A 56,315-nucleotide genomic window follows, 5' to 3' on the forward strand; every position below is an offset into this window, starting at 1 on the left:
GAGCGCCGCGAGATTGAAACCGGTCGCGGTGACGACGATATCGGCTTCCAGCAGCTTGCCGGACTTGAGCTGGATGCCGTTCTCGACGAAACATTCGATCTCGTCGGTGACGACGGACGCCTTGCCGCTGGCGATGCCCTTGAACAGATCGGCATCGGGCACAAAGGCGATGCGCTGCCGCCACGGCCGGTAGGTCGGCGTGAAATGCGTCTCGACGTCGTAATCCGGCCCGAGAACCGCGCGGATCTGGTCGATCAGATCCTTTTTCACCTGCTCCGGCTTGGCAATGCAGAGCTTCGTGAAAGCATCCTGCTCGAACAATATTTTGCGGCGGACGATCTCATGGATCCACTCCTCGTCCACCTGAAGCCGGCGCAGCTCCTCGGCGATCTCGATGGCGTTGCGGCCGAGACGGAAATAGGTCGGCGAGCGCTGCAGCATGGTGACATGCGCGCAGGCGTCGGCGATGTTCGGCACCAGTGTCGCCGCGGTCGCGCCGGATCCGATCACGACGACCTTCCTGTTCGCGAGGTCGATATCGTCGGGCCAGCTCTGCGGATGGACGATGCGGCCCTTGAAGCGGTCCATGCCCTTCCATTCCGGCGTGTAGCCTTCCGAATGGCGGTAGTAGCCCTGGCACATCCAGAGGAAGTTGGCGGTGAAGGTCTTCGCCTCGCCGGTGTCCGTCGTGGTCGCCTCGATGGTCCAGAGATTTTGCTCGCTCGACCAGCTCGCGGAATTGATCTGGTGCTTGTAGCGGATGTGCCGGGCGATATCGTTGTCGTCGATCACCTCGTTCATGTAGGCGAGGATTTCATCGGCGGTCGCGATCGGCGGGCCGACCCAGGGCTTGAAGCTGTAACCGAAGGTATGGAGATCGCTGTCCGAGCGAATGCCGGGATAGCGATGCGTGCTCCACGTGCCGCCGAACGTCGCCTGCGTTTCCAGGATGACGTAGCTCGTGCCGGGAAGCTGCTTTTCGATGTGATAGGCGCTGCCGATGCCGGAGATGCCGGCACCGACGATCAGCACGTCGAAATGTTCAGAGGCCTGTTTGGTTGTGGCGTGACTGCGGACAGCGACATTCATTGTTGCTTCTGTGCCTTGCTTGTTTTTGTGGCCGTCCTTGACCGGACGGCGCGTTTCCTCCGCGACGGGCGTGGTCGCCCATCGCGCTTCCGCATTAAAATGACATAGATCAATTCGTGGTCAAACTATAACGCCGCACCCCAGCTCCGCGCGGTCTGCAAAATCCAGTCGCGATAGAGCGTGAGCGGTGTGACGCCGGTCAATCCGCCGCAGCCGGCGGCGCCGTTCGGCCCCGTGGACCAGCTGATGACGCCGACAAGCACCGGACCGTTCGGCTTGTCCTCGAACACCGGACCGCCGGAATCGCCGGTGCAGGCGCCAATTCCGTCGCGAACACCGTTGGTTACGGGATCGACCAGCCGGATCTGGAACGTGCCGGGCTGGCCCGTGGCCACGAGCCCGGCAACGCGCGTCGCGCCGCCGCTCTTGCCGTCGCCACGCACGGTGACGCCGATACCGGCGATGACAAAGCGGCTGCCGACCTGGATTGGAATGGTCGGCGCACCGACCGACACCGTCGATTTTCCCTTGAGTGGAATTTCCAGTTGCAGCAATGCCACGTCCGCGGTGGCGCGATGCGCCTGCATTGCCTGCATGTTGAAGTTCGGATGGATCGCGACGGTGCGCACATTCAGCAATTGCGGCGTACCGTCAGCGCCGCGATCGACGATCTTGTAGTCCGCGCCCGGCTGCACGCAGTGGGCGACAGTCAGCACGACCTTCGGGGCGATCAGGCTGCCGGTGCAGAAATTGCCACGCGAGCCGACGATGGTGACGACCGCGCGCGCGACACCATCGGCCTGCGGCGTGCCGCCGCCGACGATGGCGTGTGCGGGCGTGGCGAGCAGCAGCGCGGCTGCGATGAGGGTTGCAAGCTTCTTCATGGGAACACGCCTTGGCGTCAGCATCGGTGACGGCGGGGATTGCTTCGGACTGGCCCTTGCCGATAGCGCATGCTAGCGCTCTTGGGAAGGAATTGACGAGGGCGGGATCTTGACGATCGAGGCTGTGATCTTTGATTTTGGCGGCGTGCTGACGAGCTCGCCATTCGAGGCGTTCGCGCGCTACGAGGCCGAGCGCGGTCTGCCCGTCGACATCATCCGGCGCACCAACGCCGCCAATCATCTGGAAAACGCCTGGGCCAAGTTCGAGCGAGCCGAGGTCGATATCGACACCTTCGACAAGCTTTTCGCCGAGGAATCGCGCACGCTCGGCGCGGAGGTGCGCGGCCGCGACGTGCTGCCGCTGCTTCAGGGCGATCTGCGTCCCGAGATGGTCGAGGCCCTCAAGCGCATCAAGGCGCAGTTCAAGACCGGCTGCATCACCAACAATCTGCCCGCCAACGCGATCGGCAGCATGACCGGGCGCTCACTCTATATCGCCGAGGTGATGGTTCTGTTCGACCATGTCATCGAATCCGCCAAGATCGGCCTGCGCAAGCCCGACCCGCGCATCTACAAGCTGATGGTCGAGACGCTGAAGGTCGACCCGAAGAAGTGCGTCTATCTCGACGATCTCGGCGTCAACCTGAAGCCCGCGCGCGAGATGGGCATGACGACGATCAAGGTGACGAGCGGCGCGCAGGCGATTGCGGAGCTTGAGGCGGCGACGGGGCTGAAGTTGGGGTAGCTGGCGCGTCATTCTCCGTCATTGCGAGCGCAGCGAAGCAATCCAGACTGTCTCCGCGGAGGCATTCTGGATTGCTTCGCTGCGCAATGACTGCGCTGCACGGTCTTGCCTGGCTGACTGACTACTCCGCCGCGGCTACAATCCGCTCCGGAAATGCCGCCGCGAGCGAGGCACGGTCGGGCTTCAGCACGCCGCGTTCGGTGATGAGGCCGGTGACGAGACGTGCCGGCGTCACGTCGAACGCGTAATTCGCGACCGGCGAGCCCTCCGGCACGATGCGCACCGTCTCCAGCCGGCCGTCCGCCGTGCGGCCGGTCATGTCGGTCACCTCCGCGCCGCTGCGCTGCTCGATCGGAATGTCGCGGATACCGTCATCAACAGCGAAATCGATCGTCGGCGACGGCAACGCGACATAGAACGGCACGCCGTTGTCGTGCGCTGCAAGCGCCTTCAAATATGTGCCGATCTTGTTGCAGACATCGCCATTAGCGGCGACGCGGTCGGTGCCGACGATGGCGAGATCGACCATGCCGTGCTGCATCAGATGTCCGCCGGTGTTGTCGGGGATGACCGTGTGCGGCACGCCGTGATGACCGAGCTCCCAGGCCGTGAGCGAGGCGCCCTGGTTGCGCGGACGGGTCTCATCGACCCAGACATGGACCTTGATGCCACGCTCATGCGCCAGATAGATCGGCGCCGTTGCGGTGCCCCAGTCGACGGTCGCAAGCCAGCCCGCATTGCAATGAGTCAGCAAATTGACCGTCTCGCCCGGCTTCTTCTTTGCGACGATCGCCTCGATCAGCTTCAGCCCGTTGCCGGCGATGCCGCGGTTGATCTCGACGTCCTGCTCGACGATCTCGTCGGCGCGCGCGTAGGCCGCCTCCGCCCGCTCGACCGGATCGACCGGCGCGAGCGCCGTGCGCATCTCGTCCAGCGCCCATTTCAGATTGATCGCGGTCGGCCGCGCCACGACCAGCGTGTCATAGGCGCGCTTGAGGCCGGCGTCGGATGAGTCCTCGCGCATGGCGAGCGCCATGCCATAGGCCGCGGTTGCACCGATCAGCGGTGCGCCGCGCACCAGCATGTCGCGGATCGCGACCGCTGCGTCTTCGCATGACGTCAGCTTCGCAACGATGAACTCATGCGGCAGCCGGCGCTGGTCGATCGCACCAACCGACCAGCCACCGCGTTCGCGCCAGATGCTGCGGAAATGCTTGCCGTCAACCTTCATGGCATTCTGCCTTTCGTATCACGCCCGCAGGATGCGCCCGGCCACCGCATCGAGCTTCTTCAAGAGCTCGGGATCGCGCGCCTCGGGCGCCGTGATCAGCGCGGTGTCGAGCGCCCGGTCCGAACCGATCGGGCACGGCTCGTGCTCGCGCGGAAAGTCTTTCGCGAGCCGCGCCACCAGCGCCTTGGCCTTGTCGGCGTTCGAGCTCAGCACGCGGATGATGTCCTGGACGGTGACGGCGTCGTGGTCGGGATGCCAGCAGTCGAAATCCGTCACCATCGCGACCGTGGCGTAGCAGATCTCGGCCTCACGCGCGAGCTTTGCCTCGGGCATGTTGGTCATGCCGATCACGGAATAGCCAAGAGTCTTGTAGGTCATGCTTTCCGCGTAGGTGGAGAATTGCGGCCCCTCCATGCAGACATAGGTGCCGCCACGCGCAAACGCGATGGCCTCGGCTTCAGCTGCCGCCGCAAGATGGATGCGCAGCCGCGGCGAGACCGGATGCGCCATCGACACATGCGCGACGCAGCCCCTGCCGAAGAACGAGCTCTCGCGCTTGTGGGTGCGATCGACGAACTGGTCGACGAGAACGAAGGTGCCAGGTGGCAGCTCCTCCCTGAACGAGCCGCAGGCCGAGAGCGAGATCAGGTCGGTGACGCCGGCCCGCTTCAGAACATCGATGTTGGCGCGATAGTTGATGTCGGAGGGCGACAGCCGGTGCCCCTTGTCGTGCCGCGGCAGGAACACGATCGGCAGGCCGGCAATGGAGCCGCGCCGCAGGGGGGCCGATGGCTCGCCCCAGGGGCTCTTGATCACCTCTTCGCGCGCGCCCTCAAGACCCGGCAGATCGTAGATGCCGGAACCACCGATGATGCCCAATACCGCCTGCGTCATGCCTGCTCCACCCGCTCGCCATATGCGACATGGTTAAGCTATGCCAGTTTTGCGGCGGTTTTGGAACGGGGGCGGTGGGGCGATGCCGGTGCTGTGAGGGGCCTGGAGTGCTCGCCTCACTCTCAGTGTCATCCCCGCGAAAGCGGGGACCCATAGCCACAGGGCGCAGTTTGGCGAGGATTCGTCGTTCTGTACCGCGACCTTCAACGATCGATAGATTCCGCGGTATGGGTCCCTGCGTTCGCAGGGACGACCCGGGGAGAGATAGGTACGTCTAATTAAGCCGCCGTCGCCAGCTGCAGCTGGGTCGCGACCATCCGCTGCAGCGTCTCGACCGACTGGAAATTCTCGGGCGTGATCTCGGATTGCGGGATAGTGAAGTCGAACTCGGCTTCGACGCCGAGCATCAGATTGACCATGTCCATCGAGGTCAGGCCCGCATCGACGAGCTTCGCCTGTGGCGTGATATCCGCGGCGAGCGAGTTCTGCTCGAGGATGCCCTTCACCAGCTTGATGATGCGATCGCGCAATTCGGTATCGAAGGCCTGCATCGGTAAATTCCCATCTGTCTATTCAACGGTCGGACCGGCTGCCGGCTACGATGGGCACGACGGGCCGATCCCACAATCCGATCCCACAATGGGCGCCACCATTACTTCGCCTTTCTTAGTAAACGATGACTCAGATTGTCTGGAATTCCGGGTTCTTCCAGATCCCTAACGCGATCGCGGAAATTCCGGCGATGCAAACAACCCGACCTTAACTGTTCGTTCGGAATTGGGCTTTGTTTACCCTCTATTTCATCGACGAATTTGAATTAAATCCGTAGCCTCGTCTCACAACTAAAGATGGTCGGAGGATCGCTTCAGCGGCATCGCGAATGATGCTGGCGATCCTGAACGGCAAACCGGAGGCGGACGAGTATGAACGTGCGTGAAGCAGTCCTCACTGTCGACGAAACGCAAACGAGCTTTCTCGAACACGGCCCCTCCCTCATCGAACGCGCCACCCGGACAGCCGCTGCGGCGGCGGCCGACGCGGACGGGGTCGATCGCGACGCCCGCTTCCCCCACAAGGCTTTCGAGGTCGCGCGCGAGCAGAAACTGCTCGGCGTCATGATCCCGGTCGAGTTCGGCGGCCTTGGCGCTTCGATCTACGACGTCACCGACATCTGCTACACGCTCGGGCGCGCCTGCGCCTCGACCGCGATGATCTATGCGATGCACATCACCAAGGTCGCCTGTGTCATCAGGCACGGCCATGGCATCCCCTGGATGGAAACGATGATGCGCCGGGTCGCCCGCGACCAGTGGCTGCTCGCCTCCTCCACCACCGAAGGCCAGAACGGCGGCAACATTCGCGCCAGCGCAGCAGCAGTCGACCACGCCGGCGACGCAGTCTCGCTGGTGCGCGACGCCACCGTGATCTCCTACGGTGCGGAGGCCGACGGCCTCGTCACCATCGCCCGCCGCGCCACCGAGGCCGCCGCCTCCGACCAGGTTCTGCTGGCCCTCGCCAAGGACGATTATTCGCTGAAGCAGACGCAGGGCTGGGAGACGCTCGGCATGCGCGGCACCTGCTCGACCGGCTTCGAGCTCAAGGTCGATTGCCCGGCCGACCGCATCTTCCCGGAATCCTATGACAAGATCCATGCCCAGACCATGACGCCGTTCGCGCATCTGTGCTGGTCCTCGGCCTGGGCCGGCATCGCCGCTGCGGCCGTGACCCGTGCGCAGGCTTTCGTTCGCAAGGCGGCCCGCAGCTCGGGCGGCCAGATGCCGCCGGCCGCGGCGCATTTCACGGCCGCGAAGATGTCGCTGGCCAAGCTGCGCGCGCTGATCGCAGCCAATGCCGACACCTTTGCCCGCGCCGAGCATGACGAGCGCGCGCTGAGCTCGCTCGATTTCCAGTCCTCGATCACGCTGTTGAAGGTGCAGGCCTCCGAGCTCGCGGTCGAGACCGTGATGCATGCGATGCGCACCGCGGGCCTCTCCGGCTACCGCAACGACGGCGAATTCACCATGGGCCGGCACCTGCGCGACGTGCTGTCCTCGCCGATCATGATCAACAACGACCGCATTCTCGCCAACGCCGCCACTGCGACGCTGATGAGCGGCATTCCGGCAAGCCTTCGAGACTAGAAAGCCTTCGCGACTGACGTGCCTTTCGGCCAAAAAGAACAATTTCAGATAGCAGGAAGTCGAACATGAACATTGCTGTTCTCCCCAGCTCGCCCGAGACCGCGCCGCAAATCGCGGATCCGCTCGATCATCTCGCCGACAAGCTGTTCCACCCCATGGGCTCGGACGGCGTATACGCCCGCACCGCGCTCTACGAGGGCGTCGTCGAGCGTCTTACCGCCCTGATCACGAGCCATCGCGAGACCGGCACCGAGGTCATGCGCTTTCCGCCGGTGATGAGCCGGGCACAGCTCGAAAAATCCGGCTATCTCAAGAGCTTTCCCAACCTGCTCGGCTGCGTCTGCGGCCTGCACGGCACCGAACGCGAGATCGACGCGGCGGTCAGCCGCTTCGATGCCGGCGGCGACTGGACTTCATCGCTCTCGCCGGCCGACCTCGTGCTGTCGCCCGCCGCCTGCTACCCGGTCTATCCGATCGCGGCGAGCCGCGGAGCTTTGCCGAAGGGCGGCCTGCGCTTCGACGTCGCCGCCGACTGCTTCCGCCGTGAGCCGTCGAAACATCTCGACCGGCTGCAATCGTTCCGGATGCGCGAATATGTCTGCATCGGCAGCCCCGACGACGTCGCCGATTTCCGCGAGCGCTGGATGGTGCGCGCGCAGGCGATCGCCCGCGACCTCGGCCTGACCTTCCGCGTCGACTATGCCAGCGACCCCTTCTTCGGCCGCGTCGGCCAGATCAAGGCGGTGAGCCAGAAGCAGCAGCAGCTCAAATTCGAGCTCCTGATCCCGCTCCGCTCGGAGGATCAGCCGACCGCCTGCATGAGCTTCAACTATCACCGCGAGCATTTTGGCACGACCTGGGGCATCCAGGACGCCAATGGCGAACCCGCGCACACCGGCTGCGTCGCCTTCGGCATGGACCGCCTGGCCGTCGCCATGTTCCACACCCACGGCACCGATCTCGCCACCTGGCCCGCCAAGGTGCGGGAGATCATGGGCATGCAGCCGTTAGCCACGGCCGACGCCCATGGTGAAGGCTGGCGCTAGAGCATGATCCGGAAAAGTGCGGGACGGTTTTCCGAAAAGATCATGCCGAAACGATAGAGCGAACGAGGCCTCCCATTTCCACGGGTAAAACCAGCGTGATCCACACCAAGGTTCGATGCCGCGAGATCACCGAGGCCGACGTCGATGCGGTCGCGGACCTGCTGACGCGCGGCTTCGTCGGCCGCTCGCGCAACTACTGGATCCAGGGCCTGCGCCGGCAGGCCTTCCGGCCCGTGCCGGAGGGCTATCCGCGCTTCGGCTACATGCTCGACAATGACGGCGCGCCCGTCGGCGTGCTGCTGCTGATCTACACGGCGCGAAAGCACGGCGAAGAGACCGCCATCCAGTGCAATTTGTCGAGCTGGTATGTCGATCCGGCCTACCGCAACTACGCCCCGTTGCTGACCAAGATCGCGCAGCGGCACAAGGATGTCACCTATCTCAACATCAGCCCGGCGCCGTGGACCTGGCCGATCATCGAGACGCAAGGCTTTCGTGCCTATTGCCACGGCATCTTCTTCTCCGTGCCCGCACTCGCGCGCCCTCCGCGCTGGAGCAAGATCGAGGTCATCTCGCAGCACGCCAAGACGATCGATGGGCTGACCGACGACGAGACGCAGCTCCTCACGCGGCATGCCCGCTACAATTGCCTCAGCCTCGTCTGCCGCACGCCGAAGGGAACGTTCCCCTTCATCCTGCAGCCGGTGCGCATCCGCCGCGGCTTCATCGCACCGCCCGCGATGAAGCTGATCTATTGCCGCAGCGCCGCCGAATACGCCGCCTGCGCAGGCCGCATCGGCCGGCTGCTGCTGCGACTCGGCAAGATCTCGGTGGCGATCGATTCCAATGGCCCGATTCGCGGCCTCCCCGGCATCTACACCGAGCGGCGCGGCCGTAAATATTTCAAGGGTCCGCACCGGCCGCAGCTCGGCGACCTCACGGACACGGAACTCGTGCTGTACGGGCCGTAGGGGATCGGCTCAGAGCCCGCACCTTAGTCCCGTCATTCTGAGGTGCTCGTCGTGCGCAGCGCGGCGAGCCTCGAAGGATGAACGGCCGGGATGCAGCCGGGCCGTCGCCCTTCGAGGCCTCCGCTTCGCTCCGGCACCTCAGGATGACGGCGGTAGGTCGGTGCTCGCGGTACGACCTCGCCATTCAGATGCCGAACGCGTCTTCGAACGTCTCCCCGGCACACACTCTACGCATCGCCGGTCACCCTCCGTAAACTACGGCGCTTAAGGGAATTTTCCCGCCTCTTCGCTACCCTCCGCGGTTGAATTACGTTGCGTTAGGTCTATTGCCCGGCGAGACCCTGTCGATCCCATGACGTCGCCCCGCGACAACGAACTTGGAGCACGCCGCGAACAGGGCCCGCAGGCCCTGGTCTCGCTGAGCCAGCTCGCGCTCGACCGCATGGAGCAGGGTGTCTGCGTCTACGATGCCGACAACCGGATCGTGCTGGTCAACCAGCGCTATCTATCGCTGTTCGACATGTCGGCCGACATCGTGCATGTCGGCACGAGCTACCGCGAGGTGCTCGCGCACAGCGCGGCGCGCGGGAACTTTCCGCAAGACGAGGTCGACGCGCTGTATACGAAGCGGATCGCGCAGATCGCAGGCGGGAAGCCGTTCCGCACCGAACAGACACTCGCGAGCGGACTCGTCATGGCGCTCGAGCTGAAGCCGCTTCCCGGCGGCGGCTGGATGACGATCTGCGATGACGTCAGCCGCCTCGCCCGGCTCGAGGCGGAATTGCGCGTGCAGACGGAGCGCAGCCAGCACGCGCTCGCCAACATGTCGCATGGCCTCATCATGTACGATGCCGACAGCCGTGTCGTCGTCTGCAACGAGCGGTTCCTGAACCTCTACGATCTCGATTCCGACATTGTGAAGCCGGGCGTCGCGCATTGCTCAGTGATCGAACACTGGATGTCGCGTGGCAACCTGCCGGGCATGCCGAGTGACGAGTTCCGCCACACACGCCTGGAGGACGCGCGCGCTCGTAAGGCGAAGACCCTGCTGGTGATGCGCTATGACGGCCGGATGGTGCAGGCGGTGTCCCGCTTCCTGCCCGACGGCGGCTGGGTGACGGTGCATGAGGACGTCACCGAGCGGTTGCAGTACGAAGAAGCGCTGCGGCAACAGAACTTCATCCTCGATGCGGCGCTGGAGAACATGGCGCACGGGCTCGCCTTCTACGACAGCGACATGCGCTTGCGCGTCTGCAACACCACCTACCGCAAGATCTACCGGCTGTCGCCGGAGGAAACCAGGCCTGGCACCCATCTCGGCGAGCTGATCGAGCGGTCGATGGTGAACGGGGCGTTCGCCTCCGAATACAGTCCGCGACAGCTGCTGGAAGCCGCCAGCGCGAGGATCGCGAACCACGATTCCTCGCCGATGCGGCGGCGCATGTCGAACGACACCGTGATCTCGGTGCGCTACTGCGCGCTGCCCGAGGGCGGCTTCGTCGCCACCTACGAGGACATCACCGACCGCGAGCGCGCGATCGAAGAGCTGAGCGAGCAGTACCGCCGCTTCGACGCGGCGCTGAACAACATGAGCCAGGGCCTGTGCATGCTCGATGCGAGCCTGCGCGTCATCGTCTGCAATCGCCGCTACATCGAGATGTATGGGCTGTCGCCCGAGATCGTGAAGCCCGGCGTCTCGATGCGCGAGATCATGCAGCACAGCTGCGATCTCGGCATCCACCCGAACACGACCGCCGCGAAGATCTATGCCGACTATGTCGAGAGGCTGCGCGAGGGCGAACACACGCTGCACCGCCACCTGAACGACGGCCGCATCATCAAGCTCAATCACAAGCGGATGGAGCATGGCGGCTGGGTCGTCACCTATGAGGACGTCACCGAGCGCCACAAGGCCCAGGCCCGCGTGGCGCACATGGCGCAGCACGATTCACTGACCGACCTGCCCAACCGCACGCTGTTCCGCGAGAAAATGGGCGAGGGACTGAACCAGGTCGCGATCGCCGGCGGTGCGATGGCCGTGCTGTGCTTCGACCTTGATAATTTCAAGATCGTCAACGACCGCCTCGGCCACGCCGCCGGTGATCGGCTTCTGCGCTGGGTCGCGGCACGGCTGAAGGAGAATGTCGGCGAGCATGACACCGTCGCCCGCCTCGGCGGCGACGAGTTCGCCGTTCTCCAGCGCGGACCGCAGCCGCAATCGGCGGAACGGCTCGCTCGCCGCCTGGTCGAGATCATCGGCCACCCGCCGCCGCTGGAAAGCCAGTCGATCCATGTCGGCGTTTCCGTCGGCATCGCGATCGCGCCGGATCACGGGCTCGATGCCGACGAGCTGATGAAATGCGCCGACCTCGCACTGTACCAGGCCAAGGCCAAGGGGCGCGGCGCCTACCAGCTGTTCGAGCCCGAGATGGAGGAAGAGGCGCGCAGCCGGCACGCGCTGGAGCACGATCTGCGCAGCGCGCTTGAAGCACGCGAATTTCACCTCGTGTTTCAGCCGCAGGTGCGGCTCGACACCACCGAGCTCACCGGTTTCGAGGCGCTGCTGCGCTGGAAGCACCCCTCGCGCGGCTTCGTCTCCCCCGCCGAATTCATTCCGCTCGCGGAAGAGAATGGGCTGATCGTCCCGATCGGCGAATGGGTGCTGCGCACGGCCTGCGCGACCGCGGCATCCTGGCCCGATGTCACTGTCGCGGTCAATTTGTCGCCGGTGCAGTTCCGCGCGCGCGGACTGGTGGCGATGGTCACGAGCGCGCTTGCGGAAGCCGGCCTGCCGCCGCGGCGGCTCGAGCTCGAGGTCACCGAGACGGCGCTGCTCGACGACAGCGAGGCGACGATCGAGATCCTGCATCAGCTCCGCGCGCTCGGCGTACGCGTCAGCCTCGACGATTTCGGCGTCGGCTATTCCTCGCTGAGCTATTTGCGCAAATTTCCGTTCGACCGCATCAAGATCGACCGCTCGTTCGTCGGCACGCTCGGCGAAACCCCGGAGAGCGTCGCCATCGTCCGCACCATCGCCAGCCTCGGCTCCGTGCTCGGCGTCGAGACCACGGCGGAAGGCGTCGAGACCATCGAGCAGCTCGACTTCGTCCGCGAATGCGGGTGCACCGCAGTCCAGGGCTATTATTTCGGCAGGCCGTGCCCGGCAGCCGAGGTCGGCCACGCGATCGAGCGACTGAACGCGGTCAGGCGCGTGGCGTGACGCTCCGCTTCACCTCGCCGCTCTCTCTATCGTTACGCCCGACACGACCTCAGGCGATTGAGCGTGGCACGATCGGCCGATGCGAGCGCATTGCTCCACTCCCGTTCGGAGAGGTCTCCGACCAGGCTGGAAAGGCTGATGGCAAGCGCACGAAGCCGCGCATTCTCCTCAAGAAGCAAGAAAACGTCGTTCGACGGGGATTCATCGTCAGAAAAGCTAGCGCCTTCGCAGAGCTGCTGCGACAAGAGTTCGAAAGACTCATCACGCACGATATCTTCGGCAGTGGAAATCAGCTTCTGTCTCTTATGACGCACTAAATCTTCATCACTCATGGCAAATTCCCCAACTCAGGACATGCCTCCAACCGCATTTGGATACATCGATTGAGTCGGCGGCGGATTTGAGTCCGAAATGGGCTCGCAGGGTGTGCGCCTCGTGTCCCCCGCCGCCTCACTTGCTCATTCGTTCGCTTCACCGGCGTCTTTCAGACCGGCTCGCAGTGCGGTCACGACGCGATGGGCCACGTCGATATCCCTGACCGACAATCCATCCGCAAGGCCGTTGACCCACGGGACCTGCAAACGGCCGGCGGCATCGTAGACCTGCCTGCCGTTGTCGGTGAGGACCACGAGCTGCGCCCGGCGGTGATGCGGGTTGACCTCGAACACAACGAGACCATCGCGCGCGAGGTCGTTGACGATGCGCTGCACGTTCTGGCGATTGGCGCCGAGATTGCGGGCGAGCCAGGCGACCGGCTCCGGCCGCTCGGCGTCGGCGATCGCCCCCAGTATCTGCCAGCGCGCGCTGGTGAGACCAAGCGACGTCACCAGCCGGTCGCCGGCGGTCAGAAGCAGGCTGTTGGCACGGAACAGGTCGAGGATGAGGCCGGTCAGGGCTTCGCCCGCCGGGGTCCGCTTGGCCTTGTTCATTTGGCACTATTGCTCCGTATTGACACCATGATGTCAAATACCTATATCCGGGACTGTCGAATTGACATTATGACACCAAATTGACCGGAGCAATGTCATGCCTCACATGCGTCCCCTCGACCCTGCCTTCCCGATCGACCGTCAGATCGCGCTCGAAACCGGCCCCGTGGTGCTCATCAACGTGTTCACGCTCGACGCCGAGGATGAGCAGGGCTTCCTCAAGACGTGGCAGGACGACGCCACCTTCATGAAACGCCAGCCCGGTTTCATCTCCACCCAGCTTCACCGCGCCGTCGGCGACAGCCCGACCTATCTGAATTACGCGGTGTGGGAATCCAACGCGGATTTCCGCGCCGCTTTCACCCACCCGGAATTCCGCGCAAAGATCGCCGCCTACCCCGCATCTGCCGTCGCGAGCCCGCATCTGTTCCAGAAGGTCGCGGTGCCCGGTATTTGCGTGGGGTAGCGGCCACATCGTCATTGTCCGCGCAGCGAAGCAATCCAGACTGCCGCGGGGGAAAGATTCTGGATTGCTTCGCTGCGCTCGCAATGACGGAGGAGAGAGTCGAGCCCACAAGCGCAATCGTACGGTCGGCAAAGGCGCGCTTGCGCCGTGCCCTCCATCTCTCTCGCCGTGTGGTGTCGATGGTGGGCACGCTTCGCTTTGCCCACCCTACGATATCTCAGCTCGCCGCAGGCAGCACGTTATCCGGCGGCGTGCCCCATGGGCGGTCGGCTGAGGCGAGCCCGATCAGGCGGCCCTGGATGTAGTCGCAGCCCCAGTCGCGCAGCATGGCGGCGGCCTCTCCGTCCTGCACCCACTCGGCGACCGTCTTGATGTCGAGGCGGCGGGCGAGGTCGATCAGGGTCTGCACGAAGGCGCGGTCATCGGCCGAACGGGTGATGTTCTGCACGAAGGCGCCGTCGATCTTGACGATATCGACGCCGAGCTTGCGCAGGTTTCGGAACGAAGTGTAGCCGGCGCCGAAATCGTCGATGGCGATGCGGCTGCCGAAATTCTTCAGCCGCGTGACGAAGCCGCGCACGTCATCGATGTCCTGGATCGCGACCGTCTCGGTGATCTCGACGATCAGCCGCTCGGCGACGCCGGGGTGGGCCAGCATCAGCGACTCGATTCCCGCCCACCAGTCCGGATCCATCGTCGTATCAGGCGAGATGTTGAGGCTGAGGCAGATGTCGGGCGCGGCCGCGAGCTCGGCGACCACAAGCTCGAGCACGCGGTGATCGACCAGGCGGATCAGGCCGAGCCGTTCGGCAACCGGCACGATGTCGGGAGCCAGCAGCACCTGGCCGTCGCCCTGGTCCATCCGCACCAGGCATTCGTGGAACGCGCGCTCGTGCGAGACGGCCGAGACAACCGGCTCATAGGCGAGCTTGATGCGGCGCTCGTTCAGCGCGGTGACGATCTCGTCGGTGACACGGATGTTGACGCGGCGCTGTGCGTCACGCGCGGCATCCGGGCGCCACGCCGCGAACGAACCGACGCGGCGTTGTTTTGCCGCGTCCAGCGTCTCATGGGCGCGATTGACGGCCTCGTCGGTGTTGCGGGCGTAGCGCGGCACGCTGACCGCGCCGATCGACGCCGTGACCGAGACCGGGCCGGATTTGGTCGGCACCACCTCGTCGCGGATGCCGGCAAGGAAGCGCTCGGCGGCGACGTTCATGTCATCGACGGTGCAGTTCTTCAGGATCAGGCCGAACTTGTTGCCGGAGAAACGGCCGAGCACGTCGCCGCCGCGCAGGCGGGCGCGGATGCGCTTGGCCACGTCGAGGATCACGGCGTCCGCGACATCGAAGCCGAAAGCGTCGTTGACGCGGGCGAGATGATCGATGCCGACCAGCATGAAGGCTGCGGTCGAGCGGAAGCGGGTGGTCTCCTCGATCGCCTCGGCCAGCGCCGCGATCAGGTGGGAACGATTGAGCTCGCCGGTCAGGGGATCAAGCCGAGCCAGCTTGGTCAATTCCTCGTCGCGGGCGTGGCGCTCATTGTTGATGCGGATGGAGCCGATCGCGCGCACCGGGCGGCCATCGGGGCCGGCGAACCAGCGGCCGGTCTCCTCGATCCAGACCACGGGATCGGCGGCGCTCATGCGCACGCCGTATTCGACCCGGTAGGGCGTGCCGTCGGCGCCGTGCACCGGCGAGGTCTGCGCCAGCGCGGCGGTCCGCAGCGTCTGCGCGGGCTCGATCAGCTTGGCGAATTCGGCGCCAGTCGCGAGCCGCTCGGGCGGGATGCCGGGAAAGACGCTGGCGACCTGCTCACCCCACACGATGGAATCGCTGGCGATGTCCCAGGCGAAAACGGCCTGACCAAGAGCGGCCAGGATGTCGGAGGCTTGCGGCAATGCAGGGGTCAAAATCGCCTCGTTTCGGGACAGCGGGGAGTCCTGAGTCGGCACAGAATACGGCCAGATTCGACTCCGACTCTAGGCAAAGTTCATAAACAATTTGGAAACCATGTTTCGCAGGCCCGCGGAACCAAACCGGCCCGGCCGGCATAGGCCTTGCGAGTACATGACACGCACCGGCGCCGGCGTCTCGAAACGCGACAGGCCTCGCCGGATCAACGGTGATTGCGATGTTAAGTACTGATCGATCGGACGGCGCGGACAACGGCACGGGCACGGCCCTGGTGACGCTGCTGCCGACGTTGCAGTGGGTCCACAAGGCGCCGCTGCCCCGTCCCGATCCGAGCTTCGTCACCCAACTCATCGCCAATGCCGAGCACCTGCCCCAGGCGAGCCGGCTCCGCCGCGCCTCTTCCGAGGATGCGCAGATGGCCTATGGCGACAAGCGCCCGCTTCCGAGCGTCACCGCGCGCACGCGGCAGGTGGCTTGAAGTAGAGGTGGCTTGAAGCAGATCAGCGCGGCGCGTCGGGAGACGGCGGCGTGCCGTTGCCCGGCTGCAAGTCCGGCGATGGGATTTCCGGCGAGGGCGGGTTCACCGGCTTCGGCGCGGGGTGATCCTTCAGCACGGATTCGGCGACCGACTGCGCGGAAGGCGCGGGTGGCACCGCCGGCGCAGACACCGGCTCGAACTTGGATTCGGACGCCGCATCGTCCGTTGCCGCTTCGGCCTGGCGCTTGGCCTTGCGCGGCGCCGGCACTGCCGTCTCCGCGACATAGGTGACGCGGCGGCGCGTGCGCTGGGCGATACCGCCGAGGAAATCGGCCATCGCGAGCAGCACCAGCAGGAAATAGGTGGAGTTGCCGAATTTGGGCCACATCACGAATTCGGCCGCGGCAGCACCGAACACGATCAGCGACAGCAGATGATCCATCAGGAATTTCGAGCCGGGCCGCGCGCCTTTGACCACCTCTAACAGCAGCAACACGATACCGAGCGCGAGCATCACGTCGGCAAGCGTGACCGGCCAGGTCTCGCCCGTGATCATCGGCACCTTGAACAGCACGTCCGTAAAGGACACGGTCGGCATCAGGAAGGCGATGATGTTGTAGACCGCGAGCGGGATCAGGAGCAGCGGGAAACCGACCATCGGCGAAATGCCTTCTCGATCAAGATATCCGGACAGAACAATGCGGCCGCGAAGCATTAGCTCCGCCGCCGTCACTGTCATATCTCATTGGGTGGCCGAAATCAGGCAGGCGAAATGATCCTGCCCGGAGAAAGGTCCTAAATTCAGGACTCTTTCTTCTTCAGGACCTGACGGCCCTTGTACATGCCGGTCTTGAGGTCGAGATGGTGCGGACGACGGAGCTCGCCGGAGTCCTTGTCTTCCACATAGGTCGGCTTCTTGATGGCGTCTGCCGAGCGGCGCATGCCACGACGCGACGGCGAGGTTTTTCTTCTCGGAACGGCCATTTCAATATCCTCTAGGGATTGGTGTTGTCAGGGCATCGTCCGCGAGGGGACGGCTCAGCACCCGCAAACCGAGGCGAGCTGAATGCCGATCAAGGCCGGGCTTATAGAGGAAGGCTGGCCGTAAATCTAGGCTTTTGGACCGGAAAATACGTCCGGAAAGGGCCCAGAATCAGCGATTTTCCCGCCAACAGGTCAAAAGCGAGTTCGCCTGCGCCCTCGCCACATAGGTCCCTGCCAGCCGGCGGACGCCAGGCCCGGGGGTCCGGGCGCTCCGTTTGACCGGATTGGGCAGGATCGAGGCCAGAAGTGCCGCCTCCCGGGGCGAGAGGTTGGCCGCCGATTTGCCAAAGGCATAGGCGCTGGCCGCCTCGACCCCAAACTGGCCCTGCGGGCCGAGCTCGGCGATGTTGACGTAAATCTCGAGGATTCGCGCCTTGGGCAGGACGAAATCGATCCACAGCGCCAGCGGGAATTCCAGCGCCTTGCGGACGAAATCCCGCCCCTGCCAGAGGAACAGGTTCTTTGCCACCTGCTGGGTGATGGTGGAGGCGCCCCGGAAGGGCGTACCGTCCTCCTTCGCATCGTCGATCGCCTCGCGCAGCGCGCCCCAGTCGATGCCGTGATGCTTGCAGAAATGGGCGTCCTCGGCCGCCACCACCGATCGCGGCAGTGAGGGCGACATCGCGGCCAGATCGATCCACTCCCGATGCATCGGCGCGCCCCGGAGCGACCGCCAGGCCATCAGCGTCGAAACCGGATGGCCGGTGCGGTAGAACGGCGCGATCACGTAGGGCGCGAGAGCCACGACCAAGAGCGCTACCAGCAGGATCTTGACGATGCGCAAATCGACCTTTCCGGCGCAAAATGAAACGCGGCCACGGATCCCGCCATTAAGTCTGTGATAATTCGGGCCTTTTCCAGCACTTTTTAGGCCTTCCAAACGATTGACTGGGGCGGGCGCATAAAGGATTGTCCCGCCGAATTTTAGTTCTGGAGCCCTTCTTGATGACCGGCACGTCCCCGTCCGATTTCGCCAAACGCCTGGACAAGACCGCTGATGACACCGAAGCCCTGCTTGGACGCCTGCTGGCGGACGACATCCTGCACGATGAGATCGCCCGTCCCAAGCGACTGATGGACGCAATGCGTTATTCGAGCCTCAACGGCGGCAAGCGTCTGCGGCCGTTCCTGGTGGTCGAGAGCGCCGCCGTGTTCGGCGTTCCCCGCGAGGCCGCCCTGCTCGCCGGCGCCGCGCTCGAATGCATCCACTGCTATTCGCTGATCCATGACGATTTGCCTGCGATGGACAATTCGGACCTGCGCCGCGGCCGCCCCACCCTGCACAAGAAGACCGATGACGCCACCGCGATCCTCGCCGGCGACGGCCTGTTGACGCTCGCCTTCGACATCATCACCCGCGATGAGATCCACCGCGACGCCAATGTGCGCCTCCTGCTGACGCGCGCGCTGGCGCGCTGCGCCGGCATCGGCGGCATGGTCGGCGGCCAGATTCTCGATCTCGCCGGCGAAGGCCGTTTTGGCGGCAACGAGCCGATCGATGTCGCCCGCATTCAGCAGATGAAGACCGGTGCGCTGCTGCGCTACGGCTGCATCGCGGGCGCGATCCTCGGCCAGGCCTCGCAAAAGGAATATCAGGCACTCGACGATTACGGCCGCGCGCTCGGCGAGGCCTTCCAGATCGCCGACGATCTGCTCGACGTCGAAGGCGATGCGGCGGCCCTCGGCAAGCCGGCCGGCGCCGACGCCGCACTCGGCAAGACCACCTTCGTCACCCAGCTCGGCATCGAAGGCGCCAAGCAGCGCGTGCGCGACCTGCTCGCGCGGGCCGACGGCGCCGTGTCGATCTTCGGCGACCGCGCCGCCGTTCTGCAGGCCGCCGCGCGCTTCGTCGCCGAGCGGAAGAACTGATGTAGCGCACCTCTCCCCGCAAGCGGGGCGAGGGAGCAGGCCGCCGCTGCGGCGACAGCGAGAGTTGAGCGAGAGGGCCGGAGCCATCATGGCCACCGACAAAGACGATCCCGTCCTCGTCCGCTTCCGCAAGATGTCGCGGCCGATGCGGCTGATTTACGCGCGGCCGCGCACCTTTATCGCGCTCGCTGCCGGCATCCTGGTCTGCTTGCTGCTGCCGGGATCGCACCGGCTGGTGACGCGGCTGCTGTTCGGCTGGGATGCGTTGATCGCGGTTTATCTCGTGCTGGTCTACGCGATGATGCTGTGCAACGACCAGCAGCACATCCGCCGTAGTGCCGCGATGCAAGACGACGGCCGCTTCGTGATCCTGCTGGTGACGGCGATCGGCGCCTTCGCCAGCATCGCTGCGATCGTGTCCGAGCTCGGCACGCCGCATCGCGGCGCGTGGGAGTTGACCATCGCGATCACGACCATCGCACTGTCATGGGCCGCCGTCCACACGACCTTCGCGCTGCATTACGCCCATGATTATTACCGGCACCCGCCGGGCGGGCTGCAATTCCCGAGCGGCGACAAGGAAGATCACGCCGACTATTGGGACTTCGTCTATTTCTCGTTCGTGATCGGCATGACCGCGCAGGTCTCCGACGTCGGCATCACCGACAAGACCATCCGCCGCACCGCGACGGCGCATGGCATCGTGTCGTTCATCTACAACACGGCGCTGCTGGCGCTGACAGTGAACATCGCGGCGAGCGCAATCTCGAACTGACGTCGTCCCGGCAAGCGCCGAGACGACGGCGTCGATGGCGCGATCCTAGTTGCACACCTCGGCATTGGCGTCGTTGCCGGGGCCGCCGCCGCCGCGATATTCGAGATGACAGCCGCGGTTGACCGGGCGGCAGCTGCCGCCATTGCAGAAAATCTGCCCGCCACCCGCGGCGCGGCCGGCGCCGGCGGCAGCCGCAATGCCCGCAGCGGCACCATAGCCGCCCGCCGCGCCACCAGCCTGACGGCGCTGCCGTGCGGGACGCTCATCGCCGTCGTCGCGCTTGGCGGTTGTACGCTTGCCGGATGCGGGCTTGGCCGTCGCAGGCTTGGCGATGCGCTCCTTCTGGCACTCATTGTCGTCGTTGATCGCATAGCCCTCACGGCAAACGATCTTCGTGCACTTGTCGCCGTCGGCCTTGAAGCCGTGCTCGCAGACCAGCGGGCAGACGCGTGACGGCTTTGACTTGACCGTATCGAGCGCATCTGTGCTCGCCACTTTCACGTCGAGCTTGGTGCCGGCATAGCGGTTGAACTGCGACAGCGACCGCTGCGAGGTCGTATTCCAGTTGCCGTCGGCTTGCCCTGAGAAGCAACCGACGCGGCCGAGCTCGGTCTGCACCGAGCGGCTGAGATCGGCCGGCGCGGTCGCGGGCGTCAGCGAAGCGACGCTGGTGCCAACGGGGCCCGCCGTGCTGGCGGGTGCAGCACCTGGCGCCGCGGCGGCGAGGTTGACGCGCTGCTGCTCGGCCGCGGCCGCCTGCTGCTGCGCCTGCTCCTTGGCCTTCTGCGCGGCGAGCTGCGCCTGCTCGGCGGCTTTCGCGTCGGCAGCGGCCTTGACCTGCGCATCGTTCTGCGCGCCGAGGGCGGCAAGACGATCGCGTTCGGCCTCGGCCTGCTTCGCCTTCTCGGTGGCCGCCGCATGGGCCTGCTCGGCCCCGATTTTTTCGACCTGAAGCTTGGCGAGATTCGCATAGAAGCCGTCAGGATGCTGGGCCAGGAATGCTTCCCAGGCCGGCTTGTTGCCAACCTGGAGGGCGAGCTCGTAGTCGCGGCGGATATCGGCCTGCGGATTCACGACAGGCGCCACCGGAGCGGCCGCCACCACCTTGACCGGTACCAGCGGCACGTCCTCGCCGCCGAGCGAGCCGTACACGAACGGCTCCTGCTTGTTGCCGGTCGACTTGAGCACGTCGTCACGCACGAAGCCGAAGGCGCGGCGGACGTCGAGGCCCGGCGTCGTCAGATGCTTCGACAGTGCCATGGTAAAGGGGCTGTTGGCGCCGTCGCCGTCCTGCGCCGTGAAGCCGGCCTTGGCCGAATAGGCGATCAGCGTGTTGGGGCTGTTCGGCTCGACCTGGGCCAGGCCGCGGCCAATGCCGCGCGAGACAACCGTGCGCTTCATGGTCTTGCCGAACGGATTATCGCGGCAGGCGTCGAGGATCACAAGGCGAAGCTGCTTTGCGGGCTCGACCGCAACCAGGACGCGGTCGAGCGACAGCCCCTGGTCGTAGACATCGGTGTCGCGTTCGAGCTTGGCGTCAACAGGGATCAGATAGTTCGAGCCTTCGACCTCGATGCCGTGGCCGGCATAGTAGACCACGGCGATGTCGGCATCGCGCGTCGCATCGGCAAAATCGCGCAGCAGGCGCCGCGTCTCCAACGCGGACAGATCATGCCGGGATTCCACGACGTCGAAGCCGGCGTCCTTCAGCGTCTTCGCCATCACTGCACCGTCATTGACGGGGTTCGCGAGCGACGGCGCGTACTGATACGACGAATTGGCAAGGACCAGCGCCACGCGCTTTCCGGCGAGAGCGGGCACAGCGCCGAACAAGAGAGCCAGAAAAAGCGGACAAAGTCCGAGCAGGCTACGCATGACAGAACTTCCAGAGATCGGGAGCAACTCGGTCGCCCTTTGGGGATTGCCTTAGCAGAATCCGCCATCGCACGTGTGATGGAGATCACGAAGACAATGCCTGCAAACTGCCATGGAACTCTTTAGTCTCGCCAGAGCGATAGCGGTTCGCTGGCGCAGGCCAAGTATGCGCTCAGTCACCCCCGATATGCCCCCGGTATTGCGGCAGCTCGTCGGTGATCTCATGCCAGGGCGCCTTCGAGCCCACGAAAATGTGGGCGCTCGGCCGGATCGAGGGGGCGTCAACCAGGGTTCCCATGGCGACGTGGACCCATTTCCCCTCGCGCACCCGGGAATAAAGCAGCGAGCCGCAATGGGCGCAGTGCGCGTCGTGGGTTGTGTCGTCGCCGAAGATGAGGCGCTGGTCCTCGCCACGGACGATGCGGAGCTTGTCCTGCACGATCCCGGCGAACGGCTTGAAGGCGGAGCCGGTGGTGCGGCGGCAATTCGAACAGTGGCAGTTCAGCGCGTAAGAGAACGCGTCCGCGACCTCGTAGCGCACGGCACGGCAATAGCATTCACCGGTGAGGATACGAGCGTTCGAATTTTCTGATCCGGTCATTCCAGCGTCCTCGCGCAATTGGCGCAGACACCCATAGCGCATTTTGATGTGTACGACTAAGTTTGCCCCGAGCCATCATTCAAAGGGGTGACCCATGAACCAGAACCGTTCGAGCGTCGAAGCCGTCGTGCAATCCTATTTCGACGGACTTTACGAGGGCGATGCCGAAAAACTCGGCGCGATCTTCCATCCCTCGGCCGATTTGCGCTGGGTCGAGAAGGGCGAGCTTCAGGTGTTGACCGTGCCCGACTGGCTCGACCGCGTCCGCAAGCGCCCCTCCGGCAAGGCCGAAGGCAAGCCGCGCGAGGATTTCATCGTCACCATCGACCGCTCGGATGACAAGACCGCCTTCATCAAGGTCAGGTGCCAGCTGCCGCCGCGCTTTTTCACGGATTATCTGGTGGCGATGAAGCTTGCCGACGGCTGGCAGATCGTGTCGAAGTCGTACCGGTATGACCTGAGGGAGTGAGGGCACCCTCGCACTGCCCGAAATCCGGCACACTCGCCCCGCATTCTCCGTCATTGCGAGCGCAGCGAAGCAATCCAGTCTGTCTCAGCGGAAAGATTCTGGATTGCTTCGCTGCGTTCGCAATGGCGATGTCTGAAAGTCCCCTATGCCTCTCGACCGCCGTACTCTGCTCGCCTCGCTCGCCTGGATCGCCGCCTCCCCCGCGCTCGCCACAGACGCACCGCCTGAGCTCGAATCCTACGAGCGCGAGAGCGGCGGGCGGATCGGGGTCTATGCCGAGAACCTCGCGACCGGCGTGAAGCTCACATGGCGCGCCGACGAGCGCTTCGTCATGTGCTCGACATTCAAGGCTTCGCTCGCCGCCTGCGTGCTGGCGCGGGCCGACCGCGGCGAGGAGCAGCTTGCGGCCATGATCCCCTACGGCAAGGCCGACCTGCTCGACTACGCACCGGTCGCCAAACAAAATCTCGCCGCCGGCACGATGTCGGTCACGGACATGTGCAAGGCGATCGTCGAGCTCAGCGACAACACCTGCGCCAACCTGCTCTTGGCGCGGATCGGCGGCCCCGCCGCGCTCACGGCCTTCTGGCGATCGCTCGGCGACACCACCTCGCGGCTCGACCACAACGAGCCCGAGCTCAACCGCTCACCGCCCGGCGATCCCCGGGACACCACGACGCCGGCGGCGATGGCCGGCAATCTGAAGCGGCTGGTGGTGGGCGAAGCACTATCGCCGGCCTCGCGGACCCAGCTCACCGAATGGATGGTGGGCTGCAAGACCGGCGCCAACCGGCTGCGCGGCGGCCTGCCGGCGGGCTGGAAGATCGGCGACAAGACCGGCAACAACGGCAAGGATGCGTCGGGCGATATCGCGGTCGTCTGGCCCAAGCTCGACAACAAGGCGGATGCGCCGATCCTGATCGCGGCCTATACCCAGGGCGGCACGCCCAACGCCGCGCAGATCGAAGCCGTGTTCGCGCGCGTCGGGCGCATGGTGGCCGAACGGCTGGCGTGAGCCGCGACGCATTGACCTTTTGGCCGCTTCCGGGCCAAGACAGGCCATGATCGCAGCGAAATTTCAGACCTTTCTCATCCTGCTCACGGTGCTGGCCGGTACCGCGCTGGTCGCCCGCCGCTTCAACATCGCGCCCGCCATTCTCCTGATGCTCTCCGGCGTCGGCCTCGCCTTCGTGCCGGGCATGCCGCCGGTGGAACTGCCGCCGGAACTGGTGCTGCTGATGGTGCTGCCGCCGCTGATCTACTCGGCGAGCGTCGCGATGAGCTGGCGCGAGTTCAGGAACAATCTGCGGCCGATCGTGCTGCTCGCGGTCGGCGCGGTGATCTTCACCGCGGCGCTGGTGGCCGCGGCCACGCATTATGTGATCGGCCTGCCCTGGACCATTGGCTTCCTGCTGGGGGCCATCGTCGCGCCGCCCGACGTGGTGGCGCCGCTCGCGATCGCGCGCCGGCTGAACATGCCGCGCCGGATCCTGGTCGTCCTCGAAGGCGAAGGGCTCGCCAATGACGCGACCGCCCTGATCCTCTATCGTTTCGCGCTTGCGGCCATCATGGTCGGCCATTTCTCGCTGCCGCTGGCGGCCGGCGAGTTTCTCCTCATCGTCGCCAGCGAGATCGCCTTCGGCATCGGCATTGGCTGGCTCTCCCTGCGCTTCCGCAAATGGTCCAGGGATCCGCAGGTCGAGCTGACACTGTCACTGCTCACGCCCTACGTGTCCTACTGGCTGCCCGAGCATGTCGGCGGCTCCGGCGTGATCGCGACCGTCGCCTGCGGCCTCTATGTGAGCTGGAACGGCCCGCTCCTGATCTCGGCGTCGACGCGCCTGCAAGGCATCTTCTTCTGGGACCTCATCATCTACATGATCGAGGGCCTGCTGTTCCTGCTGACCGGCTTCCAGATGCGCGCGCTCTACGAGAAGTCGAAGGCGTTTCCACTCGACGATATCATGATCGCGACCGCCGTGGTTTTGACGGTCATCGTCATCGCACGCTTCGCTTGGCTCTATCCTGCGATCTATCTGCCGCGGATCTTGAGCAAGAGCTTGCGCAAGCGTGATCCGTCGCCCCCCTGGCAATGGGCGTTCACGCTCGCCTTCACCGGCGTGCGCGGCGCAGTGTCGCTGGCGGCCGCGCTGGCGCTGCCGTTCACGTTGCCTGATGGCAACCCCTTCCCGTATCGCGACCTGATCCTGTTCGTCGCCTTCGGCGTCATCTTCGTGACGCTGATCGGCGTCGGCCTGACGCTGCCGCCGGTGGTGCGCTGGCTGGGTGTCGCCGAGGCCGGCCGCAACGAGCATGTCGCCGAGCACGAGGCCGAGATCGCGGCGCGCCGCCAGGCCCTCGAGGCGGCGCTGAAGTCGCTCGACGCAATGACCGAAGAGAAGGATGTATCGGACGAGGTGATGCGGCTCCTGCGCGCGCGTCACGAGATTCGTGTCAACCAGCTTCCGGATTCACTCGACCCCAATCATCACGACGTCTCCGCCGCCGGCACCGCCCTGACCCGCGACCTGATCGTCGCCGAGCGAAAGTTCATCCACGACCTGCTGCGCGACGGCCAGATCACCGACGAGACACGGCGCCGGATCGAGCGCGACCTGGACCTGGAAGAGGCAAGCCTGGCGAACAGGGAGTATCGGGGGGTGCCGTTGTAGCTTCTTCGCCATTGCGAGCGAAGCGAAGCAATCCAGACTGCTGCCGTGGAAAGACTCTGGATTGCTTCGCTTCGCTCGCAATGACGGCAGCGCCAACTATCGCCTCTCGCAAAATTCTCCCACCGCCGCCGCGACGGCGCCCGCAATCATCTCCTGCCGCTCCGACGAGTTCATCGCCATCTCCTCGTCGCGGTTGATGATCGAGCCGGCTTCGAGCAGCACTGCCGCGCTTCTCGTTCGCGACAGCACGATGAGCCCGTCATAGCGGTAGACGCCGACATCCTTGTCGAGCAGCTGGCGCCGGTAGCGGCCCATCACCGGCAGGGTGTATTGGCTGGCATAGTGCAGGCCCTGCTCCTTCAACTGTCTGCCGATCATCCGGGCCAGCTTCAGGCTGGTGGTGAAGTGCGGATTGCGCTCGGACACGAACAGCGAGTGACCCGAGAAGCGGTCGCTGAAATAGCTCTTTGCGCCGTCGAATTCCCAGGTCTCGAGCAGCTTGTCCGGTACTGAGTCGTGATGGATCGACAGCACGAGATCGGCCCGGCCGTCATTCGCGGCACCCACGCGCTTGAACAGGCTCGGCCGCGCCTTGCCGTCCGTGACGAGCAACCGGGTTGCGGTAAAGCCTTCGGATTTGAGTTTTGCCGTGACCAGCCTTGCGAGCCGAAAGTTGAAGCCGAACTCCGGATCATTGCGCGCGCTCAACGCGCCGTAGGAGTCCGGGGTGTGCCCGACGTCGACGACGATCCGGAATTTTCGCGGCTCGCATTTCTCTGGTGCCAACGCCCTGGGCTTGGCCTTTGCAGCCTTCCGCGTCCCGGCCGCCTGGCTATGGTCAGGTGACCATGACCAAAACGCGATCAGCGAAAGAGCAATAGCGGCGATAGCGCGCCACGGCCTCCTCACACCGGCCTTTCCCCCTTCACCGTCACGCGCGTGCCCGAACGCGTGTGCGGCCAGTAGTCCCACATCGCGCGGTGCTGAGTGCAGCGGTTGTCCCAGAACGCGATGGCGTTCTCGGTCCAGCGGAAGCGGCACTGGAACAGCGGGTTCTCGGCGTGCTGGTACAGATAGGCCAGCATCGCATCGCTCTCGTCGCGCGGGATGTCGTTGATGTGGCGGGTGAAGCCGCGGTTGACGTAGAGCGCCTTCCTGCCCGTCACCGGATGCGTGCGCACCACGGGATGCTCGGCGCTCGGATAGGACGGACGATCGGCGACGCCGTAATTGGCATAAAGCCCGCGATAGATCGGCTCGCCGTCATGCAGCGCGGTCAGCCCGTCGAGATAGGCCTTCATCCGATCCGACAGCGCCTCATAGGCCGCGTACATGTTGGCGAACAGCGTGTCGCCGCCGCGCGGCGGGCACTGCTTGATGTAGAGGATCGAGCCCATCGGCGGCTCGAGATCGCAGGACACGTCCGAATGCCAGCCCTCGCCGTTCGCCCGCGGCGAGTTCTTGTCGGCGTAGATCTTCATCAGCGCCGGATCCTCGTCCTCGTGCGGCGCGGCAGGATGGAAATGCAGCTCGCCGAACTTGCGGCCGAACGCGAGATGCTGTTTGGGCGTGATGTCTTGATCGCGGAAGAAGATGACGAGGTTTTCGGCAAGCGCGCGGTGGATCTCGTCCATCTGCCGGTTGGAGCGGGCATCGCCATCGACGAGGCTGCCGATATCGACGCCGGATATTTCCGCGCCAATGATGGGGGTGAGCTTTTCGACCGCGATGGTCTCGTAAGCCGCGCCGTCTTCGGCCGTGTGGCGGTAGCGCGGACCCTGCTTGCCGGCGAGTGAGCTCATGGCATGTCTCCCGATCGTTTGATTGGAGACATCGTAGCCCGGATGGAGCGAAGCGCAATCCGGGAACGGTTGCTCAGCCTGCGAGAGGCCCCGGATTTCGCTGCGCTCCATCCGGGCTACGACCTCGCAAAAAATTAAGGCGGGTTACGCCTTGCTAACCCGCCTTCCGATTCGATTTTTGGAGACGCTTACTCCGCCGCGGTCACCGGGACCTTGGCGCCCTGGCCGTAGCGCTGCTCGATGTAGTCGATCACCAGCGCCTTGAAGTCGGCCGAGATCGTGGGCCCACGCAGCGTCCGGAACTTCTTGCCGTCGACGAACACTGGCGCGGCCGGCGCTTCGCCGGTGCCGGGCAGCGAGATGCCGATATTGGCGTGCTTGGATTCGCCGGGGCCGTTGACGATGCAGCCCATCACGGCGACGTTGAGCTCTTCGACGCCGGGATATTTCGTCTTCCAGCTCGGCATCTCGTCGCGGATGAAACCCTGGATCGAACTTGCCAGCTCCTGGAACGTGGTCGAGGTGGTGCGGCCGCAGCCGGGGCATGCCGCCACCAGCGGCACGAAGGTGCGGAAGCCCATGGTCTGGAGCAGCTCCTGGCCGACCTGCACCTCGCGGGTGCGGTCGCCGCCGGGCTCGGGCGTCAGCGAGATGCGGATGGTGTCGCCGATGCCCTGCTGCAGCAGGATGCCGAGCGCGGCCGAGGACGCGACGATGCCCTTCGAGCCCATGCCGGCTTCGGTCAGGCCGAGATGAATCGCGTAGTCGGAACGGCTGGCGAGATCCTGATAGACCGCGATCAGATCCTGCACCGCCGAGACCTTTGCGGACAGGATGATGCGATCCTTGGGCATGCCGAGTTCTTCGGCGCGGGCGGCCGAGAGCAGCGCCGATTGCACCATCGCCTCGCGCGTCACCGCGCGCACGTCGCGCGGATTGGCGGACGCGGCGTTCTCGTCCATCAGCTTGGTCAGCAGCTCCTGGTCGAGCGAGCCCCAATTGGCGCCGATGCGGACCGGCTTGCTGTTCTTGTTCGCGATCTCGATGATGTCGGCGAACTGGGTGTCGCGCTTATCCTTGAAGCCGACATTGCCCGGATTGATGCGATATTTGGCGAGCGCTTCGGCGCAGGCCGGATAGGCCGCGAGCAGCTTGTGGCCGATATAATGGAAGTCGCCGATCAAGGGCGTGGTGATGCCGCGCTTGGCGAGGCCGTCGCGGATGTGCGGAACGGCAGCGGCAGCCTCCTCGCGGTCCACGGTGATGCGGACCATTTCGGAGCCGGCGCGCGCGAGCGCTGCGACCTGGGCGATGGTGCCGTCGATGTCGGCGGTGTCGGTGTTGGTCATCGACTGCACGACGATCGGCGCGCCGCCGCCAACGGCGACGTCGCCGACCTTGACCTGGGTGGTCTTGTGCCGGGGCGCCGGGCCCGCGATGTCGGAATCGAGAGGGTTTTCGAGCTTGTTCATGGGGTCCAAATATCAGGTTTTGGTGACGTTGAGCAATGCATCGCGCGGCGCCGCAGCCGTTGAGCTGGGACGGTTAACCAGAAAAAGCCCAGCAATTACAAGGATCGCAGCGGCCCCGAATGTCAGGCTCAAGGTGTCGTGCATGATGAAATAGCTACCCACCACGCCAAACAAAGGGGTGATGAAGGTAAAAGCCGACAATTTGCTGGCCGAATAGGTCTTCACCAGCGCGAACCAAAGCGTGAACGTGGTTCCAACCACCCAGATCGCCTGGAAGGCCATCAGGCCGAGCGACAGCGGCGACGGGGTGTGGGTGATGGTCTCCCCAAACAGCCAGGCGGCGGTGCCCAGGATCGGGATCGAGGTCGCGACCTGATAGCCGAGGGCCTTTTCCGGCGCCGCGAAGCGCAGCCTTGTGCCCTTGGCGACCAGCGTGGTCGCCGCCCAAAGCCCTGCGCCGGCCACGATCAGGAGGTCGCCGAGCAGGATGTGCGAATCCACATTGGGCTGCGGCACGCCGATCGCGAGCGCAACTCCGGCAAAGCTCACAGCCAAGCCCAGCCATTGGGTGCCGCCGAGCCGCTCGCCGAGAACCTGGTAGGACCCGAGCGCGACGAAGAACGGCGCCGTGTAGAGGAACACCACCGCGCGCGAGGCCGAGGTCAGGCGCAGGCCCTGGAAAATCAGCACGAACTCGACGCCGAACATCAGCCCGGCGGCGAGGCCCGCCTTCCAGGTGCCGTCGCGCTCGAAGAATTTGACGCCGCGCAAGCTGCCGACGATGAACAGCACCGGCAGCGCCCCCATCGAGCGGATCATCGCCTGGAGCATCGGCGGCACCTCCGGCAGCACCAGCTTCACCGCGATCTGATTGAAGCCCCAGGTCAGGCACAGCATCAGCATCAGGGCGATGGCGCCGGCACTGAGGGGGCGACCGGCGGACGGTATGGCTTGTGGTGCGGACATTTCTTCCCGAATACCGGCTTGCGCCGTTGTTGCTTTATGCAGCTTTCTGACAATGGGCGCAGACGCCCGTGATCTCCACCACGGACAGTTTTGGTGCGAAGCCTGAGCTGCGCGCGGCGGCATTGAGGTCCTTGGCGAAGGACGCCGACGGGATCTCGCCGACCAGGCCGCAGCGCTCGCAGATCAGGAACGCCACCGCCGAGGTCGCGTCGTGGTCGTGGGCGGCGCAGGCGAGATAGGCGTTGCGGCTTTCGATGCGGTGCACGAGGCCGTTGGCCATCAGGAAATCGAGCGCACGGTAGACCGTGATCGGCGCCGGCCGCGGCATCGATTTGGCCAGCTCGTCGATGATCTCATAGGCGCCGAGCGGGCGGTGACTGGAGAGCAGCGCCCCCAGCACCTGGCGGCGGATCGGCGTGAATTTCTGCGCGCGCTGCTCGCAAACCGCCTCGGCATGCGCCAGCGCGTCCGCGGTGCAGCGGCCGTGATCGTGGTCGGGCGTCGGAAATGCCGGCTTTGCGAGGGTCATGTGGCCTGCCTTCTAGCATTTCGGCCGTGGAACCCAAAGCGCGACCAGGAATGCGCCTGTCAGCCATGCTCTTGCTGCGGGACAGCGTCCCGTTAATCCGCCACGAAATAATCATAAGCTTGCTTATTATAGTCAAGCTCATTGGAGACAACGTTATGACCCGCGGGTCCGTCGACCAGAACTTCCTGTTCACGCTCGGTGAACTCTACCGCCTCTTGCGGGTCTATGCCGACAAGGAGGCCTCGCGCTTCGGCATCACCCGCGCCCAATGGGCGGTGCTATCCAAGGTCGAGCGCAGCGAAGGCATGAAGCAGTCGGAACTCGCCGAGTTGCTGGAGATGCAGCCGATCACGCTGACGCGCTTGATCGACAAGCTCTGCGATAGCGACTGGATCGAGCGCCGCAGCGACGCCTCGGACCGCCGCGTCAAGCGCCTCTATCTCAAGAAGGCCGGCCGTGCGCTGCTTGGCAAGATGAGCGGCCTGAAATCGGAACTCACGGCGAACGCACTCGACGGCATCAGCCCGGCGGACGCCCACCGTCTCCTCACCCAACTCGAAACCATGAAGGAAAACGTGCGTAACGCGATCCAGACATCCGGCGCGGAACAAGCGCGTAAGGAGCAGCGCTATGGCTGATCAGGTCCTCAAGTTCCAGCCCGAGCAGAAGAGCGACAGCGGCAAGCCCACCAAGAAAGCCGGCACCGATCCGCGCCGCCGCCTGGTGGCGGGCCTGCGCCGCTATCGCCGCTTCCTGCTTCTGGTCGTGCTGCCGCTCGTCGTCGCCGTCGGCGGCCTCACCTTCTATCTCAACGGCGGCCGCTATGTCGGCACTGACGATGCCTATGTCGGCGCGCAGAAGGTCCTGGTGACGCCCGACATCTCCGGCAAGATCCAGAAGGTCGTCGTGAGGGAAGGCCAGACCGTCAAGCAAGGCGACGAGCTGTTCGAGATCGATCCCGTGCCGTTCCGCCTCGCGGTGGACGAGGCCAGGGCGCAGCTGATGCAGGCGCAGTCGACCTATGACAATCTCCGCGCCAACATCAAGATCTACGGCGACATGCTCAGCCTTGCGCAACAGGGCGTCGATCTGAAGCAGCGCGACGTCGAGCGCAAGCAGGCGCTGGTGAAGAACAGCTACGGCTCGCAGCTCGACCTCGACAACGCCGCGAACGCGCTGGTCACGTCAGGTTCGATCGCGCAATACGTCAAGCAGCAGATCTCGACGGCCAAGACGCAGCTGCTCGGCGACACCGACCTGCCGCTGGAGAAATTCCCGCCTTACGCGCAGGCCAAGTCCAAGCTCGACAATGCCGAGCGCAATCTCGACCACGCCGTGGTGCGGGCATCGATGGGCGGCGTTGCAACGCAGGTCGAGCAGATTCAGCTCGGGCGCTACGTCACCGCCGGCACGCCGGTGTTCTCCATCATCGACGTCGCCCACCCCTGGGTCGACGCCAATCCGAAGGAGAGCGACCTCACCCACGTCACCGAGGGACAGCCTGTCACGCTCGAGGTCGATGCGTTCCCGAACCACGTCTTCAAGGGCAAGATCGGTTCGCTTTCGCCCGGCACCGGCGCGCAATTCGCGATCCTGCCGCCGCAGAACGCCACCGGCAATTTCGTCAAGGTGGTGCAGCGCGTGCCGATCAGGATCTATTTCGACGAGACCGACAAATACGTGCGGAAGCTGAAGGCCGGCATGAGCGTCTATGCCACCATCGACACCGGCCACAAGCGCTCGCTCGCCGGCCTGTTCGGATTGTCGGCGACGGCGAACCAGGACAAAGATTGAGACAAGGACTGATCCGATGTCCGGCCCCAATGCCAGCCTGATGGTCCCCGGCCTGCGCCGGAACATGGTGACGATCTGCGCCATGACCGCGACCATCATGCAGGCGCTGGACACCACCATCGCCAACGTCGCCTTGCCCTACATGCAGGGCACGCTGTCGGCCTCGCAGGACCAGATCAACTGGGTCTTGACCTCCTACATCGTCGCCGCCGCGATCATGACGGCGCCGGTCGGCTGGATCGCCAACCGCTTCGGCCGCAAGCGCATCTTCATCATCTGCGCGGCCGGCTTCACCTTCGCGTCCGTGCTGTGCGGGCTGGCGCAGGACATCAACCAGATGGTGCTGTTTCGTCTGCTGCAAGGCGTGTTCGGCGCAGCCCTGGTGCCGTTGTCGCAGTCGGTCATGCTCGACTATTACACGCTCCAGGAACGCGCCAAGGCGATGTCGATCTGGGGCATGGGCGTGATGATGGGCCCGATCATGGGACCCTCGCTCGGTGCCTGGTTGACCGAGACCTATTCCTGGCACTGGGTGTTCTTCGTCAATTTGCCGTTCGGCGCCATCACCGTGCTCGGCCTGATCGTCTTCATGGACGAGACCAAAAAGGATATCAGCCTCAAATTCGACTGGTTCGGCTTCGCCGCGCTGGCGATCGCGATCGGCTCGCTTCAACTGGCGCTGGACAGGGGCGAGCAACTGGGCTGGCTCGAATCCAATGAAATCATCGCGGAGTTCATCGTCTCGGCCGTCGCCTTCTACTTCTTCCTCGCGCACTCCTTCACGACCTCGACGCCGTTCATCCGCTTCGCGCTGTTCAAGGACCGTAACTTCGTCACCGGCTGCATGTTCATGGTCGTGATGGGGCTCGTGCTGTTCTCGACCATGGCGCTGGCCTCGCCCTACATGCAGAACGTAATCGGCTATCCCATCATTACCGCCGGCCTGCTGCTGGCGAGCCGCGGCTTCGGCACCTTCTTCGCCATGATGCTGGTCGGCCGCATGATGCGCTATATCGAGGCGCGCACGCTGATCATCACCGGCCTGACGCTGACCGCGGGCTCGCTGTTCCAGATGACCGGGTGGACCGACCTGACCCAGGTGCCGGAGATCGTCACCGTCAGCGTCATCCAGGGCTTCGGCTTCGGCCTCGTCTTCGTGCCGCTCTCGACGGTGGCGTTCCTGACCTTGTCGAACGAGCTGCGCACCGACGGCACCGCGATGCTGACCCTGATGCGCAACGTCGCGAGCTCGGTCGGCATCTCCGTCGTCATCGCCGAGCTGACGCAGGGAACGCGGCGGACCTACGCGATCCTGTCCGAATACATCAACCCGTTCAACCACGCGCTCCAGATGCCCAGCGTCAGCGGCATGATCGATCTTTCCACCAACACTGGCCGCGCCATGGCCGACAGGATGGTCAGCGTACAGGCGCAGATCATCGCGTTCGCGCACGACTATATGCTGGTGATGATCTTCATCCTCTGCACCATCCCGCTCGCCTTGTTGATCGGCTCGACCAAGGCCACGCTGCGCAAGCAGGCGGCCGGGCCGGAACATGCGGTGATGGAGTAGGCACAGGTGTCATGCCCCGGCTTGACCGGGGCATCCAGTACGCCGCAGCGTCTCCGAATCCCACAAACGTCTCTGGAATACTGGGTCGCCCGGTCAAGCCGGGCGACGACAGCGAGCGGGCGGCACGAGCTTCTACAACAACTCCTCGCAGCCCAAATCCTCGACCGCCATCATCACCCGTTCCAGATTGTTCCACCAGATCACCGGCGGGATGTTGACGCTCCACTGCCAAACCGGCTTGGTGATGTGCCAGAGCACCGACAGACGATAATCCTGATCGAGCGCCCCGCGCGTGTAACCGCTGACGCCGTTGGCTATCAGCGTCTCGTGGTAACGATTGAGCAGCGCCCGCTCGAGCGCCTGCCTGCGATCTGGATACCATTGCATCGCCATCATGTAGGCGAGGTCGGTGGTCGGCACGTTGATGCCCCAGAGGTCGAAATCGAAGATGCGCACGCTATCCGCGACGCTGGCGCGCGGCAGCAGAAAATTCCAGGTATGCGCGTCGCCGTGAGTGATCGTAGCGTGGCGGCGAGAGTGGTAACGCTGGGATAGCCGGACCGACTGATCGATGAGGCGGCGGTAGAGGATGCGGCGCTCTTCGCTGAGGCGGTCGCCGAGCAGGTCGGCGAAGCGATCGTAATGGCCGGCGAAAGTCTCCATGTGGCTTGCGCTGTCCTCAGTGCTCGCCCAGGTGCCGGCAGTCTCGCCGAGACCGGGATGGTCCCACCACGCTGCATGCATGCGGGCCAGCGTGGTGGCGATCGCCATCGCCGGCGCGCGCGAGGGCGGCAGCGGCCATTGCGTCGCGATCTCATGGCTGTCGGTGAGGTCCTCGAGCAGCAGATGCCAGGTCTGGCTCTCTTCGTCGAAATGACCGTCGAAACAGCGCGGCACGAGCCCCGGCGGCATCTGCGGCGCAAGCTTCGTGTAGAAGGTCACTTCGTGCCGGCCGCCATTTGCAAGCGTCTTCGCGAAGGCGGAATGCGCGGTCTTCAGGATCAGGGATTGCGGCGCACCCGCAGACTCCCCGACATAGCGCAAGCCGAGTCGCACGATGTGCGACAGAATCGTGTCACGCTCATGCAGCACCTTCACTTCGCGGACAGCGCCACGATCCAGCGCGCCAGCCTTGCGTAACGCAGCTGTAAGCTGAGCAGGCTCAGTGATCCCCGTCAGTTGCGGATTGGTCATGAAAGCCACGATGCCCCCGTCCCGCGCCATACTGCACGATCACGACCCCGGGCACCAGCCGCAGACCTCGCGCCCGACTCAAGCCGCAGCGGTCGAGTCGCGCACGGTCCTCACCACGACCGACCGCAGCGATTCCAGGTTGGCCGCCATGCCCGCAATCGCCTGCCTCACCTCCGTGGCGCGCTCGTCCACCGAGGCGGCGTCGCGGCTGACATTGGCGATCTTGGCCGAGACCTCCTTCGCAGCGGATGCCGATTCGGAAATCGACCGCGCGATCTCCCGCGTCGCGGAGTCCTGCTCTTCCATCGCCGCCGCGACCGAGGTCGCCACGCCGTCGATCTCGACGATGTGGCCTCCCATCGTCTCGACGGCATCGACCGCGGCCTGGGTCGAGGCCTGAACCTCGGCGATCAGGCGCCCGATCTCTTCGGTGGATTTGGCGGTCTGGTCGGACAGGGATTTCACTTCGGCCGCAACCACCGCAAAGCCGCGGCCGGCCTCGCCGGCCCGCGCGGCCTCGATCGTGGCATTGAGCGCCAGGAGGTTGGTCTGGCCGGCGATGCCGCCAATCAGGTCGGAGACCTCCGCAATCTTCTTCACCGCGCCCGCCAGCGCCTGGATGGTCGAACGCGCCTGCTCGCGGCCCGCGACCGCCGATTTCGTGACCGTGCTGGTCCGCGCCACCTGCGTTGCGATGTCCCGGATCGAGGCGCTCAGTTCTTCGGCCGCGGCCGAGACGGTCTGCGAACTGCCCAGGGCCTGGGTGGACGCCGAGGCCACCGCCTGCGACTCCGCGGACAGCGACCGGGCGATCTCGGACAGGCTGGAGGCGGCCCGTTCGACGCCCTGGCTCGCCACGCTCGCAGAATCGACCGAGCGGCCGGTCTCGCGCTCGACGGTCTCGGCCATCTGGTGCAGGGCACCGCGCTTGGCCGTCGCGGCCTCCTGTTCCTTCCGCAACTGCTCCTCGCGCAGGCGCGAATTCTCGATCGCCCCTTGCTTGAACACCTGAAGCGCCCCCGCCATCGAGCCGACCTCGTCCTGGCGATGCGCGAAGGGGATCACGGCAGCGAGATCGCCGGTCGCGAGCTTCTGCATCGTGTCCGTCATGCGCACGATCGGGCGCACCACGCCAAGCGCGACGCTGAGCAGGCCCGCGGCAATGAGGGCCAGGACGGCCGCGGAGACGCCGAGGAGAATATAGAGGATCGAGCTGTCGCGTTCGGCGGCCAGCTTCTCCATGTCGGCATTCTGCTTGTTGGCGCTCTCGACGATGCTGTCGATGACGGCGCGGTGTGCGGTATAGGCGCCCTTGAGCTGTGCATAGGCGCGTTCGGCGCCGGCCACGTCCTTGGCTTTGAGGGCCGGCAGGAGCTGGTCGGACAGAAGCCTCCAGAACTTCTGCACCTCGGCGTCGGATTTCGACACCAGCGCCGTCTTCAGATCGGTGGAGAGGCTCGAGGTGGTCCAGAATGCCTTGCGCTCGTCGTAATCCTTGCGGAGCTGGACTAGGCGTTCGCCATGGGCCGCCAGTTGGTCCGGCTCGCGCATGGCGAGCGTGGCCTCGAGATAGGCTTCGATCACATATTCGGGCGGCGGCAGGATGTCCGCGATGAGGTCGTTGCCGAGCTTGATGTCGGAATAAAGCGGACCGCCGACCTTGAGCTCGCGCAGGGCGTAAAGGCTGGTCGAGACGACGGCAGTAAAGCCGATGGCGAGAACGATCCCGAATGCAATGACCGCAGAAGAAAGCGAGAGACGAATTTTCATGGAGCAATCCAATGGCGCAGGTCGAAATCCGAACGGACCCTAAACAACTGCGGTAAACACGGGATTGCTTCGCGCGGAAATTGTATCCCGCGGGCACCGGAAAATTACGGAAACAGGACGTCAAACAGTCGGTTTTGAGTCAGCGAGACTGGCTCACGGCACGGAGAGAAACCTCCCAGCCCCGATTCAACGCGGCAACCAGCTCAGTTGCGCTGGATGAGAAACGCGTGGCGGCCGCCGATATCGCCGTCACGCGTTGCTGCCTCACATGTCGAAGAAGACCGTCTCGTCGTCGCCCTGAAGCCGCAGGTCGAGCCGATAGACCGCCTTCCCCGCCTCGCGCGTCGCGACCAGCGTCGCGCGTCGATCGGCCGGCACCAGTCCCAGCACGGGATCGGCGGCGTTACCGGCCTCGTCGCTGAAATAGATGCGGGTGTAGAGATGCCGCAGCATGCCGCGGCCGAACACCGCAAGCACGATGTGCGGCGCCTGTGGCTTGCCGTCGGGATCGGGCACCGCGCCCGGCTTGACGGTGTCGAAGGAATAATTGCCGTCCTTGTCGGTGCCGCAGCGGGCAAAGCCGCGGAAGCTGGCATTGGGCAGCGCGCGCTTGTCCTGGGGGTCGGCGAAGCGGCCCTGCGCATCCGCCTGCCAGATCTCCAGCATGACGTCGGGCACCACGACGCCGTCGCCGTCGAACACGCGGCCTTCGATGCGGACGCGATCCCCGGTGACGTCGGGCGTCAGCGTCGAGTTGGTGAACGCGTCGTTCCAGGCGTATTCGCCGGTCGGCGTCAGGCCGTATTTGAAGAACGGACCGACGGTCTGCGACGGGGTGATCCCGTCTGGCTTCACAGAATCCTGCACCTTAGTGGTTCTCCATGGGCGTGGCGTTCTTGCCGCGCAGCACGATGTCAAAGCGGTAGCACAGCGCCCATTCGGGCTGGGTGTTCTCGAGGTCGAATGACGACACCATCCGCGCCCGCGCCTTTTCGTCCGGCACCGAATTGAAGATCGGGTCGAACGGGAACAGCGGGTCGGCAGGGAAATACATCTGCGTCACGAGGCGCGTGACGAAGGAATGCCCGAACACCGACAGATGGATATGCGCGGGACGCCAGGCGTTGTGGTGATTGCCCCAGGGATAGGCGCCGGGCTTGATGGTGACGAAACGGTAGTAGCCGTCGGCATCGCTCACGGTGCGGCCCGCGCCGGTGAAATTCGGATCGAGCGGCGCCGGATGCTGGTCGCGGACGTGAACGTAGCGGCCGCAGGAATTGGCCTGCCAGATCTCGACCAGCGAGTTCGGCACGCCGCGGCCGTCCTCGTCGCGGACATGGCCATGCACGATGATGCGCTCGCCGATCGGCTCGCCGGTATGCTGGGTGGTGAGATCGGCATCGCCCTCGCGCACGGTCTCGTGGCCGTAGACCGGGCCGGTCAATTCCGACAGCGTGTGGCGCATCGGGATCAAGGGCTTGTTCGGCGCGCGCTTGATCGAGCTCTTGTATTCGGGCGACAGCGGCAGCGGATGCGCCTTGTTGCTGTCGACGGGGTAGATGAATGTCATTGGCGAACTCCTCCCCGGCCATTTTGCTCCGGCCGGTCAACGCTTCCCCCGATCATTATAGAACATAACTAATCTAGGGAAGCGGGTTTGGCAGGCGTCCTGCGCCCGGCAGGACCGCCCTATTTGATCGGCGGACGCGGCAGCACGGCCTCACCGGCCTCCAGCCGGTAGGTGTGGTCGAGCGAATACCAGGGCGTCGCGACGTCGAGCGCGGTCGGATGCGGCGTGTCATGGCGTTGGAACTTGCCGATCAGCGCCTGCGTCACCCCGAACTGCACGTCGCTGTCGATATGCGGGTCGGCGGGGTCGTAGACCTGCGAGATCAGCACCTTGAATCCGGGCTTGAAGACCAGCGCGTGCAGATGCGCGGGCCGATAGGGATGCCGGCTCTGCGCCTCGAGCAGGCGGCCGACCACGCCATTGGTCGGGATGGGATAGCCGACCATCATCACCGAGCGGAAGGCGAAGCGCCCATCCTGGTCGGTCGTGAACTTGCCGCGCAGGTTCATGTCGGCCTGATCAGGGTCCTGGTTCTCGTAGAGACCGACCGGCGAGGCGTGCCAGACATCGACCTCCGCACCGGCGACGGGACGGCCGTCTTTGTCGACGACGCGGCCGCTGACGAACAGCGGCGCGCCCGGCGTCTCCGAGCGCACGATCGAGCCGCCATTCTCGACCCGCGGCGAGTTCAACCGCCAGAACGGGCCGAGCAGCGACTGATCGGTTTCGGTATTACCCTGATCGCCGTTGTTGAGCAGGCACACCAGCGGCGAGACGCCGAGCGAGCCCGCCATCAGCACGACTTCGTTGTGCGTATCGGTCGTGAGCTTGCCGAGCTCGGCGATGACAGCGGTCGCGTCCCGGAACTCCTTCTCAGTCAGGCGGACATCGCGGACGAAGGCGTGCAGATGCTTGACCAGGGAGACCATGATCTGGCGCAGCCGCGGATCGGACGTCCGCTCCATCACCGCCAGTGCCGCGGCCGTGACGTCCTGCTCGCGCTCGATGATCATGGGGCAATCTCCAACCATCCGGTCGTTCCGGGCGCAAGTGGCAGGAGCGGCCCGGACTCTTCGCCTCTCCCCGCCTATGGGGAGAGAGGCCGGAATTTGCGACAGCAAATTCCGGGTGAGGGGGACTCTCCGCGAATCCGACTGACACCGTCCTTGCGGAGACTCCCCCTCACCCCAACCCTCTCCCCGCAAGCGGGGAGAGGGAGAGGAGAGAGTTCAGTTCAACTTCTCGATCGCGACCGCAACACCCTGGCCGACGCCGACGCACATGGTGGCTAGCGCGAGCTTGCCGCCGCGCTTTTCCATGCCGTGGACGGCGGTGAGCGCGAGGCGCGCGCCGCTCATGCCGAGGGGATGGCCGAGCGCGATGGCGCCGCCATGCGGATTGACGAAATCGGCATCGTCGGCAACGCCGAGCTGGCGCATGCAGGCGATGCCTTGCGAGGCGAAGGCCTCGTTGAGCTCGATCAGGTCAAAATCGCTGATCTTCTTGCCGAGACGCTCCATCAGCTTGCGGGTCGCCGGCACCGGGCCGATGCCCATGATGCGCGGCGGCACGCCAGCCGAGGCGAGGCCGAGGATGCGGGCGCGCGGGGTGAGGCCATGCTTCTTCACGGCGGCTTCAGAGGCCAGGATCATCGCGGCGGCGCCGTCATTGACGCCGGAGGCGTTGCCGGCGGTCACAGTGCCGGGATTGCGCACGATCGGCTTCAGTTTTGCCAGGCCTTCCAGCGTGGTTTCCGGGCGCGGATGCTCGTCCTTGTCGACCGTAATCGGGCCGGCCTTGCCGCCGGGGATGGTGATCGGCGTGATCTCCTCGGCGAAATAACCCGCCGCGATCGCCGCGCCCGCGCGCTGCTGCGAACGGATGGCGAAGGCGTCCTGGTCAGCGCGCGAGACCTGGAATTCCTCGGCGACGTTCTCGCCGGTCTCCGGCATGGCGTCGACGCCATACTGCGCCTTCAACAGCGGATTGATGAAACGCCAGCCGATGGTGGTGTCAAAAATCTCGGCGGAGCGCGAGAAGGCTTCCTGCGCCTTGCCCATCACGAAGGGCGCGCGGGTCATGGATTCAACGCCGCCCGCGATCGCAAGCTCGATCTCGCCGGAACGGATGGCGCGGCCGGCCGCACCGACCGCGTCCAGGCCGGAGGCACAGAGCCGGTTCAGGGTCTGGCCGGGAACCGAATCCGGCAGGCCCGCAAGCAGCAGTGCCATGCGCGCGACGTTGCGGTTGTCCTCGCCGGCCTGGTTGGCGCAGCCGAAGAAGACTTCATCGACCTGTGCCCAGTCGAGATTGGGATGCTTGGCCATCAGCGCCTTGATCGGGGCCGCCGCGAGGTCGTCGGCGCGTACCTTGGCGAGCGAGCCGCCGAAACGGCCGATCGGGGTCCGCACGGCATCGCAGATAAAGACGTCACGCATCGTTGTTCTCCCTGAATGCCGCGGTCCGGCCCAAATTCTTCAATGTCCGCGGAGTTTTAGGAGGGCGCCCGCGGCAGGTCAATTGACGGTTTCTTGCGTGTTCCGAGGGGTGCGCACGCTGCCAATGCATGCCGCGGTGCGGACAACGTGGAAAACCTCCCCTCGCCGGCCAAACCGGTAGGAGCAGGAGGCGAAATTTTGTAGGTTGCGCCGCCCATGACAATGCAACAGCCGATACCTGTGCCGCCCCCTGACGAAGCGCCCACGCTGCCGGCGGAAGCCATCGCGCGCGTCACGCCGATGATGGAACAGTACCTTGAAATCAAGGCGGCTCATCAGGGCCTGCTGCTGTTCTACCGGATGGGCGACTTTTACGAGCTGTTCTTCGAGGACGCCGAGATCGCGTCGAAAACGCTCGGCATCGTCTTGACCAAGCGCGGCAAGCATCAGGGCGCCGACATCCCGATGTGCGGCGTGCCGGTCGAACGTTCCGAGGATTATCTGCATCGCCTGATCAGCGCCGGCCACCGGGTCGCGGTGTGCGAGCAGACCGAGGATCCCGCCGCGGCGAAAGCGCGCGGCAACAAGAGCGTGGTGCGCCGTGGCGTGGTGCGGCTGGTCACGCCGGGGACGCTGACCGAGGACACGCTGCTCGATGCGCGCGCCAATAATTATCTGCTGGCGATCGCGCGCGCCCGCGCCTCCGGTGGCGGCGACCGCTTTGGGCTCGCCTGGATCGACATCTCGACCGCCGAATTCACGGTGATGGAATGCTCTAGCGGCGAACTCGTCGCGACGCTGGCGCGCATCAATCCGAACGAGGCGATCGTCACCGACGCGCTCTACAATGACAGCGAGCTCGGACAGACCTTGCGCGAGCTGCCGGCGGTGACACCGCTGACCCGCGACGTCTTCGACGGCGCCACCGCGGAAAAACGCCTGTGCGATTATTTCGCCGTCGCGACCATGGACGGGCTGGCGCAACTGACGCGGCTGGAGGCTACGGCAGCAGCAGCAGCCGTCACCTATGTCGACCGCACCCAAGTCGGCAAGCATCCGCCGCTGTCGCCACCCGCGCGCGAGGCCTCGGGCGCGACCATGGCGATCGATCCGGCCACCCGCGCCAATCTCGAACTGACGCGAACGCTCGCCGGCGAACGCCGCGGCTCGCTGCTCGACGCCATCGACTGCACGGTGACCTCGGCCGGCTCGCGCCTGCTGGCGCAGCGGCTCGCGGCGCCGCTGACGGACGCGCCCGCAATCGCGCGGCGGCTCGATGCCGTCAGCGCCTTCGTTGCGGACTCCGCTGCGCGTGAAGACATCCGCAGCATCCTGCGCGGCGCGCCCGACATGTCGCGGGCGCTGGCCCGTCTTTCAGTCGGCCGCGGCGGACCGCGCGACCTTGCCGGCCTGCGCGACGGCATCATCGCCGCCGACCAGGTGCTGGCGCGGCTTTCCGAGCTCGACCAGCCGCCGCAGGAGATCGCGGTGGTGATGGCGGCCTTGCAGCGTCCGTCGCGCGAGCTCGCATCCGAATTTGCCAGCGCGCTGGACGAGCAGCTGCCGCTGATCAAGCGCGACGGCGGCTTCGTGCGCCAGGGCTACGAGCCCGCGCTCGACGAAACCCGAAGCCTGCGTGACGCCTCGCGCCTCGTGGTGGCCTCGATGCAGGCGCGCTACGCCGATCATACCGGCGTCAAGGGCCTCAAGATCCGGCACAACAACGTGCTCGGCTATTTCGTCGAGGTCACCGCGCAGCACGGCGACAAGCTGATGTCGGCGCCGCTGAATGCGACCTTCATCCATCGCCAGACGCTGGCCGGACAGGTGCGCTTCACGACCTCGGAGCTCGGCGAGATCGAAGCCAAGATCGCCAATGCCGGCGACCGCGCGCTCGGACTCGAGCTCGAGATCTTCGAGCGGCTGTCCGCGAAGGCGCTTGATATCAGCGACGATCTGCGCGCCGCCGCCCATGCCTTCGCGCTGCTCGACGTTGCGACCTCGCTGGCCAAGCTCGCGATCGACGACAATTACGTGCGGCCTGACGTGGATGACTCCCTCGGCTTTGCGATCGAGGCCGGCCGCCATCCCGTGGTCGAGCAGGCCTTGAAGCGCAATGGCGAGCCATTCATTGCCAATGCCTGCGATCTCTCGCCAACACCCGCGCAAAAGTCCGGCCAGCTCTGGCTGCTCACCGGTCCCAACATGGCCGGTAAATCGACCTTCCTGCGCCAGAACGCGCTGATCGCGCTCCTGGCGCAGATCGGCAGCTTCGTGCCGGCGACGCGCGCGCGGATCGGCATCATCGACCGCCTGTTCTCGCGCGTCGGCGCCGCCGACGATCTCGCGCGCGGCCGTTCCACCTTCATGGTGGAGATGGTCGAGACCGCAGCAATCCTGAACCAGGCCGGCGAGCGTGCGCTCGTGATCCTCGACGAGATCGGCCGCGGCACCGCAACGTTCGACGGCCTCTCCATCGCCTGGGCCGCGATCGAGCATCTGCACGAGAGCAACCGCTGCCGCACGCTGTTCGCCACGCATTATCACGAGCTGACCGCGCTCTCGGCAAAGCTCCCGCGGATGTTCAACGCGACGGTGCGGGTGAAGGAATGGCAGGGCAATGTCGTGTTCCTGCACGAGGTGCTGCCGGGCTCGGCCGACCGCTCCTACGGCATCCAGGTCGCCAAGCTCGCCGGCCTGCCGCCGGCGGTGATCACGCGCGCCAAATCGGTGCTGGCAAAACTCGAGGCCCAGGATCGCGGCCAGACCGCCCGGGCGCTGGCCGACGATCTGCCGCTGTTCGCCGTGCCCTCGCGCGCCGCCGCGGAAGCCGCGCCGCCAAGCGAAGCCGAGCTCCTGATGGAAGCGGTGAAGGGCCTGCACCCCGACGAGATGTCCCCGCGCGAGGCGCTGGACGCGCTCTATGCGCTGAAGGCCAAGCTGCCGAAGTAGTTCCCGCGACGTGTTCGCCGGCGTACTGGCCGTCAGCGGCCCGCCCTGGCGAACGGCTCGATCAGCTTCAAGGTGGCGGCGAGGCGGATGCTGCGCTTGCCGGCAAGCGCGGTCGCTTCCATTTCGGCGCCCTTGTCATCGCAGCGGCCGGAGAAGCCGATCCCCACCTCATAGCCACCGAACAAGGGATGCTCGCTCTTCGCCGGCGTGTGTTCCTGATTGACGAATTCGCCCTTCCAGCGACCGTTCGCCGACGAATAGGCGCCGAGATAATAGAAGAAGGCATCGCCGCCGAGGATGCGGCCGTCGCGCAGCAACATCACGCCGGTATGGCCACCGGTAATTCCATCAAGCATCCGGGTGTCGATCGAATAGAGTCCGCTGACGATGCCGCCGTCGCCCACCGCACCGGGCGGCGGAACGTCATCGTCGCCGAGCGGCGTCATCACGGCGCGAAACACCGAGGCGTCCTCGACCACTTCTCCCTCGAAGCGGTAGAGCTTGCCCAGCTGTCGACCGCGAAAGCTGATTGTGACGGCGTCGGAACTAACCAGCGACCTGTGCTGCGGCGATCGGCTGTGGCGCTTCGTCCGAAGCCTGGCGACGATTTCGCCGTCCACAATCTCGTAGGTGCCGAAGTGCGCGAAGGCCGTGTTGCCGCCAAGCATTTTCCCGGCATGGGCGTACAGCACGCTGCGGCCGGAGCCGTCGTTGATATCGTATTCGACCTTGTACAATCCCTCCACCACACGCCCCGATCTTGCTCTGTTGCCAGTTTAGCGGGTCTGCCCGCCCCGGTAACTAACTATCCTGACGCAGGGCTGAGGTCCCAAGCGTAGCGTACCTCGCCCTACGACGCGCGGCGCGGCTGATGCATCGCCCTCTTCCGCCGTCCCATCCGCCACAGCGTCAGGTTCCAGCCGATGCAGGTGGCGAGCGCGCAACTCAAGCCGATCGCCGAGCCGAACTGCGTGACGGCGACGTGCAGCACCGCAATTGCCAGACCGAAGCCGAGCAGGCCCCAGGCGGAGTTGGCGAGGACGGCGGCGGTCGGCGGTCCGCCGATGCGCGGGTGCAGGATCACCATCATGCTGGTGAACACGATCGGATAGAGCGCGATGACGCCGCTCACCCGCGGGCCGACCCAGCCCGAGGTCGAGACCACGATCGCAACCAGCGTCGCGACCAGCGAGGCGCGGAACGGGATGTCGTACCATCGGCGTGTCACCAGCGGCATCTTCACATGGCGATATTTTGCGAGCAGCGGAATGCAGATGCCGAAGGCGACCAGATTCACGGCAAGTCCCGCCGTCAAGGTCCAGTCGAACAGACGGATGATGGAGGCCAGCACGATCCACACCGCGACCGCACTGCCGACGCTCGCCGGAAAACTGTGCCGCTGCGCCTGTACGACATAGGTGAGCCCCATGAAGATCGTCGCCGCGTTGACCGGAAGGCTCGACAGCGCGCCTTGCGCGATGAAGGCGGCGTCGTGGTCGAGCGCGAGGAAGACGTAGGAAGGACCGGCCGAGATCGGCAAGGTCGCCACCAGTCCGCCGATCACCGGACCGGTGCGCTCGGCAATGAACGACGCTGACACGACGAATGCCGCGGCGATCGCCATGCGCAGGACGAGGAGGATGATGAAGTGGAGCTCGGGGGGCATTCCGCGCGGTGCTCTTTACCCTCCCCTGGAGGGGGAGGGTCGGTTCGCAGCGCGTCAGCGGTGCGAGACGGGGTGGGGTGATCTCTCAACACGGGCAGTGTGCGACGTGGAGAGACCGTCACCCCACCCCGCTCGCGCTGCGCGCGATCGACCCTCCCCCTCCAGGGGAGGGTAAGAACCTTAGATCCGCTGCATCGACACCGAAACCTTCGGGCCGTTCTTGATGGTCTGGTAGACCACGCAATAGCGCTCGGTGAGTTTGAGCAGGAGATCGAGCTTGTCCTGCGGTGCGTCGGTGTCGACCTCGAAGCGCAGGCGGATCTCGGCGAAGCCGACCGGGGTCTCCTTGTCGACGCCGAGCGTGCCGCGGAAATCGAGATCGCCTTCGGCATAGACGTTGCCGGTCTTGAGCGGGATCTCGATGGCGGTCGCGACCGATTTCAGCGTGACGCCGGCGCAGGCGACCAAGGCTTCGAGCAGCATGTCGCCGGAGCAGAGTTCGAGGCCGGAGCCGCCGGTCGCGGGATGCAGGCCCGCCATCGCGATGGCGCGACCGGTCTCGACCTTGCAGGCGATGCCTTCGCTGTCGGTCGAGCCCTTGGCCTTCAGCGTGATCATCGCCGTCTTGGGATCGGTCTTGTAGCGTTCCTTGATCGGGGCCTGCATCTGGCGCAGTGCTGCGGCGTCCATCTTGTTCTCTCCCGGAAAAATCGTCCCTCGATGTACCGGCTCAGAGAGAAAATGTCACCACCACATGGCCTGACCGGGACCCTGGGTTGCGTCACGGTCAGGCACGTTGCGATCGAGCGAACGGTCGAGTGACGTCAGCACACTTCGCTTGAAATTCTCGAACAGCGGCGAATTGCGGTCGCGCGGCCGGCCGAGATTGATCTCGATCTGGTCGAACAGCCGGCCCGGCCGCGGCCGCATCACCAAAACGCGATCGGCCAGCACCACGGCCTCGTCGACGTCATGTGTGACGAGGATGAGCGTCGGCCGCGTGTCGGCCCAGAGGTCGAGCAGATGATCCTGGAGATCCCTGCGGGTGAAGGCGTCGAGCGCCGAGAACGGCTCGTCGAGCAGCAGCACTTCCGGCTGCGGCACCAGCGCACGTGCAATCGCGACACGCTGCGCCTGCCCGCCCGAGAGCTCGCGCGGCCAGGCCTGCGCCTTGTCGGCGAGGCCGACGCGAGCGAGCGCGCGCGCCACCTTCTCGCGCCGCTCGGCCGCGGGCAGGTCGGCAAGGCCGAAGCCGATATTGTCGGCGACGCTGAGCCAGGGCAAAAGCCGCGGCTCCTGGAAGATGATGCCGATTTTTGCGTGCGGCGAACCGATTGCCTCGCTGTCGAGCGTCACCGTGCCTGCGCTCGCGCTGTCGAGGCCGGCAATGGCGCGCAAGAGCGTGGACTTGCCGCAGCCGGAGCCGCCGATGATGGCGACGATCTCGCCCTGTTTGATCTCGGCGGAGAAGCGCGCCAGCGCCTGCACGCCGTTGGGATAGGTCTTGCTGACCCGGTCGAGCGCCAGCATCACGTTACGCTCCCTTCGCGCGCCCAAAGGCGTCCTGCCAGCGCAGGAACGGCGCGGCCGCGACCTCGATCAGCCAGTCGGTGAGCTTGCCGAGGATGGCGAAGATCACGATCGCGGCCAAAATCTGCGCGGGCTTGCCGAGCTGCTGGCCGTCGAGCAGGAGATAGCCGAGGCCTTCGGAAGCGCCGATCAGCTCGGCCGCCACCACGAACATCCAGCCCAGGCCAAGGCCGACACGCAAGGACACCACATAGGCCGGCAGCACCGCAGGCAGCAGGATGCGGCGGATCATGGCGAACCCGGAGAGGCGGAAGGTGCGACCGACCTCGACGATCTTGCGATCGACGGAAAGGATCGCGCCCATCACGCCGAGATAGACCGGGAAGAACACGCCGACCGCGATCAGCGCGATCTTGGAGGTCTCGAAGATGCCGAGCCAGAGGATGAACAGCGGCACCCAGGCCAGCGAAGGGATTGCACGTAGCGCCTGCACGGTCGGATCGAGCAGCCGCCGCGCCAACGACCAATAGCCGGAGATGGCACCGAGCACGGTGCCCGCGATCACGCCGAAGGCGAAGCCGAGACCGACGCGCCACAGCGTTGCGGCGATGTGGCGGACCAGCTCGCCGGAGCGCGCAAGCTCGGTGATGGTCGCAAACACGCGCGAGGGCGGCGGCACCAGACGGCCGTTGGACCAGCCGAGCCAGACCACGAGCTCCCAGGCGAGCGCGAGGATGAGCGGCAGCAAGATCCCCAACATCGGCCGCGCATAGCGCGCGAGCCGCGAGGGTGCGGCGCTTTCGGCCGGTTCCGAGGTCTGTTGCAGCACTGGCGCGTCGGAGATCATGGCCGGTAGGAAGCGCGTCTGGTCGGGGAATGCAAGGGCGCCTCTTACCCTCCTCTGGAGGGGGAGGGTCGGCTCATGTTGAGCGAAGCGAGACATGAGACGGGGTGGGGTGACGGTCTCTCCGCGTCGAACAGTATCCGTGTGGAGAGATCACCCCACCCCGCTCGCGCTACGCGCGATCGACCCTCCCCCTCCAGGGGAGGGTAAGAAGATCAATTCGTTGGCAGCGGGACCTGGTCGTCAATCAGGGCATCCAGCGTCGCCTTCACGTCGACCTTGGCATCGACGACGCCGGCCTGCTGGAGGGCAAGGCCGGCGGCGAGGATCGACTCGCGCTGGGGTGCGCCGATGCGGCTGTGGGTGAGCTCGGTGCGCTCCTTGAGCTGCTTGTCGACGACGGCGTCCGGCAGCTTGGTCACGGCGATGAAAGTCTTCTTGAGATCATCGTAATTCGCCAGCGAATATTTGCGCGCCTCTTCATACACCGCGAGCACGCGGCGGGCGGCGTCCGGGTAGTCTTTCAAAAACTGCTCGCGCACATTGAGGATACCCCAGGTGTTGGCATCCGCCTTGCGATAGAACAGTTTTGCACCTTCCTCGACCTCGGCCTGCGCCATCATCGGATCGAGGCCGGCCCAGGCGTCGACGTCACCGCGGATCAGCGCGGTCTTGCCGTCGGCGTGCTGGAGCAGCACCGGCGTGATATCCTTTTCAGTCAGGCCTGCACCGAGCAGCGCGCGCACCAGGAAGATGTGCGGATCGGTGCCGCGCGTCACCGCGACGCGCTTGCCCTTGAGATCGGCAACGCTCGCGATCTTGGAGTCCTTGGCCGTCACCAGCGCGGTCCACTCAGGGCGCGAATAGACGTAGATCGACTTGATCGGGTTCCCGTTGATCTTCGCCACCAGCGCCGCCGAGCCCGCGGTCGAGCCGAAATCGATCGAGCCGGCGTTGAGGAATTCTAGCGCCTTGTTGGAGCCGGCCGACTGCACCCAAATGATGCTGATGCCGTCCTTGGCGAATTCCTTCTCCAGCAGACCCTTCTGCTTCAGGACCATCGACACTGGATTGTAGGTCGCCCAGTCGATGCGGATTTCCTTGAGCGGATCCGCCGCCCGTGCCGCAGGGGTCATGGCGAGCGCAACAGCCCCCGCCAACAGAATGCGTCGCGTAATCCCGGTCATGCCCAGCCTCCTCAAAAACTTCATTGTTTTTCAATGAGTTATTTCTAGAGGTCAACGAGAAAATCGCTATCCCGAAAGCCCGTCGGCTGAGAACAGATTTGCTCAAAGCGGGGCTTTTCCAGCATGGAACGACTATTGCCAGAGAATGGCGGGTGACAGCGCCTGTCACCTCTTATATCCGGTGAGACATGGACAGCGTCACGACTGAGCACAAGCCAGAGGTGGACGATCGCTTCGACACCGCGCGGATCACCGCCGCGGTCGATGCGCTTGCCGAGAAGCATCAGGGACGTGAGGACACGTTCCGCACGGCCATGGCGCAATTGCTCAAGGCCGAGCTGATCGCGGCGCGCGCCGCGGCGCAGGCGATCCTGCTGAAGGACCGTCATGGAAGGCGCTGCGCCGAGCGGCTGTGCCACGTGCAGGACGAGATCATCCGCATCCTGTATTCGGCGGCGACCCGCCATCTCTACCGCTCGCCGATCCCGAGCGGCGCGGAGCGCATGGCGGTGGTCGCGACCGGCGGCTATGGCCGCGGCCTGATGGCGCCGGAATCCGACATCGATCTCTTGTTCATCCTGCCCTACAAGCAGACCGCCTGGGGCGAGCAGGTGGCTGAGGCCATTCTCTACTGTCTCTGGGACATGGGGCTGAAGGTCGGACACGCCACGCGCTCGGTCGATGAATCGATCCGGCAGGCGCGCGGCGACATGACCATCCGCACCGCGATCCTGGAAACGCGCTTCCTGACCGGCGACCAGCCGCTCTATGACGAATTGGTCGCGCGCTTCGACAAGGACGTGGTGCAGGGCACGGCATCCGAATTCGTCACCGCAAAGCTCGCCGAGCGCGAGGAGCGCCATCGCCGCGGCGGCCAGTCGCGCTACCTGGTCGAGCCCAACGTCAAGGACGGCAAGGGCGCCCTGCGCGACCTGCACACGCTGTTCTGGATCGCCAAATACGTCTACCGCGTCCGTGATACCGACGAGCTGGTCGAGCGCGGCGTGTTCGACGCGCAGGAATACCGCACGTTTCGCCGCTGCGCCGACTTCCTCTGGTCGGTGCGCTGCAATCTGCACTTCTACTCCGGCCGCGCGGAGGAGCGCCTCTCCTTCGATCTCCAGCGCGAGATCGCGGTCCGGCTCGGCTACACCTCGCATCCCGGCATGCAGGACGTCGAGCGCTTCATGAAGCACTACTTCCTGGTCGCCAAGGAAGTGGGCAACCTCACCGCCATCCTCTGCGCCAAGCTCGAGGACCAGCAGGCCAAGCCCGCGCCGGTGCTGAGCCGGATGATGGCGCGGCTGCGCCCCGCCCCCGCGAAGCGCCGCGTCCCCGACAGCGACGACTTCCTCGTCGACAACAACCGCATCAACGTCGCCGCGCCCGACGTGTTCAAGCACGATCCGGTCAATTTGATCCGGATCTTCCGCCTGGCGCAGAAGAACAACCTCGCCTTCCATCCGGACGCGATGCGCGACGTGACGCGCTCGCTCGGACTGATCAACGCGCAGCTGCGCGAGAACCCGGAAGCCAACCGGCTGTTCATGGAGATCCTGACCTCGGACAACGCCGAGATCGTGCTGCGGCGGATGAACGAGACCGGCGTGCTCGGCCATTTCATCCGCGCCTTTGGCAAGATCGTCTCGATGATGCAGTTCAACATGTATCATCACTACACCGTCGACGAGCATCTGATCCGCTGCGTCGGCTTCCTGCAGGACATCGAGCGCGGCGGCTTCGAGGAGTTCACGCTCGCCAGCGATCTCTTCCGCAAGATCCGGCCCGAGCACCGTGCGGTGATCTACATCACGACGCTGCTGCACGACATCGCCAAGGGACGGCCGGAGGATCACTCGATCGCGGGCGCCAAGGTGGCGCGCCGGCTGTGCCCGCGGCTCGGCTTCAGCGCGGCCGACACCGAGCTCGTGGCCTGGCTGATCGAGGAGCATCTGACGATGTCCACGGTCGCGCAGTCACGCGACCTCTCCGACCGCAAGACCATCGAGAACTTCGCCGCCGTGGTGCAGTCGGTCGAGCAGATGAAATTGCTCACGATCCTGACCACCGCCGATATCCGCGGCGTCGGCCCGGGCGTGTGGAACGGCTGGAAGGCGCAGCTGCTGCGCTCTCTGTATTATGAGACCGAACCGGTGCTGACCGGCGGCTTCTCGGAAGTCGACCGCGGCAAGCGCCTGACGGCCGCCTACGCCGAATTCCGCATGGCCTTCGCCGAGTGGCCGGCGGACGAGCTCGATGCCTATATCGGCCGGCACTATCCCGCCTATTGGCTCAAGGTCGAGCTGCCGCGAAAGATTCGCCATGCCCGCTTCGTCCGCTCCAGCGAACAGGCCGGCCACAAGCTCGCGATCAATGTCGGTTTCGACGAGGTGCGCGGCGTCACCGAGCTGACGATCTTCGCCGCCGACCATCCCTGGCTGCTCTCGATCATCGCCGGCGCCTGCGCCTCGGCCGGCGCCAACATCGTCGACGCGCAGATCTACACCACGACCGACGGCCGCGCGCTCGACACGATCTCGATCTCCAGGGAATACGACCGCGACGAGGACGAGGGCCGGCGCGCCACGCGCATCGGCGAGATGATCGAGGACGTGCTGGAAGGCAAGCTGCGTCTGCCCGAAGTGGTGGCGCGGCGCACCGTGCGCAGCAAGGCGCGGCCGTTCGTGATCGAGCCGGAAGTGACCATCAACAACCAGTGGTCCGACCGCTACACGGTGATCGAGGTCTCCGGCCTCGACCGCCCCGGCCTGCTCTACGAGCTGACCACAGCGATCTCGAAGCTCAATCTGAACATCGCCTCGGCCCATGTCGCGACCTTCGGCGAGCGCGCCCGCGACGTGTTCTACGTCACTGACCTCCTGGGCGCACAGATCAACGCGCCGACGCGCCAGTCCGCAATCAAGAGCGCGCTGACCCACGTGATGGCCGGCGACAAGGCGGTTGCTGCACCGGCGGCGTGAGGCCAATCTCTCGGTCCCAAAATGATTGTTGACCCATGGCTGATTTTCTTCCGGTCGAGTCTTTCATCATCCAACGACTCGAACAGGGCGGACGGCGCGCGATCGAACGTCGTGCCGACCTTACCGACATTCCGATCGCTGATTTCGTCTCGCTTCAAGACGCGGAAGAATGGGTTGCCTGGAAACAGGGAACTCCGAGGATCAACCCCAATAGTACGTGACGCTTCGGCTCAGACCTCAACCCCCTCATGTCTGAGCAGCCAGCGCTTGCGCTCGAGGCCACCGCCATATTTCACCAGCGAGCCGTCGGCGCCGATCAGGCGGTGACAGGGCAGCACCACGCTGATCGGGTTGGAGCCGTTGGCATGACCGACGGCGCGAATGGCTTTGGGCATATCGATCCTTGCGGCCAGCGTGCCATAGCTCATCGTGGTGCCGGCAGGGATCTTTGCCAACGCGGTCCAGACCTTCTGCTGGAACGGCGTGCCGGCGATGCGCCATGCGACGCCCGAGAGCTGGCCGAGATCGCCTTCGAAATATGCTGACAGCGCGGTCTTCATCGCCGCCGGCGCGGACCGATCAACCAGGTCCACGGCGCCGTAGTGCAGGCGCAACAGCTCGCGCATGCGGGGCTCGTAGTCTTCCCAGTCGAGCGCGCGCAGCGCACCCTCGGCATCGGTGACGAGCAACGCGATCCCGATCGGCGTCGTCAGGCGATCGAGGCCGAATCGTTCAGGCGGTTTGGTTGATCGAACGGGCATTGCGACACCAGGCCATCGAAACACGCCATCGCACTTGCCATGCCGGCCGTGCTAACGTCCACCCGAAAGCTGACGCTTTGGGGGGCTCAACTTGATTCTGATCACCAATATCCTGGTGGCGCTGGTCGCCGCACTTCACGCCTACTTCCTGATCCTGGAGATGTTTCTCTGGGACAAGCCGCTTGGCTTGAAGACATTCCGCAATACGCCTGAAAAGGCCGAGATCACGAAGGTGCTGGCGGCCAACCAAGGGCTCTATAACGGCTTCCTCGCCGCCGGCCTGATCTGGGGCCTCGTCCACGGCAACCCTGCCTTCGCGTTCCAGATCAAGGCATTCTTCCTGCTCTGCGTGATCGTGGCCGGCGCCTACGGCGCGGCGACCGTCAGCACCCGCATCCTGCTCGTGCAGGCGCTGCCGGCGGCGATCGCGCTGGTTGCGCTGCTTCTGACCTGATCCTCTTGACCTGAGACGCTACGGCGCAGCGTCGCGATCCTTGCGCGGCGCCGGACCTTCCTCCACACTCTCCGACAGCGATGGCGACCGTTGCAATCAACGGGAAAAGACCGTCGACCGGAAATTCCGTCAGGAGGAACAACCAAGATGAACAATCGCAGAGCCTTCATAGCTGCCACGGCGGCGCTCGCCTTCGCGTTCTCCGCCAGCCAAGCCCTCGCCCAGAAGAAATATGACACCGGCGCGACCGACACCGAGATCAAGATCGGCCAGACCGTGCCGTTCTCCGGCGCCTATTCCGTCTACGCCAATATCGGCAAGACCCAGGCCGCCTATTTCAAGATGATCAACGATCAGGGCGGTATCAACGGCCGCAAGATCAATTTGATCCAGTATGACGACGCCTATTCGCCGCCGAAGACGGTCGAGCAGGTGCGCAAGCTCGTCGAAGGCGACGAAGTGCTGTTCACCTTCCAGATCATCGGCACGGCCGCGAACGCCGCCGTGCAAAAATATCTTAACGGCAAGAAGATCCCGCAGCTGCTGGCCTCCACCGGCGCCGCACGCTTCAACGATCCGCAGAACTATCCCTGGACCATCGCCTATAATCCCAACTACGTGTCTGAGGGACGCATCTACGCCAAGTACATTCTCGCCAATCACCCCAATGCCAAGATCGGCGTGCTCTACCAGAACGACGACATGGGCCGCGACTATCTCGCCGGCCTCAAGAGCGGCCTCGGCGACAAGGCCGCCGGCATGATCGTCGGCGAGGTGTCCTACGAGGTCACCGACCCGACCGTCGACTCGCAGGTGGTCAAGCTGAAGTCGCTCGGCGCTGATCTTTTCTACGATGCGTCGACGCCGAAGTTCGCGGCGCAGGCCATCAAGAAGGTGGCCGAGCTCGGCTGGACGCCGGTGCACATCCTCGACATCAATGCGAGCCCGATCTCGGCGACGCTGAAGCCGGCCGGCCTCGACATCTCCAAGGGCATCATCTCGACCCAATACGGCAAGGAGCCGAGTGATCCGCAGTGGAAGGACGATCCGGGCGTGAAAGCGTTCTTCGCCTTCATGGACAAGTATTTCCCCGAAGGCGACAAGCTCAACACGGTCAACACCTATGCTTATTCGGTCGCCGAGTTGCTGACGCAGGTGCTGAAACAGTGCGGCGACGACCTGTCGCGTGAGAACGTGATGAAACAGGTCGCCAACATCAAGGACTTCACCCCGAGCTTCGCGCTGCCCGGCATCAAGATCAACACCGGGCCGAACGATTATCGCGTCAACAAGCAGATGCAGATGATGAAGTTCAACGGCGAGCGTTGGGAGCTATTCGGCCCGATCATCGAGGACAACGGCCCCGCGGGTTAGTAACTGCGTAGGGTGGATTAGCCCTGCAGATGCGCAAAGCGCATCTGCTCGGCGTAATCCACCCTTCGACATCCGTGGCAACAGAAGTGGTGGGTTACGCCTGGCGGACTGCGCTTCGCGCAGCCGCAAGACTGACCCACCCTACGAACTGCGCGTCTCCACCCACCTTGCGTTGCAGCAACGCCTCATCCACAATCGCCCTCAGCGGTGACGTCCTGTGCGCAAGCGCACCCGGGCAGATCATCGGCAATAACAAACTGAGGAAATTGCGAATGAGGAATGGAATGCTGCATCTGGCCACGGCAACGGCGCTGACCCTGGCGCTGTCGGTCACCGCGGCCAGTGCCCAGAAAAAATATGATCCGGGCGCCAGCGACACCGAGATCAAGGTCGGACAGACCATGCCGTTTTCGGGACCGGCGTCGGCCTATTCGTCGATCGGCAAGACCCAGGCCGCCTATTTCAAGATGATCAACGACCAGGGCGGCATCAATGGTCGCAAGATCAATTTGATCCAGTATGACGACGCCTATTCGCCGCCGAAAGCCGTGGAGCAGATCCGCAAGCTCGTCGAGAGCGACGAGGTGCTTCTGACTTTCCAAATCATCGGCACGCCCGTGAACGCGGCCGTCCAGAAATATCTCAATTCCAAGAAGGTGCCGCAGCTGTTCGCAGCGACCGGCGCCTCGCGGTTCACCGATCCGAAGAACTTTCCATGGACCATGGGCTACAATCCCAACTACTTCGTCGAAGGCCGAATCTACGGCCAGTACATTCTGAAGGAGCATCCGGCCGCCAAGATCGGCGTGCTCTATCAGAACGACGACCTCGGCAAGGACTATCTGAACGGCATCAAGGCCGGCCTCGGCGACAAGGCCGCCAAGATGATCGTGACCGAAGCGTCCTACGAGGTGTCCGATCCCACGGTCGACTCGCAGATCCTCAAGATCAAGGACGCCGGCGCCGATTTGTTCTTCAGCGCCACAACGCCGAAGCAGGCCGCACAGGCGATCAAGAAGATCGCCGAAATGGGCTGGCATCCGATCCAGATCGTCGACATCAACGCCACCTCGGTCGGTGCGGTGCTGAAGCCGGCAGGCCTTGATGCGGCCAAGGGCCTGATCAGCGTCAACTACGGCAAGGAACCGCTCGATCCGACCTGGAAGGACGACGCCGGCCTGAAGAAGTATTTTGACTTCATGGCGAAGTACTATCCGGACGGCGACAAGGACTCGAACTTCAACACCTACGGTTATGGCACAGCCCAGCTCCTGGTCCATGTGTTGAAGCAGTGCGGTGACGATCTGACGCGCGAGAACGTCATGAAGCAGGCAGCGTCGCTGAAGGACGTCACCAGCGACATCGCGCTGCCCGGTATCAAGGCCAACACCTCGGCGACCGACTACCGCGTCAACAAGCAGCTTCAGATGATGAAGTTCAACGGCGAACGCTGGGAGCTATTCGGCCCGATCCTGGAGGACGCGGGCCCGGCGGGTTAGTGGCTGCTTGAATTGCGCGATGTGATCGGCGGCCTTCTGGCCGCCGATTCTTTTGAGCTTGGCTCAATCCATCACCGTCACCCTGAGGTGGCCGCCTCTTCAGCGGCCCTCGAAGGGCGACGGCCCGGCTGGTCGCAGCGTAGAAGCATCGGGGCCTTTCATCCTTCGAGGCTCGCAAGAGCTCGCGCTTCAGGATGACGGATAGAGATTGGTGCCTACTCCGGTATTTCTCCAAAGTTCTTCCCGACCGGCAGCACCGCGTGCCGGATCAGCCGTGAATCCTCCACCGCGGCCTGGCGATGCTTCACCGCTTCGCGATAGACGGGATCGCGGATCATCTCGACGAAGGCGGCAACGCTTGGATATTCGGCGATGAAGCAATGGTCCCAGTGCTCCTCTTGCGGGCCGATCAGCATCAGCTCGAATTTGCCCTGCCAGACGATGCGGCCGCCGAGGCGCTCGAACACCGGGCCGCTCTCGCGGCCATAGGCTGCATAGGCTTCCGCGCCGCTCGCCTTGCGGCCGTCGGGATAGGCTGCCTCTTCGCGCAAACGCACCAGATTGAGCATGTGGATCGGGCCGGGGCGATCGTTGTCCCGGAACTGCGCAAAAATCTCCTTGCTCGGATCGATATGGCCCATGCC

General features: G+C 64.9%; 53 protein-coding genes (1 of these 53 running past the window's edge). 21 read left to right on the forward strand and 32 right to left on the reverse strand.

The annotated features are described in order from the left end of the window. On the reverse strand, window positions 1-1,089 hold the 5' portion of the coding sequence (locus AC5ZFO_RS14940; RefSeq protein ID WP_282522504.1) for a flavin-containing monooxygenase. The gene continues 414 nt to the left of window position 1, outside the view; 1,089 of the gene's 1,503 nt are visible here — the first part of the coding sequence; it begins with the start codon at window positions 1,087-1,089; its stop codon lies off the left edge, out of view. 125 nt (window positions 1,090-1,214) lie between these two features. Next, window positions 1,215-1,973 carry a S1 family peptidase gene (locus AC5ZFO_RS14945; RefSeq protein WP_282522505.1) on the reverse strand — a complete coding sequence of 253 codons (759 nt, stop codon included), beginning with the start codon at window positions 1,971-1,973 and terminating at the stop codon, window positions 1,215-1,217. A 109-nt stretch (window positions 1,974-2,082) separates the two neighbouring features. On the opposite strand from AC5ZFO_RS14945, the gene AC5ZFO_RS14950 reads away from it, so the two are divergent. Continuing rightward, window positions 2,083-2,718, forward strand: coding sequence for an HAD-IA family hydrolase (locus AC5ZFO_RS14950; protein WP_282522506.1), 636 nt, complete (start codon window positions 2,083-2,085; stop codon window positions 2,716-2,718). Between the two features lie 121 nt (window positions 2,719-2,839). Here the strand turns inward: AC5ZFO_RS14950 and mtnA are convergent, their stop codons facing one another. The 3 genes from mtnA to AC5ZFO_RS14965 all read right to left on the reverse strand — a co-directional run bounded on the left by mtnA (window position 2,840) and on the right by AC5ZFO_RS14965 (window position 5,394). Then, window positions 2,840-3,949: an S-methyl-5-thioribose-1-phosphate isomerase gene (gene mtnA, locus AC5ZFO_RS14955; RefSeq protein WP_282522507.1), complete on the reverse strand. Its 1,110-nt coding sequence runs from the start codon at window positions 3,947-3,949 to the stop codon at window positions 2,840-2,842. An 18-nt stretch (window positions 3,950-3,967) separates the two neighbouring features. Next, window positions 3,968-4,843, reverse strand: coding sequence for an S-methyl-5'-thioadenosine phosphorylase (locus tag AC5ZFO_RS14960; protein ID WP_282522508.1), 876 nt, complete (start codon window positions 4,841-4,843; stop codon window positions 3,968-3,970). A 278-nt stretch (window positions 4,844-5,121) separates the two neighbouring features. After that, entirely contained in the window at window positions 5,122-5,394 is a 273-nt protein-coding gene (locus tag AC5ZFO_RS14965) for a phosphopantetheine-binding protein (RefSeq protein ID WP_282522509.1), read from the reverse strand. Window positions 5,395-5,766: 372 nt separating this feature from the next. Here AC5ZFO_RS14965 and AC5ZFO_RS14970 point away from each other — a divergent pair, with 372 nt between their 5' ends. The 4 genes from AC5ZFO_RS14970 (at window position 5,767) to AC5ZFO_RS14985 (ending at window position 12,221) form a co-directional block, all read left to right on the forward strand. Beyond that, on the forward strand, window positions 5,767-6,984 hold the full coding sequence (locus AC5ZFO_RS14970; protein WP_282522510.1) for an acyl-CoA dehydrogenase family protein: 1,218 nt from the start codon (window positions 5,767-5,769) through the stop codon (window positions 6,982-6,984). A 65-nt stretch (window positions 6,985-7,049) separates the two neighbouring features. After that, complete coding sequence (locus AC5ZFO_RS14975; protein ID WP_282522511.1) at window positions 7,050-8,030, forward strand: amino acid--[acyl-carrier-protein] ligase; 981 nt, start codon at window positions 7,050-7,052, stop codon at window positions 8,028-8,030. A 95-nt stretch (window positions 8,031-8,125) separates the two neighbouring features. Next, complete coding sequence (locus AC5ZFO_RS14980) at window positions 8,126-9,001, forward strand: GNAT family N-acetyltransferase (RefSeq protein WP_282522512.1); 876 nt, start codon at window positions 8,126-8,128, stop codon at window positions 8,999-9,001. 352 nt (window positions 9,002-9,353) lie between these two features. Next, window positions 9,354-12,221, forward strand: coding sequence for a PAS-domain containing protein (locus AC5ZFO_RS14985; RefSeq protein WP_496122204.1), 2,868 nt, complete (start codon window positions 9,354-9,356; stop codon window positions 12,219-12,221). 32 nt (window positions 12,222-12,253) lie between these two features. On the opposite strand, the gene AC5ZFO_RS14990 is transcribed toward AC5ZFO_RS14985, so the two are convergent. Both AC5ZFO_RS14990 and AC5ZFO_RS14995 read right to left on the reverse strand, forming a co-directional pair. Beyond that, entirely contained in the window at window positions 12,254-12,553 is a 300-nt protein-coding gene (locus AC5ZFO_RS14990) for a hypothetical protein (RefSeq protein ID WP_282522514.1), read from the reverse strand. Between the two features lie 126 nt (window positions 12,554-12,679). Then, complete coding sequence (locus AC5ZFO_RS14995; RefSeq protein WP_282522515.1) at window positions 12,680-13,150, reverse strand: MarR family winged helix-turn-helix transcriptional regulator; 471 nt, start codon at window positions 13,148-13,150, stop codon at window positions 12,680-12,682. Between the two features lie 97 nt (window positions 13,151-13,247). Here AC5ZFO_RS14995 and AC5ZFO_RS15000 point away from each other — a divergent pair, with 97 nt between their 5' ends. Beyond that, entirely contained in the window at window positions 13,248-13,616 is a 369-nt protein-coding gene (locus AC5ZFO_RS15000; protein WP_282522516.1) for an antibiotic biosynthesis monooxygenase family protein, read from the forward strand. A 217-nt stretch (window positions 13,617-13,833) separates the two neighbouring features. Here the strand turns inward: AC5ZFO_RS15000 and AC5ZFO_RS15005 are convergent, their stop codons facing one another. Continuing rightward, window positions 13,834-15,528, reverse strand: a complete 1,695-nt coding sequence (locus tag AC5ZFO_RS15005; RefSeq protein WP_282522517.1) for a bifunctional diguanylate cyclase/phosphodiesterase — start codon at window positions 15,526-15,528, stop codon at window positions 13,834-13,836. 221 nt (window positions 15,529-15,749) lie between these two features. On the opposite strand from AC5ZFO_RS15005, the gene AC5ZFO_RS15010 reads away from it, so the two are divergent. After that, entirely contained in the window at window positions 15,750-16,010 is a 261-nt protein-coding gene (locus tag AC5ZFO_RS15010) for a hypothetical protein (protein WP_282522518.1), read from the forward strand. Between the two features lie 22 nt (window positions 16,011-16,032). Here the strand turns inward: AC5ZFO_RS15010 and AC5ZFO_RS15015 are convergent, their stop codons facing one another. The 3 genes from AC5ZFO_RS15015 to mtgA form a co-directional block, all read right to left on the reverse strand. Continuing rightward, the gene (locus AC5ZFO_RS15015) at window positions 16,033-16,668 is read right to left on the reverse strand and encodes a hypothetical protein (RefSeq protein ID WP_496122205.1); all 636 of its coding nucleotides are present in this window, start codon (window positions 16,666-16,668) and stop codon (window positions 16,033-16,035) included. A 143-nt stretch (window positions 16,669-16,811) separates the two neighbouring features. Next, on the reverse strand, window positions 16,812-16,994 hold the full coding sequence (rpmF, locus tag AC5ZFO_RS15020) for a 50S ribosomal protein L32 (RefSeq protein ID WP_007598106.1): 183 nt from the start codon (window positions 16,992-16,994) through the stop codon (window positions 16,812-16,814). 169 nt (window positions 16,995-17,163) lie between these two features. Then, complete coding sequence (gene mtgA, locus AC5ZFO_RS15025) at window positions 17,164-17,838, reverse strand: monofunctional biosynthetic peptidoglycan transglycosylase (RefSeq protein WP_282522520.1); 675 nt, start codon at window positions 17,836-17,838, stop codon at window positions 17,164-17,166. Window positions 17,839-17,999: 161 nt separating this feature from the next. Here mtgA and AC5ZFO_RS15030 point away from each other — a divergent pair, with 161 nt between their 5' ends. After that, window positions 18,000-18,923, forward strand: a complete 924-nt coding sequence (locus AC5ZFO_RS15030; RefSeq protein ID WP_028149141.1) for a polyprenyl synthetase family protein — start codon at window positions 18,000-18,002, stop codon at window positions 18,921-18,923. Between the two features lie 88 nt (window positions 18,924-19,011). After that, window positions 19,012-19,698: a DUF1345 domain-containing protein gene (locus tag AC5ZFO_RS15035; RefSeq protein WP_282522521.1), complete on the forward strand. Its 687-nt coding sequence runs from the start codon at window positions 19,012-19,014 to the stop codon at window positions 19,696-19,698. A gap of 45 nt (window positions 19,699-19,743) precedes the next feature. Here AC5ZFO_RS15035 and AC5ZFO_RS15040 read toward each other — a convergent pair whose 3' ends face one another. Further along, window positions 19,744-21,573, reverse strand: a complete 1,830-nt coding sequence (locus AC5ZFO_RS15040) for a caspase family protein (RefSeq protein ID WP_282522522.1) — start codon at window positions 21,571-21,573, stop codon at window positions 19,744-19,746. A gap of 172 nt (window positions 21,574-21,745) precedes the next feature. Further along, entirely contained in the window at window positions 21,746-22,174 is a 429-nt protein-coding gene (locus AC5ZFO_RS15045) for a GFA family protein (RefSeq protein WP_282522523.1), read from the reverse strand. 94 nt (window positions 22,175-22,268) lie between these two features. On the opposite strand from AC5ZFO_RS15045, the gene AC5ZFO_RS15050 reads away from it, so the two are divergent. The 3 genes from AC5ZFO_RS15050 to AC5ZFO_RS15060 all read left to right on the forward strand — a co-directional run bounded on the left by AC5ZFO_RS15050 (window position 22,269) and on the right by AC5ZFO_RS15060 (window position 25,315). Next, entirely contained in the window at window positions 22,269-22,643 is a 375-nt protein-coding gene (locus tag AC5ZFO_RS15050; protein WP_282522524.1) for a nuclear transport factor 2 family protein, read from the forward strand. Window positions 22,644-22,788: 145 nt separating this feature from the next. Then, complete coding sequence (gene bla, locus AC5ZFO_RS15055) at window positions 22,789-23,658, forward strand: class A beta-lactamase (RefSeq protein ID WP_282522525.1); 870 nt, start codon at window positions 22,789-22,791, stop codon at window positions 23,656-23,658. A gap of 46 nt (window positions 23,659-23,704) precedes the next feature. Further along, window positions 23,705-25,315, forward strand: a complete 1,611-nt coding sequence (locus AC5ZFO_RS15060; protein WP_282522526.1) for a Na+/H+ antiporter — start codon at window positions 23,705-23,707, stop codon at window positions 25,313-25,315. Window positions 25,316-25,411: 96 nt separating this feature from the next. On the opposite strand, the gene AC5ZFO_RS15065 is transcribed toward AC5ZFO_RS15060, so the two are convergent. From AC5ZFO_RS15065 to AC5ZFO_RS15085, 5 genes are all read right to left on the reverse strand, one after another. Beyond that, on the reverse strand, window positions 25,412-26,203 hold the full coding sequence (locus tag AC5ZFO_RS15065; protein WP_282522641.1) for an N-acetylmuramoyl-L-alanine amidase: 792 nt from the start codon (window positions 26,201-26,203) through the stop codon (window positions 25,412-25,414). A gap of 17 nt (window positions 26,204-26,220) precedes the next feature. Next, window positions 26,221-27,117, reverse strand: coding sequence for a TauD/TfdA dioxygenase family protein (locus tag AC5ZFO_RS15070; RefSeq protein ID WP_496122206.1), 897 nt, complete (start codon window positions 27,115-27,117; stop codon window positions 26,221-26,223). A gap of 188 nt (window positions 27,118-27,305) precedes the next feature. After that, window positions 27,306-28,589, reverse strand: a complete 1,284-nt coding sequence (ispG, locus tag AC5ZFO_RS15075) for a flavodoxin-dependent (E)-4-hydroxy-3-methylbut-2-enyl-diphosphate synthase (RefSeq protein WP_282522528.1) — start codon at window positions 28,587-28,589, stop codon at window positions 27,306-27,308. A gap of 12 nt (window positions 28,590-28,601) precedes the next feature. Beyond that, entirely contained in the window at window positions 28,602-29,555 is a 954-nt protein-coding gene (locus tag AC5ZFO_RS15080) for a DMT family transporter (protein ID WP_282522529.1), read from the reverse strand. 34 nt (window positions 29,556-29,589) lie between these two features. Beyond that, the gene (locus AC5ZFO_RS15085) at window positions 29,590-30,084 is read right to left on the reverse strand and encodes a Fur family transcriptional regulator (protein WP_282522530.1); all 495 of its coding nucleotides are present in this window, start codon (window positions 30,082-30,084) and stop codon (window positions 29,590-29,592) included. 155 nt (window positions 30,085-30,239) lie between these two features. Here AC5ZFO_RS15085 and AC5ZFO_RS15090 point away from each other — a divergent pair, with 155 nt between their 5' ends. Genes AC5ZFO_RS15090 through AC5ZFO_RS15100 form a run of 3 tightly spaced genes read left to right on the forward strand, consistent with a single transcriptional unit; the run spans window position 30,240 to window position 33,451 of the window. Continuing rightward, complete coding sequence (locus AC5ZFO_RS15090) at window positions 30,240-30,722, forward strand: MarR family winged helix-turn-helix transcriptional regulator (protein WP_282522531.1); 483 nt, start codon at window positions 30,240-30,242, stop codon at window positions 30,720-30,722. After that, window positions 30,715-31,878, forward strand: a complete 1,164-nt coding sequence (locus AC5ZFO_RS15095; RefSeq protein ID WP_282522532.1) for an HlyD family secretion protein — start codon at window positions 30,715-30,717, stop codon at window positions 31,876-31,878. Before AC5ZFO_RS15090 ends, AC5ZFO_RS15095 begins: the two co-directional genes overlap by 8 nt. A gap of 16 nt (window positions 31,879-31,894) precedes the next feature. Beyond that, window positions 31,895-33,451 carry an MDR family MFS transporter gene (locus AC5ZFO_RS15100; RefSeq protein ID WP_282522533.1) on the forward strand — a complete coding sequence of 519 codons (1,557 nt, stop codon included), beginning with the start codon at window positions 31,895-31,897 and terminating at the stop codon, window positions 33,449-33,451. Between the two features lie 132 nt (window positions 33,452-33,583). On the opposite strand, the gene AC5ZFO_RS15105 is transcribed toward AC5ZFO_RS15100, so the two are convergent. The 6 genes from AC5ZFO_RS15105 to pcaF all read right to left on the reverse strand — a co-directional run bounded on the left by AC5ZFO_RS15105 (window position 33,584) and on the right by pcaF (window position 40,423). Then, window positions 33,584-34,675, reverse strand: coding sequence for a phosphotransferase (locus AC5ZFO_RS15105; protein WP_282522534.1), 1,092 nt, complete (start codon window positions 34,673-34,675; stop codon window positions 33,584-33,586). Between the two features lie 48 nt (window positions 34,676-34,723). Beyond that, window positions 34,724-36,415, reverse strand: coding sequence for a methyl-accepting chemotaxis protein (locus AC5ZFO_RS15110; RefSeq protein ID WP_282522535.1), 1,692 nt, complete (start codon window positions 36,413-36,415; stop codon window positions 34,724-34,726). A 264-nt stretch (window positions 36,416-36,679) separates the two neighbouring features. Next, window positions 36,680-37,282 carry a protocatechuate 3,4-dioxygenase subunit alpha gene (gene pcaG / locus AC5ZFO_RS15115; RefSeq protein ID WP_282522536.1) on the reverse strand — a complete coding sequence of 201 codons (603 nt, stop codon included), beginning with the start codon at window positions 37,280-37,282 and terminating at the stop codon, window positions 36,680-36,682. Window position 37,283: 1 nt separating this feature from the next. Then, entirely contained in the window at window positions 37,284-37,985 is a 702-nt protein-coding gene (pcaH, locus tag AC5ZFO_RS15120) for a protocatechuate 3,4-dioxygenase subunit beta (protein ID WP_282522537.1), read from the reverse strand. A gap of 119 nt (window positions 37,986-38,104) precedes the next feature. After that, window positions 38,105-38,998 (reverse strand): dioxygenase family protein, encoded by an 894-nt coding sequence (locus AC5ZFO_RS15125; RefSeq protein ID WP_282522538.1) that lies wholly within the window; start codon window positions 38,996-38,998, stop codon window positions 38,105-38,107. 216 nt (window positions 38,999-39,214) lie between these two features. Further along, a complete protein-coding gene (gene pcaF / locus AC5ZFO_RS15130) occupies window positions 39,215-40,423 on the reverse strand; it encodes a 3-oxoadipyl-CoA thiolase (RefSeq protein WP_027542154.1) in 1,209 nt (402 codons plus the stop codon). A 216-nt stretch (window positions 40,424-40,639) separates the two neighbouring features. Between pcaF and mutS the strand changes: the two genes are divergently transcribed. Further along, on the forward strand, window positions 40,640-43,375 hold the full coding sequence (gene mutS / locus AC5ZFO_RS15135) for a DNA mismatch repair protein MutS (protein WP_282522539.1): 2,736 nt from the start codon (window positions 40,640-40,642) through the stop codon (window positions 43,373-43,375). Between the two features lie 32 nt (window positions 43,376-43,407). Here the strand turns inward: mutS and AC5ZFO_RS15140 are convergent, their stop codons facing one another. The 6 genes from AC5ZFO_RS15140 to AC5ZFO_RS15165 all read right to left on the reverse strand — a co-directional run bounded on the left by AC5ZFO_RS15140 (window position 43,408) and on the right by AC5ZFO_RS15165 (window position 48,602). Next, window positions 43,408-44,124, reverse strand: a complete 717-nt coding sequence (locus AC5ZFO_RS15140; RefSeq protein ID WP_282522540.1) for a hypothetical protein — start codon at window positions 44,122-44,124, stop codon at window positions 43,408-43,410. Between the two features lie 101 nt (window positions 44,125-44,225). Further along, entirely contained in the window at window positions 44,226-45,041 is an 816-nt protein-coding gene (locus AC5ZFO_RS15145) for a hypothetical protein (RefSeq protein ID WP_282522541.1), read from the reverse strand. A 180-nt stretch (window positions 45,042-45,221) separates the two neighbouring features. Then, complete coding sequence (locus tag AC5ZFO_RS15150; RefSeq protein ID WP_014491112.1) at window positions 45,222-45,731, reverse strand: OsmC family protein; 510 nt, start codon at window positions 45,729-45,731, stop codon at window positions 45,222-45,224. A 54-nt stretch (window positions 45,732-45,785) separates the two neighbouring features. Then, on the reverse strand, window positions 45,786-46,571 hold the full coding sequence (locus AC5ZFO_RS15155) for an ABC transporter ATP-binding protein (protein WP_282522542.1): 786 nt from the start codon (window positions 46,569-46,571) through the stop codon (window positions 45,786-45,788). A gap of 4 nt (window positions 46,572-46,575) precedes the next feature. Continuing rightward, window positions 46,576-47,418 carry an ABC transporter permease gene (locus tag AC5ZFO_RS15160; RefSeq protein WP_496122207.1) on the reverse strand — a complete coding sequence of 281 codons (843 nt, stop codon included), beginning with the start codon at window positions 47,416-47,418 and terminating at the stop codon, window positions 46,576-46,578. Window positions 47,419-47,630: 212 nt separating this feature from the next. Beyond that, entirely contained in the window at window positions 47,631-48,602 is a 972-nt protein-coding gene (locus AC5ZFO_RS15165) for an aliphatic sulfonate ABC transporter substrate-binding protein (protein WP_282522544.1), read from the reverse strand. 188 nt (window positions 48,603-48,790) lie between these two features. On the opposite strand from AC5ZFO_RS15165, the gene AC5ZFO_RS15170 reads away from it, so the two are divergent. Then, window positions 48,791-51,583, forward strand: a complete 2,793-nt coding sequence (locus AC5ZFO_RS15170; protein ID WP_282522545.1) for a [protein-PII] uridylyltransferase — start codon at window positions 48,791-48,793, stop codon at window positions 51,581-51,583. 35 nt (window positions 51,584-51,618) lie between these two features. Next, a complete protein-coding gene (locus AC5ZFO_RS15175; RefSeq protein ID WP_282522546.1) occupies window positions 51,619-51,804 on the forward strand; it encodes a hypothetical protein in 186 nt (61 codons plus the stop codon). A gap of 9 nt (window positions 51,805-51,813) precedes the next feature. On the opposite strand, the gene AC5ZFO_RS15180 is transcribed toward AC5ZFO_RS15175, so the two are convergent. Next, on the reverse strand, window positions 51,814-52,344 hold the full coding sequence (locus tag AC5ZFO_RS15180; protein ID WP_282522547.1) for a methylated-DNA--[protein]-cysteine S-methyltransferase: 531 nt from the start codon (window positions 52,342-52,344) through the stop codon (window positions 51,814-51,816). A gap of 97 nt (window positions 52,345-52,441) precedes the next feature. Here AC5ZFO_RS15180 and AC5ZFO_RS15185 point away from each other — a divergent pair, with 97 nt between their 5' ends. The 3 genes from AC5ZFO_RS15185 (at window position 52,442) to AC5ZFO_RS15195 (ending at window position 55,671) form a co-directional block, all read left to right on the forward strand. After that, window positions 52,442-52,798: a DUF1304 domain-containing protein gene (locus AC5ZFO_RS15185; protein WP_282522642.1), complete on the forward strand. Its 357-nt coding sequence runs from the start codon at window positions 52,442-52,444 to the stop codon at window positions 52,796-52,798. 147 nt (window positions 52,799-52,945) lie between these two features. Then, the gene (locus AC5ZFO_RS15190) at window positions 52,946-54,172 is read left to right on the forward strand and encodes an ABC transporter substrate-binding protein (RefSeq protein ID WP_282522548.1); all 1,227 of its coding nucleotides are present in this window, start codon (window positions 52,946-52,948) and stop codon (window positions 54,170-54,172) included. Between the two features lie 272 nt (window positions 54,173-54,444). Continuing rightward, a complete protein-coding gene (locus AC5ZFO_RS15195) occupies window positions 54,445-55,671 on the forward strand; it encodes an ABC transporter substrate-binding protein (RefSeq protein ID WP_496122208.1) in 1,227 nt (408 codons plus the stop codon). A gap of 215 nt (window positions 55,672-55,886) precedes the next feature. Here the strand turns inward: AC5ZFO_RS15195 and AC5ZFO_RS15200 are convergent, their stop codons facing one another. Further along, window positions 55,887-56,312: a DUF1330 domain-containing protein gene (locus AC5ZFO_RS15200; protein ID WP_282522550.1), complete on the reverse strand. Its 426-nt coding sequence runs from the start codon at window positions 56,310-56,312 to the stop codon at window positions 55,887-55,889. Between the last annotated feature and the right edge of the window lie 3 nt (window positions 56,313-56,315).

It is taken from the genome of Bradyrhizobium sp. Unk1 (assembly GCF_059512345.1).

Coding starts and splice junctions, on each gene's coding strand:
- AC5ZFO_RS15040 (WP_282522522.1), bottom strand. CDS start 21,573: ATGCGTAGCCTGCTCGGACTTTGTCCGCTTTTTCTGGCTCTCTTGTTC.
- AC5ZFO_RS15165 (WP_282522544.1), bottom strand. CDS start 48,602: ATGACCGGGATTACGCGACGCATTCTGTTGGCGGGGGCTGTTGCGCTC.
- AC5ZFO_RS15200 (WP_282522550.1), bottom strand. CDS start 56,312: ATGGGCCATATCGATCCGAGCAAGGAGATTTTTGCGCAGTTCCGGGAC.
- AC5ZFO_RS14960 (WP_282522508.1), bottom strand. CDS start 4,843: ATGACGCAGGCGGTATTGGGCATCATCGGTGGTTCCGGCATCTACGAT.
- AC5ZFO_RS14975 (WP_282522511.1), top strand. CDS start 7,050: ATGAACATTGCTGTTCTCCCCAGCTCGCCCGAGACCGCGCCGCAAATC.
- AC5ZFO_RS15175 (WP_282522546.1), top strand. CDS start 51,619: ATGGCTGATTTTCTTCCGGTCGAGTCTTTCATCATCCAACGACTCGAA.
- AC5ZFO_RS15010 (WP_282522518.1), top strand. CDS start 15,750: ATGTTAAGTACTGATCGATCGGACGGCGCGGACAACGGCACGGGCACG.
- AC5ZFO_RS14985 (WP_496122204.1), top strand. CDS start 9,354: ATGACGTCGCCCCGCGACAACGAACTTGGAGCACGCCGCGAACAGGGC.
- AC5ZFO_RS14990 (WP_282522514.1), bottom strand. CDS start 12,553: ATGAGTGATGAAGATTTAGTGCGTCATAAGAGACAGAAGCTGATTTCC.
- pcaF (WP_027542154.1), bottom strand. CDS start 40,423: ATGCGTGACGTCTTTATCTGCGATGCCGTGCGGACCCCGATCGGCCGT.
- ispG (WP_282522528.1), bottom strand. CDS start 28,589: ATGAACAAGCTCGAAAACCCTCTCGATTCCGACATCGCGGGCCCGGCG.
- AC5ZFO_RS15110 (WP_282522535.1), bottom strand. CDS start 36,415: ATGAAAATTCGTCTCTCGCTTTCTTCTGCGGTCATTGCATTCGGGATC.
- AC5ZFO_RS15160 (WP_496122207.1), bottom strand. CDS start 47,418: ATGATCTCCGACGCGCCAGTGCTGCAACAGACCTCGGAACCGGCCGAA.
- AC5ZFO_RS15050 (WP_282522524.1), top strand. CDS start 22,269: ATGAACCAGAACCGTTCGAGCGTCGAAGCCGTCGTGCAATCCTATTTC.
- AC5ZFO_RS15100 (WP_282522533.1), top strand. CDS start 31,895: ATGTCCGGCCCCAATGCCAGCCTGATGGTCCCCGGCCTGCGCCGGAAC.
- AC5ZFO_RS15125 (WP_282522538.1), bottom strand. CDS start 38,998: ATGATCATCGAGCGCGAGCAGGACGTCACGGCCGCGGCACTGGCGGTG.
- AC5ZFO_RS14945 (WP_282522505.1), bottom strand. CDS start 1,973: ATGAAGAAGCTTGCAACCCTCATCGCAGCCGCGCTGCTGCTCGCCACG.
- AC5ZFO_RS15070 (WP_496122206.1), bottom strand. CDS start 27,117: ATGAGCTCACTCGCCGGCAAGCAGGGTCCGCGCTACCGCCACACGGCC.
- AC5ZFO_RS15015 (WP_496122205.1), bottom strand. CDS start 16,668: ATGGTCGGTTTCCCGCTGCTCCTGATCCCGCTCGCGGTCTACAACATC.
- AC5ZFO_RS14995 (WP_282522515.1), bottom strand. CDS start 13,150: ATGAACAAGGCCAAGCGGACCCCGGCGGGCGAAGCCCTGACCGGCCTC.
- AC5ZFO_RS15150 (WP_014491112.1), bottom strand. CDS start 45,731: ATGGACGCCGCAGCACTGCGCCAGATGCAGGCCCCGATCAAGGAACGC.
- AC5ZFO_RS14970 (WP_282522510.1), top strand. CDS start 5,767: ATGAACGTGCGTGAAGCAGTCCTCACTGTCGACGAAACGCAAACGAGC.
- AC5ZFO_RS15195 (WP_496122208.1), top strand. CDS start 54,445: ATGAGGAATGGAATGCTGCATCTGGCCACGGCAACGGCGCTGACCCTG.
- AC5ZFO_RS15030 (WP_028149141.1), top strand. CDS start 18,000: ATGACCGGCACGTCCCCGTCCGATTTCGCCAAACGCCTGGACAAGACC.
- AC5ZFO_RS14965 (WP_282522509.1), bottom strand. CDS start 5,394: ATGCAGGCCTTCGATACCGAATTGCGCGATCGCATCATCAAGCTGGTG.
- mtnA (WP_282522507.1), bottom strand. CDS start 3,949: ATGAAGGTTGACGGCAAGCATTTCCGCAGCATCTGGCGCGAACGCGGT.
- AC5ZFO_RS15105 (WP_282522534.1), bottom strand. CDS start 34,675: ATGGCGCGGGACGGGGGCATCGTGGCTTTCATGACCAATCCGCAACTG.
- AC5ZFO_RS15155 (WP_282522542.1), bottom strand. CDS start 46,571: ATGCTGGCGCTCGACCGGGTCAGCAAGACCTATCCCAACGGCGTGCAG.
- AC5ZFO_RS15035 (WP_282522521.1), top strand. CDS start 19,012: ATGGCCACCGACAAAGACGATCCCGTCCTCGTCCGCTTCCGCAAGATG.
- rpmF (WP_007598106.1), bottom strand. CDS start 16,994: ATGGCCGTTCCGAGAAGAAAAACCTCGCCGTCGCGTCGTGGCATGCGC.
- AC5ZFO_RS15080 (WP_282522529.1), bottom strand. CDS start 29,555: ATGTCCGCACCACAAGCCATACCGTCCGCCGGTCGCCCCCTCAGTGCC.
- AC5ZFO_RS15180 (WP_282522547.1), bottom strand. CDS start 52,344: ATGCCCGTTCGATCAACCAAACCGCCTGAACGATTCGGCCTCGATCGC.
- AC5ZFO_RS15060 (WP_282522526.1), top strand. CDS start 23,705: ATGATCGCAGCGAAATTTCAGACCTTTCTCATCCTGCTCACGGTGCTG.
- pcaH (WP_282522537.1), bottom strand. CDS start 37,985: ATGACATTCATCTACCCCGTCGACAGCAACAAGGCGCATCCGCTGCCG.
- AC5ZFO_RS15190 (WP_282522548.1), top strand. CDS start 52,946: ATGAACAATCGCAGAGCCTTCATAGCTGCCACGGCGGCGCTCGCCTTC.
- bla (WP_282522525.1), top strand. CDS start 22,789: ATGCCTCTCGACCGCCGTACTCTGCTCGCCTCGCTCGCCTGGATCGCC.
- AC5ZFO_RS15000 (WP_282522516.1), top strand. CDS start 13,248: ATGCCTCACATGCGTCCCCTCGACCCTGCCTTCCCGATCGACCGTCAG.
- AC5ZFO_RS15085 (WP_282522530.1), bottom strand. CDS start 30,084: ATGACCCTCGCAAAGCCGGCATTTCCGACGCCCGACCACGATCACGGC.
- AC5ZFO_RS15045 (WP_282522523.1), bottom strand. CDS start 22,174: ATGACCGGATCAGAAAATTCGAACGCTCGTATCCTCACCGGTGAATGC.
- mutS (WP_282522539.1), top strand. CDS start 40,640: ATGACAATGCAACAGCCGATACCTGTGCCGCCCCCTGACGAAGCGCCC.
- AC5ZFO_RS15145 (WP_282522541.1), bottom strand. CDS start 45,041: ATGCCCCCCGAGCTCCACTTCATCATCCTCCTCGTCCTGCGCATGGCG.
- AC5ZFO_RS15090 (WP_282522531.1), top strand. CDS start 30,240: ATGACCCGCGGGTCCGTCGACCAGAACTTCCTGTTCACGCTCGGTGAA.
- AC5ZFO_RS15095 (WP_282522532.1), top strand. CDS start 30,715: ATGGCTGATCAGGTCCTCAAGTTCCAGCCCGAGCAGAAGAGCGACAGC.
- AC5ZFO_RS15170 (WP_282522545.1), top strand. CDS start 48,791: ATGGACAGCGTCACGACTGAGCACAAGCCAGAGGTGGACGATCGCTTC.